59 protein-coding genes (2 of these 59 running past the window's edge) are annotated in these 57671 nt (G+C 40.9%); 24 read left to right on the plus strand and 35 right to left on the minus strand.

The window, feature by feature from the left end:
• From BC659_RS06630 to BC659_RS06665, 8 genes are all read right to left on the minus strand, one after another.
• Positions 1-310 carry the start of a hypothetical protein gene (locus tag BC659_RS06630; RefSeq protein WP_133473880.1) on the minus strand. Its footprint begins 887 nt before the window's first position, so 310 of the gene's 1197 nt are visible here — the first part of the coding sequence; its start codon is at positions 308-310; its stop codon lies off the left edge, out of view.
• Positions 292-1554, minus strand: a complete 1263-nt coding sequence (locus BC659_RS06635) for a YaiO family outer membrane beta-barrel protein (protein ID WP_133473881.1) — start codon at positions 1552-1554, stop codon at positions 292-294. The genes BC659_RS06630 and BC659_RS06635 overlap by 19 nt, the downstream gene beginning before the upstream one ends.
• A gap of 27 nt (positions 1555-1581) precedes the next feature.
• Entirely contained in the window at positions 1582-1950 is a 369-nt protein-coding gene (locus BC659_RS06640; protein ID WP_133473882.1) for a response regulator transcription factor, read from the minus strand.
• A gap of 50 nt (positions 1951-2000) precedes the next feature.
• Complete coding sequence (locus BC659_RS06645; RefSeq protein WP_133473883.1) at positions 2001-4979, minus strand: PAS domain S-box protein; 2979 nt, start codon at positions 4977-4979, stop codon at positions 2001-2003.
• An 82-nt stretch (positions 4980-5061) separates the two neighbouring features.
• Positions 5062-5790, minus strand: coding sequence for a 3-deoxy-manno-octulosonate cytidylyltransferase (kdsB, locus tag BC659_RS06650; protein WP_133473884.1), 729 nt, complete (start codon positions 5788-5790; stop codon positions 5062-5064).
• Between the two features lie 63 nt (positions 5791-5853).
• A complete protein-coding gene (locus BC659_RS06655; protein WP_211340713.1) occupies positions 5854-6675 on the minus strand; it encodes a sterol desaturase family protein in 822 nt (273 codons plus the stop codon).
• Positions 6676-6950: 275 nt separating this feature from the next.
• The gene (gene dnaN, locus BC659_RS06660) at positions 6951-8066 is read right to left on the minus strand and encodes a DNA polymerase III subunit beta (protein ID WP_133473885.1); all 1116 of its coding nucleotides are present in this window, start codon (positions 8064-8066) and stop codon (positions 6951-6953) included.
• Between the two features lie 113 nt (positions 8067-8179).
• Positions 8180-8596: a response regulator gene (locus tag BC659_RS06665; RefSeq protein WP_133473886.1), complete on the minus strand. Its 417-nt coding sequence runs from the start codon at positions 8594-8596 to the stop codon at positions 8180-8182.
• Positions 8597-8659: 63 nt separating this feature from the next.
• On the opposite strand from BC659_RS06665, the gene BC659_RS06670 reads away from it, so the two are divergent.
• From BC659_RS06670 to nagA, 4 genes are all read left to right on the plus strand, one after another.
• Positions 8660-9142: a regulatory protein RecX gene (locus tag BC659_RS06670; protein WP_133473887.1), complete on the plus strand. Its 483-nt coding sequence runs from the start codon at positions 8660-8662 to the stop codon at positions 9140-9142.
• 132 nt (positions 9143-9274) lie between these two features.
• Entirely contained in the window at positions 9275-10210 is a 936-nt protein-coding gene (locus BC659_RS06675) for a lipid A deacylase LpxR family protein (RefSeq protein WP_133473888.1), read from the plus strand.
• A 36-nt stretch (positions 10211-10246) separates the two neighbouring features.
• Positions 10247-11062, plus strand: coding sequence for an amidohydrolase (locus BC659_RS06680; RefSeq protein WP_133473889.1), 816 nt, complete (start codon positions 10247-10249; stop codon positions 11060-11062).
• Between the two features lie 71 nt (positions 11063-11133).
• Positions 11134-12231: an N-acetylglucosamine-6-phosphate deacetylase gene (gene nagA, locus BC659_RS06685; RefSeq protein ID WP_133473890.1), complete on the plus strand. Its 1098-nt coding sequence runs from the start codon at positions 11134-11136 to the stop codon at positions 12229-12231.
• Between the two features lie 58 nt (positions 12232-12289).
• Here the strand turns inward: nagA and BC659_RS17125 are convergent, their stop codons facing one another.
• From BC659_RS17125 to BC659_RS06710, 6 genes are all read right to left on the minus strand, one after another.
• Positions 12290-12502, minus strand: coding sequence for a HepT-like ribonuclease domain-containing protein (locus BC659_RS17125; RefSeq protein WP_425470289.1), 213 nt, complete (start codon positions 12500-12502; stop codon positions 12290-12292).
• A complete protein-coding gene (locus BC659_RS17080) occupies positions 12447-12620 on the minus strand; it encodes a HepT-like ribonuclease domain-containing protein (RefSeq protein ID WP_211340715.1) in 174 nt (57 codons plus the stop codon). The genes BC659_RS17125 and BC659_RS17080 overlap by 56 nt, the downstream gene beginning before the upstream one ends.
• Entirely contained in the window at positions 12613-12855 is a 243-nt protein-coding gene (locus tag BC659_RS06695; RefSeq protein WP_211340716.1) for a nucleotidyltransferase family protein, read from the minus strand. Before BC659_RS06695 ends, BC659_RS17080 begins: the two co-directional genes overlap by 8 nt.
• Before the next feature lie 168 nt (positions 12856-13023).
• Entirely contained in the window at positions 13024-14514 is a 1491-nt protein-coding gene (locus tag BC659_RS06700; protein ID WP_133473891.1) for a S41 family peptidase, read from the minus strand.
• A 6-nt stretch (positions 14515-14520) separates the two neighbouring features.
• A complete protein-coding gene (gene thiL / locus BC659_RS06705; RefSeq protein ID WP_133473892.1) occupies positions 14521-15555 on the minus strand; it encodes a thiamine-phosphate kinase in 1035 nt (344 codons plus the stop codon).
• A gap of 76 nt (positions 15556-15631) precedes the next feature.
• Entirely contained in the window at positions 15632-16417 is a 786-nt protein-coding gene (locus tag BC659_RS06710; protein WP_133473893.1) for an inositol monophosphatase family protein, read from the minus strand.
• A 73-nt stretch (positions 16418-16490) separates the two neighbouring features.
• On the opposite strand from BC659_RS06710, the gene BC659_RS06715 reads away from it, so the two are divergent.
• The 6 genes from BC659_RS06715 (at position 16491) to mtgA (ending at position 22011) form a co-directional block, all read left to right on the plus strand.
• The gene (locus BC659_RS06715) at positions 16491-17711 is read left to right on the plus strand and encodes a glycosyltransferase family 2 protein (RefSeq protein ID WP_246027086.1); all 1221 of its coding nucleotides are present in this window, start codon (positions 16491-16493) and stop codon (positions 17709-17711) included.
• Positions 17712-17772: 61 nt separating this feature from the next.
• On the plus strand, positions 17773-19305 hold the full coding sequence (locus tag BC659_RS06720) for a GH3 family acyl-acid amido synthetase (RefSeq protein ID WP_133473895.1): 1533 nt from the start codon (positions 17773-17775) through the stop codon (positions 19303-19305).
• Positions 19305-19928, plus strand: a complete 624-nt coding sequence (locus BC659_RS06725) for a peptidylprolyl isomerase (protein ID WP_133473896.1) — start codon at positions 19305-19307, stop codon at positions 19926-19928. The genes BC659_RS06720 and BC659_RS06725 overlap by 1 nt, the downstream gene beginning before the upstream one ends.
• 77 nt (positions 19929-20005) lie before the next feature.
• A complete protein-coding gene (locus BC659_RS06730) occupies positions 20006-20653 on the plus strand; it encodes a LysE family translocator (protein WP_133473897.1) in 648 nt (215 codons plus the stop codon).
• A 53-nt stretch (positions 20654-20706) separates the two neighbouring features.
• Positions 20707-21261 (plus strand): hypothetical protein, encoded by a 555-nt coding sequence (locus tag BC659_RS06735; RefSeq protein WP_133473898.1) that lies wholly within the window; start codon positions 20707-20709, stop codon positions 21259-21261.
• 24 nt (positions 21262-21285) lie between these two features.
• Positions 21286-22011 (plus strand): monofunctional biosynthetic peptidoglycan transglycosylase, encoded by a 726-nt coding sequence (mtgA, locus tag BC659_RS06740; RefSeq protein WP_133473899.1) that lies wholly within the window; start codon positions 21286-21288, stop codon positions 22009-22011.
• Position 22012: 1 nt separating this feature from the next.
• On the opposite strand, the gene BC659_RS06745 is transcribed toward mtgA, so the two are convergent.
• The 10 genes from BC659_RS06745 to BC659_RS06795 all read right to left on the minus strand — a co-directional run bounded on the left by BC659_RS06745 (position 22013) and on the right by BC659_RS06795 (position 29726).
• A complete protein-coding gene (locus BC659_RS06745) occupies positions 22013-22606 on the minus strand; it encodes an AAA family ATPase (RefSeq protein WP_133473900.1) in 594 nt (197 codons plus the stop codon).
• A 98-nt stretch (positions 22607-22704) separates the two neighbouring features.
• Positions 22705-23337, minus strand: a complete 633-nt coding sequence (gene pnuC / locus BC659_RS06750; RefSeq protein WP_133473901.1) for a nicotinamide riboside transporter PnuC — start codon at positions 23335-23337, stop codon at positions 22705-22707.
• 62 nt (positions 23338-23399) lie between these two features.
• Positions 23400-24071: a DUF4377 domain-containing protein gene (locus tag BC659_RS06755; protein ID WP_133473902.1), complete on the minus strand. Its 672-nt coding sequence runs from the start codon at positions 24069-24071 to the stop codon at positions 23400-23402.
• Positions 24072-24192: 121 nt separating this feature from the next.
• Positions 24193-24726 (minus strand): DinB family protein, encoded by a 534-nt coding sequence (locus tag BC659_RS06760; protein WP_133473903.1) that lies wholly within the window; start codon positions 24724-24726, stop codon positions 24193-24195.
• 167 nt (positions 24727-24893) lie between these two features.
• Positions 24894-25493, minus strand: coding sequence for a NifU family protein (locus BC659_RS06765; protein ID WP_133473904.1), 600 nt, complete (start codon positions 25491-25493; stop codon positions 24894-24896).
• Positions 25494-25621: 128 nt separating this feature from the next.
• Entirely contained in the window at positions 25622-25849 is a 228-nt protein-coding gene (locus tag BC659_RS06770) for a hypothetical protein (protein WP_133473905.1), read from the minus strand.
• Positions 25850-26022: 173 nt separating this feature from the next.
• Positions 26023-26823, minus strand: coding sequence for a hypothetical protein (locus BC659_RS06775; RefSeq protein ID WP_211340717.1), 801 nt, complete (start codon positions 26821-26823; stop codon positions 26023-26025).
• Between the two features lie 34 nt (positions 26824-26857).
• Positions 26858-27490: a c-type cytochrome gene (locus tag BC659_RS06780; protein ID WP_133473907.1), complete on the minus strand. Its 633-nt coding sequence runs from the start codon at positions 27488-27490 to the stop codon at positions 26858-26860.
• Positions 27491-27841: 351 nt separating this feature from the next.
• Positions 27842-28474: a response regulator gene (locus BC659_RS06790; protein WP_133473908.1), complete on the minus strand. Its 633-nt coding sequence runs from the start codon at positions 28472-28474 to the stop codon at positions 27842-27844.
• Positions 28475-29117: 643 nt separating this feature from the next.
• Positions 29118-29726, minus strand: coding sequence for a hypothetical protein (locus tag BC659_RS06795; protein WP_133473909.1), 609 nt, complete (start codon positions 29724-29726; stop codon positions 29118-29120).
• 105 nt (positions 29727-29831) lie between these two features.
• On the opposite strand from BC659_RS06795, the gene BC659_RS06800 reads away from it, so the two are divergent.
• A complete protein-coding gene (locus BC659_RS06800; protein WP_133473910.1) occupies positions 29832-30638 on the plus strand; it encodes a Cif family virulence factor in 807 nt (268 codons plus the stop codon).
• A gap of 260 nt (positions 30639-30898) precedes the next feature.
• Here the strand turns inward: BC659_RS06800 and BC659_RS06805 are convergent, their stop codons facing one another.
• Together BC659_RS06805 and BC659_RS06810 are read right to left on the minus strand one after the other, a co-directional pair.
• Positions 30899-31741, minus strand: coding sequence for a hypothetical protein (locus BC659_RS06805; RefSeq protein WP_133473911.1), 843 nt, complete (start codon positions 31739-31741; stop codon positions 30899-30901).
• 67 nt (positions 31742-31808) lie between these two features.
• Positions 31809-32414, minus strand: coding sequence for a hypothetical protein (locus tag BC659_RS06810; RefSeq protein WP_133473912.1), 606 nt, complete (start codon positions 32412-32414; stop codon positions 31809-31811).
• Positions 32415-32639: 225 nt separating this feature from the next.
• Here BC659_RS06810 and BC659_RS06815 point away from each other — a divergent pair, with 225 nt between their 5' ends.
• The 5 genes from BC659_RS06815 to BC659_RS06835 are packed head-to-tail and all read left to right on the plus strand — an operon-like array spanning position 32640 to position 36840.
• Positions 32640-33143 (plus strand): hypothetical protein, encoded by a 504-nt coding sequence (locus BC659_RS06815; protein ID WP_133473913.1) that lies wholly within the window; start codon positions 32640-32642, stop codon positions 33141-33143.
• A 54-nt stretch (positions 33144-33197) separates the two neighbouring features.
• A complete protein-coding gene (gene pxpB, locus BC659_RS06820; RefSeq protein ID WP_133473915.1) occupies positions 33198-33893 on the plus strand; it encodes a 5-oxoprolinase subunit PxpB in 696 nt (231 codons plus the stop codon).
• The gene (locus BC659_RS06825; protein WP_133473917.1) at positions 33890-34873 is read left to right on the plus strand and encodes a 5-oxoprolinase subunit C family protein; all 984 of its coding nucleotides are present in this window, start codon (positions 33890-33892) and stop codon (positions 34871-34873) included. Before pxpB ends, BC659_RS06825 begins: the two co-directional genes overlap by 4 nt.
• 51 nt (positions 34874-34924) lie before the next feature.
• A complete protein-coding gene (locus BC659_RS06830) occupies positions 34925-35668 on the plus strand; it encodes a 5-oxoprolinase subunit PxpA (RefSeq protein ID WP_133473918.1) in 744 nt (247 codons plus the stop codon).
• Positions 35665-36840, plus strand: coding sequence for an NRAMP family divalent metal transporter (locus tag BC659_RS06835; protein ID WP_246027087.1), 1176 nt, complete (start codon positions 35665-35667; stop codon positions 36838-36840). Before BC659_RS06830 ends, BC659_RS06835 begins: the two co-directional genes overlap by 4 nt.
• Here the strand turns inward: BC659_RS06835 and mnmH are convergent.
• Positions 36810-37913 (minus strand): tRNA 2-selenouridine(34) synthase MnmH, encoded by a 1104-nt coding sequence (gene mnmH / locus BC659_RS06840; RefSeq protein ID WP_133473919.1) that lies wholly within the window; start codon positions 37911-37913, stop codon positions 36810-36812. The two genes, BC659_RS06835 and mnmH, sit on opposite strands and share 31 nt — an antisense overlap.
• 39 nt (positions 37914-37952) lie before the next feature.
• Between mnmH and BC659_RS06845 the strand changes: the two genes are divergently transcribed.
• Positions 37953-38447, plus strand: a complete 495-nt coding sequence (locus BC659_RS06845; protein WP_133473921.1) for a SixA phosphatase family protein — start codon at positions 37953-37955, stop codon at positions 38445-38447.
• Positions 38448-38522: 75 nt separating this feature from the next.
• Here the strand turns inward: BC659_RS06845 and BC659_RS06850 are convergent, their stop codons facing one another.
• Together BC659_RS06850 and BC659_RS06855 are read right to left on the minus strand one after the other, a co-directional pair.
• Positions 38523-39404, minus strand: a complete 882-nt coding sequence (locus BC659_RS06850; protein ID WP_133473922.1) for a DMT family transporter — start codon at positions 39402-39404, stop codon at positions 38523-38525.
• A gap of 23 nt (positions 39405-39427) precedes the next feature.
• Complete coding sequence (locus tag BC659_RS06855; protein WP_133473923.1) at positions 39428-40543, minus strand: glycosyltransferase; 1116 nt, start codon at positions 40541-40543, stop codon at positions 39428-39430.
• Positions 40544-40784: 241 nt separating this feature from the next.
• Here BC659_RS06855 and BC659_RS06860 point away from each other — a divergent pair, with 241 nt between their 5' ends.
• Positions 40785-40985 (plus strand): hypothetical protein, encoded by a 201-nt coding sequence (locus BC659_RS06860; protein ID WP_211340718.1) that lies wholly within the window; start codon positions 40785-40787, stop codon positions 40983-40985.
• Positions 40986-41048: 63 nt separating this feature from the next.
• Here BC659_RS06860 and BC659_RS06865 read toward each other — a convergent pair whose 3' ends face one another.
• Positions 41049-42314 carry a pyridoxal phosphate-dependent aminotransferase gene (locus BC659_RS06865; protein WP_133473926.1) on the minus strand — a complete coding sequence of 422 codons (1266 nt, stop codon included), beginning with the start codon at positions 42312-42314 and terminating at the stop codon, positions 41049-41051.
• A 212-nt stretch (positions 42315-42526) separates the two neighbouring features.
• A complete protein-coding gene (locus BC659_RS06870) occupies positions 42527-45718 on the minus strand; it encodes a WD40/YVTN/BNR-like repeat-containing protein (protein ID WP_133473928.1) in 3192 nt (1063 codons plus the stop codon).
• A gap of 251 nt (positions 45719-45969) precedes the next feature.
• Between BC659_RS06870 and BC659_RS06875 the strand changes: the two genes are divergently transcribed.
• Positions 45970-47223: a DUF5690 family protein gene (locus tag BC659_RS06875; protein WP_133473929.1), complete on the plus strand. Its 1254-nt coding sequence runs from the start codon at positions 45970-45972 to the stop codon at positions 47221-47223.
• A gap of 43 nt (positions 47224-47266) precedes the next feature.
• On the plus strand, positions 47267-48445 hold the full coding sequence (locus BC659_RS06880; protein WP_133473931.1) for a threonine aldolase family protein: 1179 nt from the start codon (positions 47267-47269) through the stop codon (positions 48443-48445).
• Between the two features lie 63 nt (positions 48446-48508).
• Here BC659_RS06880 and msrB read toward each other — a convergent pair whose 3' ends face one another.
• Positions 48509-49072 carry a peptide-methionine (R)-S-oxide reductase MsrB gene (msrB, locus tag BC659_RS06885; RefSeq protein ID WP_133473932.1) on the minus strand — a complete coding sequence of 188 codons (564 nt, stop codon included), beginning with the start codon at positions 49070-49072 and terminating at the stop codon, positions 48509-48511.
• Positions 49073-49251: 179 nt separating this feature from the next.
• Between msrB and BC659_RS06890 the strand changes: the two genes are divergently transcribed.
• The 3 genes from BC659_RS06890 (at position 49252) to BC659_RS06900 (ending at position 51957) form a co-directional block, all read left to right on the plus strand.
• Entirely contained in the window at positions 49252-49833 is a 582-nt protein-coding gene (locus tag BC659_RS06890; RefSeq protein ID WP_133473934.1) for an adenylate kinase, read from the plus strand.
• 182 nt (positions 49834-50015) lie between these two features.
• Positions 50016-50753 carry a murein L,D-transpeptidase catalytic domain family protein gene (locus tag BC659_RS06895; protein WP_133473936.1) on the plus strand — a complete coding sequence of 246 codons (738 nt, stop codon included), beginning with the start codon at positions 50016-50018 and terminating at the stop codon, positions 50751-50753.
• Between the two features lie 319 nt (positions 50754-51072).
• Positions 51073-51957, plus strand: coding sequence for a helix-turn-helix domain-containing protein (locus BC659_RS06900; RefSeq protein WP_133473937.1), 885 nt, complete (start codon positions 51073-51075; stop codon positions 51955-51957).
• A 149-nt stretch (positions 51958-52106) separates the two neighbouring features.
• Here the strand turns inward: BC659_RS06900 and BC659_RS06905 are convergent, their stop codons facing one another.
• Positions 52107-54569: a TonB-dependent receptor gene (locus BC659_RS06905; protein ID WP_133473938.1), complete on the minus strand. Its 2463-nt coding sequence runs from the start codon at positions 54567-54569 to the stop codon at positions 52107-52109.
• Between the two features lie 122 nt (positions 54570-54691).
• On the minus strand, positions 54692-55765 hold the full coding sequence (locus BC659_RS06910; protein WP_162847370.1) for a cytochrome-c peroxidase: 1074 nt from the start codon (positions 55763-55765) through the stop codon (positions 54692-54694).
• A 144-nt stretch (positions 55766-55909) separates the two neighbouring features.
• Here BC659_RS06910 and BC659_RS06915 point away from each other — a divergent pair, with 144 nt between their 5' ends.
• The gene (locus tag BC659_RS06915) at positions 55910-56608 is read left to right on the plus strand and encodes an alpha/beta fold hydrolase (RefSeq protein ID WP_133473940.1); all 699 of its coding nucleotides are present in this window, start codon (positions 55910-55912) and stop codon (positions 56606-56608) included.
• Here BC659_RS06915 and BC659_RS06920 read toward each other — a convergent pair.
• On the minus strand, positions 56597-57671 hold the final stretch of the coding sequence (locus BC659_RS06920) for an ATP-binding protein (RefSeq protein WP_133473941.1). Its footprint extends 1301 nt past the window's final position; only the last 1075 of its 2376 coding nucleotides appear in the window; its start codon lies beyond the right edge, outside the window — the gene reads right to left on this strand; it ends in the stop codon at positions 56597-56599. The two genes, BC659_RS06915 and BC659_RS06920, sit on opposite strands and share 12 nt — an antisense overlap.

Consider the following 57671-nt stretch of genomic DNA (forward strand, 5'->3'; position numbering starts at 1 on the left):
GTTCCAATCCTTTTAACTTATATTGTTCCTTTTCCATCGGAAAAAATCCGAAGTAATCAATATCAGGATTGTAGAGATCTGTTTTGTTCTTGGTAAATTTTTCCTGGTTTAATACCCAGTGAAGAGATATATGTTCCTGACCCGGATACTTGATAACAGTCTTATCGATGATGGCAATCAACATGGGTCTTTTAGGTGTAAAAAACCAGGCCAATAACATCCAGAATGGGAATAAGAAAATAGCAAGGGCGAGTAAGCCTCTCCATGATATGGATATACGTGCTTTATTTTCTAAAATCTTCTTAGCCATCCAATACTGAATTGATATTGATTACCGATGGTTTTTGGCAGGTATTCCTGATTAAACCAATTGGCATCGATGGTAAACACATTGAAGCGTGCTATTTTTTTCCGGAACATAGCTCCGGCTTTATAAGATATCAATTTTGTATTTCCGTTGATCTGTATGGCATTAAACCTATCATCAGGCGATATACCATATCCTGCATTAAAGCCTAACATATCATCGGCACTGGCATAATAATAACGTGCAGATATGTTGTAAGAAGATGATACCGTACTGGTAAATGTACTGGGTGTAATATAAGTTCTTGCACCAAATAGCCAGCTCTTATAATACTTTCCGATATAACCGGTATATACCCATGTAGGGTCGCCAGTGAATTTGAGGTAACGCACACCCAATTCCGCTTCATAACTTTTTGGCAGATTGGCGTACAATGAAAAGCCTCCTCTCCATTTTGGAAAAACACCTACCTGGTCTGAGTAACCCAATCCAACATATGTATAAAAAGTATTGGATATGCGGGGATACGCTTCTAATTCATATTGATAACCATCTGTTTTAAAACGGTTGGCATAGGTTACTCTTCCTATAATAGATCCAATACCCGTCGTACGCCCATAGTCAACGCTCACCAGATGCCAGGGGTCTGCAAACTGCTTATCAAAAGTGACAAAATCATAGCTTACGCCGATTTTATTTTTGGCAGCATTTTCTCTAATGCGATTCGCCAGTGCCCTGGCTTCTGTATTATTCTTATTGATCCTGATCAGATTCTGTACTGTTTTATCAGCATCCTGAAAACGGCGCATGGCATTCAATACACGGGCTTTTTTTAATAATAAGCCTTCCGATTTTGGGTGATAGGTAAGCCCTTCTTCTGATACTTTCAATGATTTGTCATAATCATCATTCCAGTAAGTCATATCGGCATATGCCATACAGGCATCTTCATAGCCTGGAGTTTGTTTCAGTACTTCTTCAAAACAAATACGGGCACTATCGTAGTTTTTGGACCAGGTATATATTCTGCCCAGGAAAACACGCAGGTCAGCATAATTGGGGCTTTTAGCTATGGCTTTATAGAGGTATCCCTTTGCCTTTGGATAATTGTCTTCATCGAAAGCTGCTTTTTTTGCTGCCTGTAATAAACCATCAGAACTGGAAGTGTCTATCTGCGATATAGCTTTTTCAGCCATGAATAACATCATAGTGAAACAGGCACATGTAAAGAGTGTTGGTAAGCGCATACTTACTTACTAGGTTATGTATAATCATTATCTGGCAGAACGGGCCATCAGTCTTTTAACGCGGATGGACAATTCATTCAGGCTAAATGGTTTCGTTATATAGTCATCAGCACCCAATTCAAAGGCTTCCATAACCACTTTTTCCTGCTCCATTGCTGAAAGTATAATGATGGGTATCGGCTTTTCCAGTTTTTGCTTCAAAAGGGCGGTTATTTCGAGTCCTGAAGCATAAGGCATCATAATATCTGAAATGACAAGATCGGGTGACAGCTCTTCAATTTTTGCGATGGCTTCTCTTCCATCATGTGTTGTGATCACCTCATAGCCTTCCTTCTTCAGTTTCAGCTCAATGGTTTTCAACAACATAGGTTCATCTTCTGCAACGAGGATTTTCATATTCAGTCTGGCTATTGTGGATATTGATTTTTAAAAGTACGGGTTTTCTTTTATCGACCCATGATCTGTTCCTTTTCCTCTGTTAATTGTTTCTGCATCTGGTCGAAAAGGCGGCTTACTTCACCTATTTTGTCCCTTATTCTATCGGTTTCCGTCCTTTCTCTGGCATTGGCTTCAATAGTTCCCAGTAATTCAGAAATGCGGGAAGCCTGCAACATGGCCAAAGCTCCTTTCAATTTATGGGCCAACTTATACATTTCATCATACTGGTCTGTATTTCCAAGGGCTATCAGTTCCCTTATCTGGTTAGGCGTGTTCTCCATAAATAAATTCAGTACATCCAGTAATGAGTCTTTATCATCTAATCCTTCCAGCAGGGATAGATCATACAGCTTTTCACCATTCATGTTGTCGGTGTTTTCGGTAATGGATTCTTTTCGTGTAGAAAGTAGTTTTACTAATCTTTTATAAAGGTGATTAAAATCGAAAGGTTTCAACATAAATTCATTCATACCTACCTGTTCCGATCTTTCCTGATCGCCCTTCAATGCTGTAGCCGTCATGGCAATAATTGGTGTTTGCAGCTTCAATACGGTTCGTATATATTCTGTTGCTTCATATCCATCCATTACGGGCATTTGAATATCCATAATGATCAAATCATAATTTGCATTTTTATTTTCCAGCAGATCAATGGCCATTCGGCCATTATGGGCAATATCAACTGTACCGCCTACTTTTTTCAATACATAGGATACCAGTTTCTGGTTTACCTCATTATCTTCTACTACCAGAAATTTTTTACCTTTCAGCAGCAGTGATTCGTCTTCCGGTTCCTGTGTTATTTCCTGCTCCAGTATATCATAAGGAATACTTACAGAAAATACAGAACCACCACCTGGTATATTTGCTACAGCAATACTTCCCTGCTGAATTTCAACCAAACCTTTACATATAGCCAGACCCAGACCGGCTCCGCCATAATTACGTGCAATATCCGGACCCGCCTGTGTGAATGCATCAAAAATGACCGTTGTCTTATCTTCCGGTATGCCAATACCTGTATCAGTTACTGTAAATAGAAAGTTTGCTTTACTACCTTCCTGATTTACCTGCTCTACTTTTATCCGCACTTCGCCGGATACTGTAAACTTCACTGCATTCCCGACGATATTGACCAGTATCTGATTAAGGCGGTAAGGATCTCCAATTATAGTTTCCGGTAAGGAAGGTTCACACTCAATAATCAATTGCAGCTCTTTTCTTGCCGCTTCATGTTCAAACTGTGCCCGGATATTATTCAGCACTTCTCTGATACTGAAACTTGTTTTATCAATCGTCAGACGGCCTGCTTTAATTTTTGAAAAATCAAGTATATCATTCACTATTACCAACAGGTTGTTTACAGAACGCTTAATCATACCTGTAAATTCTTTCTGCTGACTATTGAGTTCCGTTTGCAATAATAGATTGGTCATACCTTGTATACCGTTCATCGGTGTACGTATCTCATGACTCATATTCGCCAGAAACTGCTCCTGCAAATACTTGGCTTCTTCCGCATTTTTTCTGGCCTCAATTAACTTTTGCTGGTACAATACCCTGTCGGTGATGTCGGTAGCGATACCACCAATGCCAAATATTTTTCGGCGATGATCGATCAGTGGGAACTTAATCACCAGTAAATTCTTTCTTCCTTCAGTACCATATATCCATTCTTCTGCTTCAACAGGCTTTCTGGTACTGATTACCTCATCGTCCAGTCTTTTATAATGATCTGCCGCTTCTTTTTCACTGAAGTCATAATCGGTTTTATCAATCACCATTTCATCTGTTACACCCATCATTTCTTTAAACCTTCTGTTAACCATGATATAACGACCATCCAGATTTTTAATAAAGATGAGTGATGTGGTATTTTCCAGAATGGCCTCCAGTCTCAATTGGTTTTCTTTTGAACGCTGTTCAGCTTCTTTTAACTCGAGCTCAATTCTTTTCTTCTCTGTTATGTCTTTTACCATACACTGATACCCGAGTACCAGATCGTCTTTTATAAGTAGCTGTGCTGTTTGTTCCACCCATTTTTGCTGCCCGCTTTTTGTTCTGGTAATAAACTCAAGTGTAGTTGAGGGTATTCGTTGCTGAAATTGGTTGGTATAATGATTGAATACCTGTTGTAACCATGAGGGATGTAATAAAAATGAAAAATCTTTTCCGATCAGTTCTTCTACCGTGTAACCCGTAAGGTCTCCAACCTGTTTATTGGCAAAAGTTATGGTACCATTTTCATCTGTTGTGTACATTACCACACTGGCGTTTTCAATTATATTTCGGTACTTTTCATCGCTATATCCCACACTTTCTTCTGCTTTTTTACGCAATGCAAGGTCTCTGTTCAACTGTATAATCAGGATAAGTACTACAATGAATGCAATGATGCCTCCAATAAGAGAAGTATAACCAATACTAGATGAGCTTCGTTCATTTGCCGTTGCCCTTCTAATGAGCAGTCTTTCGCCTATAACTGTCATACTATCCAGTATCTTATAAATAGCCTGTGAGTATATGGCACCTTCACCCCGGTATTCCATCCTTTCCATGATCTCTTCATGGCTTTGTCTGCCTTCCAGAACAGCCTTTTGAAATTCGCTTTTATTATGAATCAGTTCCTTAACCGACGCTAACTGGTCGGTAGAGAAAGCTGTGTCATTTTTTATTCTTTCGGCCAGTTGTGTAAGGTAGAGCTGTGACTCTGCCTGAATTTTTACTATATATTGTTTCCAGGAAGTATCTTTTGAGAGAATATAGTTTCGTGTAGATGATTCAGCTCTGGCAACTGATGATTTTAACTGCGAAACTTCTTTCAGTATAGAATAGGTATGGTTTAGCCAGTAACTGGCTTTTGAAAGGTCTTTTTGCTGCTGGTATAATACCCCGCCCAAAAAAATCAATGTAAGAACAGAAAAGAAAAATAACCAGCGAACCCTTCCATACATTTTAGGTGTCTTGCTCTTTGGGAAATTGCTCATACTTCAATCAGTTATGGGTAAAGACCGGGGTATTGTAAAGATAGGTCTTGCCATTCACTGTTTCACTGATTTAAGGGCTTTTTCAGGTCAGCATTTTTTGTGCCCTTTCCAGATCTTCCGGTGTATCAATCTCCACACCCATATAATCTGTAACCACCATTTTTATGGGTACACCATATTCCAGATAGCGCAGACATTCAATTTTTTCTGCAGCTTCGAGTGGTGTCATAGGCCAGTTGGTGAAATTGAGTAATGCCTGTTTGCGGAATGCATATACACCAATATGTTCGTAATAAGTAATAGATGCATCTGTACTCCTCGGATAGGGTAATACACTCCTTGAAAACATCAGTGCATGGTAGTTTCTGTCAACCGCTACTTTTACATAATTGGGGTCCTCAATAAATTTTTTCTCTTTCAATACCTGCATCAGTGATGCTACCTGCACATTTCCCCCTTCTTCTCCTTCAAAAACCCGTAATAATTGTTGCAGCGGTTCTTTTTTTACAAAAGGTTCATCACCCTGTACATTTACCACCACATCAACATCCAGATCGGCTATGGCTTCTGCAATACGATCACTACCGCTTTCATGCGTTTTTTTACTCATGATAGCCCTGCCTCCATGCGTGATAATTTCCTGAAAAATAATATCGCTATCGGTTACCACATATACTTCATCAAACAAACCGGTTGCGAGGGTATTATCGTAGGTATGACGTATCACTGTTTTCGGACCAAGCGTTTGCATCAGCTTAGCCGGAAACCTGGTAGCTGCATATCGAGCAGGAATAAAAGCCGCAATTTTCATGAACCAATTTTAAGTAAAGATCGAAGTTCTTATGCAAAATCTAACGATCAAATGAACGCCATCCTAATAATCAGTTTTTACATTTCTATCAAAAGGTATTTTTAGCTGATAAGTAAGGCTTTCATCTGTGCTATCATCGAGCACATCAAGACCATAACGTAATTGCTCTACAGGTGTGTAATTGAATGTGCCGAATAGGCGATCCCAGATAGAAAAAATATTACCATAATTAGAATCCGTTTGCGGACGAACATAATGGTGATGCACTTTATGCATATCAGGTGAAACGATTACCCAACTGATCGCTCTATCCATCCATAAAGGCAGGCGGATATTTGCATGATTAAACTGTGAAAGTACCGCACTCATACTCTGGTACAACATTACCAGCCACATGGGTGCACCACATAATACAACACCAATGGTTGTAAATACAGCCCTGAATACACTTTCGCCAGGATGGTGCCTATTCGCAGTGGTCGTATCTACATGTGTATCTGCATGGTGTACCATATGAAACTTCCACATCCACTTCACTTTATGTTCAATAAAATGAATAAACCAGGCACCAACAAGATCAAGTAACAAAAGGCCAAGCAGCAGGAACCATATGGAACTGAGATTGATCCATTGCAGTAAGCCAAAACCTTTCGCCACTGCCCAGTCGCTCGATTGTACGATCAATAAAGCAAAAGCAAAATTGATGATGATGGTGGTAAAGGTGAAAAAAATATTAATTGATGCGTGTTTCCATTTATTATAACTGAACCGGAACAAAGGAATGGCACCTTCTATGATCCAGAAAAAAGTAATACCACCTGCAAGAATCAATGCCCGGTGCAAACTTGGAATCGTACTGAAATATTGAATGATTGAATCGATCATAATGGCTGGCAATTGTTACTTCAAGATAATTAAAATGTAGGGAAGTCGGAGAGTCCGAAAGTCGGAGAGTCCGGAAGAGGTTTGTATCATTTTGAACTTGCCGCGAAACGCCGGGGTAAAAAACCGCAGGTTTTCACAGAGTAGGGCACGGAGTTACATCGAGGTCTTACTAGCCATATATCCTCTTCCGGACTTTCGGACTCTCCCGACTACCGGACTTGCATAAAAAACCCCGGAAATTACCCGGGGTCTTATTATTATTAAGATGCAGAAGCTTAATTATTCAACATCAAAGGCATTACCAGCATCAGCAGGTCTTCCCCTTCGGCTTGTTCTGTGGGTTTAATCAGACCCGCTTTGGTAGGGGTTGATAGTTCCATTTTTACGTCTTCGGTATCTGCTGCGCTCAGCATTTCGATCAGAAACTTGGCGTTGAAAGCAATCTGAAGGTCTTCACCATCATACTGACAGTTCATTCTTTCATTACCCTCAAAGCTAAAATCAATATCCTGGGCGGCCATCTGTAATTCGCTGCCAGTAATGCTCAAAGCTACCTGGTTGGTGCTTTTGTTACTGAACACATTTACACGACGCAATGCATTCTGGAAATCGGCTTTGTTTACAATTAGTTTGTATGGATTGTCTGCAGGAATCACCACCTTATAATCGGGAAAACGTGCATCAATCAGTCTACAAATCATCTGTGTTGAACCGTGGTTTACAAAAAGATGGTTGCTGTTATAACTTACGGTAATGGCATCGTCATTGTCAGGCAATGCATTCTTTAACAGGTTCAATGGCTTTTTAGGCACAATGAATGAATCTGTTTTAGAAGCTTTTGCATCTGTTCGCTTGTATTTTACCAGTCGGTGTGCATCAGTAGCTACAAACTGTACCGCATCTTTCGATAATTCAAAAAATACACCTGTCATGGCAGGTCTGAGGTCATCATTACTTACTGCAAAGAGGGTTTTATTGATGGCAGTCAGTAATCCACTGCTGGTCATTTCAAAACCGGTAGTATCATCAGCAGCAGGTTCCTTAGGGAAATTATCCGGGTTTTCCCCCATGACTTTATACTTACCGTTATCGCTGGTGATTTCGATGGCGAAATTTTTGTCGATATTAAACGTAAGTGGTTGATCTGCAATGTTTTTTAAAGAATCCATTAGGATTTTCGCCGGGATACAAACCTTACCGTTTGCCTTACTTTCCACGTCCATCTGAACACGCATCACGGTTTCCAGATCGGTGGCTACTACATTGAGTTTTTTATCCTGTATTTCAAATAAAAAGTCCTCCAGAATCGGTAAAACCGTATTCGCATTAATTACACCACTGATCTGCTGCAGGTGTTTTAAGAGAGAAGAGGAAGAAACAATAAATTTCATTCTGTGGAATTTAGATACGCAACAAACCTAATGCAAAATGTTAACATTCCGCAACCAAAATTCAGGGTAATGATTCCGGGAAAAGCAACAATGTGAATGAGTTGTGGATTGGATCAGGAAACCCGGCCAAGGCTTTCCAGCAATTCCTGGTAACGCATCCGGGTAATGGGCTTTACAATATAATCTGTTACGGAGCTATACTGGTGTGAGCGTCTTATATCTGCATCATCTACAGAAGAGCTCACTACATAGAGCAGCATATTTTTGGGAAAATCGTTACACAATTTTTCATACTCATCTAAAAATTCCCAGCCATTCATAACGGGCATATTGATATCTAGAAAAATCACATCGGGCAGGTTCGCTATATCCTTGCTATTTTCGCCTGAGAAAAAAGCAAGTGCTTCACTACCGTCATAAAAAGACTGGATATTTTTGGCCATACCGGTTGCTTCCAGCATTTTTCTTGCTGTAAACTGATAGATCTTGTCATCATCAATTAAACAAACCGAATGTTGAATAAGGCTCATTGAACAGGAATTCAGGTTTACAAACAAATATAACTAATAAAAGTACAATTTATTGTCCACCATATGTTTCGCAATAACCTAACCCCCGATCAGGCCTGGCAAAAAATAAAACATTACTGTGCCTATCAGGAGCGAAACCATCAGGAGGTTAAGGAAAAGCTTTTTGGCTTTGGTATACGCAAAACCGATGTTGATCTGCTGATCAGCCGTCTGATAGAGGAAGATTACCTGAATGAAGCCCGTTTTGCGGTACAATTTGCCGGCGGACACTTCCGTCTGAAGAAATGGGGCAGGGTAAAAATTATATATGAGCTGAAGCAGAAAAGGATTAGTTCTGCAAATATTAAATCTGCCTTAAAAGAAATTAATGAGGAGGATTACAGAGCTGTTTTACAAAAAATGGCGGCTGTTAAGTGGCGTTCCTTAAAAAATGAACAGCACCTCAACCGGCGCGCCAAAACCACCCAATTCCTCCTCCACAAAGGGTATGAACCACAACTCATTCACGAAGCCATTGAGCAAATCAGAAGAGCCGATAAGGAGTAACCGGGATAACATTCCATGTTGCCCATCAAGCGTACCGACATTATAAAGGACACCACAAAGAACATGAGATAACGGAGGTTGCGCAGAGAATATTCGGGAATAGTTTATCTTAGTTTACCCAAGGCCCCCCTGATGAAGCTACTGCTTGCGATTGTCTGCTTTCTGATATGTTTTTGTTGTATTGCGCAACAGGAGAAATTGTTGCGGAAAGAATTTTCGTTTACCACAGAAAATGATGCCTTTCTTTTTAAAATTAAAGATGCCTATTATACCAACGGCATTTTTTTCAACTACCGTATAGCCGACAGTACCAGCCAACGTAAAAAAATTCACTCATTTACCCTAGGGCAGAAAATATTTACACCTGCTTCCCGAAAAGCAGAAACCACCAATGAAATTGATCGACCTTATTGTGGTTATCTCTTTATGCAATACACACAAATCAACAGTTATAAAAAAGATGCGCTATTACAATGGGGTGGTAATATTAGTCTGGTAGGTAAAGCATCATTGGGTGAAGCCCTTCAGAATACATATCATAAACTACTCGATTATAAGCGTTTTGAAGGATGGAAATATCAGGTGAGAAACGCTATGGGTTTAGATTTGTATGGTTCATATGCCCAAACGCTCTTTCATTACAGAAATACTGTTAAGCTGGTTCCTCTGGCAGAAGCCACATTGGGTACCAACTTTACCAATATAAAAGCTGGCGCTATTTTCTGCTTGGGGGCATTTGAAAAAAATAATCGTTCTGCACTCTTCAATACAAGGGCTTCATCGGGATATGCATTGCCGGAAAAGAAAACAGAACTCTTTGTATATACTTACCCTGCCTGGATACTACAGGTATACAATGCAACTTTACAGGGCGGGCTTTTCAGCAAAGGCACTGGAGCAGTATTGGCAAAACCTGAAACATGGGTTTTTGAACAACGTCTGGGCATTTGCTTTGCTCAGGATCGTTTCAGCAGTCGTATTGAATTTGTACACCAATCGAAAGAAACCGCCATACAACTAACCGCCCAGAATTATGGCTCACTGCAAATAGGTATCCGTATGTTTTAATGAACATCCTGTCTTCTTTCCGATTAACTTGCAGTTATGTCATCACTTAGTTTTTCTATTATTCAGTCTTCACTATACTGGGAAGATAAAACTGCCAATCTCCAAATGTTTGAGGAGAAAATCAATAGTATTAAAGAAAAAACAGAAATCGTTGTACTACCCGAAATGTTCAGTACCGGTTTTAGCATGCGCCCGGAAGCATTGGCAGAAAACATGGATGGTAGTTCGGTTCAATGGATGAAAGGAATGGCTGCCCAAAAGAAAATCATACTCACAGGTAGCCTGATTATACAGGATGGCGATCATTTTTATAATCGTTTGTTATGGGTATTACCCAATGGTGAGCTTGGTTACTATGATAAAAGACATCGTTTTGCTTTTGCAGGAGAGGACCAGTATTATACAGCAGGAAATAAACGTTTGATTGCACAGGTAAAAGGATGGAGAATCAACCTGCAGATTTGTTACGATCTGCGTTTCCCAGTATGGGCACGCCAGCAAACGAATGAACAAGGACCCGAATTTGACGCCATCATTTATGTGGCCAACTGGCCCGAAAGAAGAAGTCATGCATGGAAGACTTTGCTTACAGCCCGTGCCATCGAAAACCAATCGTATGTAATTGGTGTAAACAGGGTGGGTAATGATGGTAACAATATTTACCACAGTGGTAATAGTATGGTAATAGATCCGTTAGGTGAAGTTCTGTACCATAAAGAACACGATGAAGATATTTTCAGCATTACGCTACAAAAAGAATCGGTGGAGAATGTTCGTTCGAGATTTCCTTTTTGGAAAGATGCAGATAGCTTTTATATAACGCAAGACCAGAGGCAGGGAACAGAGAAATAAGGAATATGAAATCTTCAAAGTAAGGGGAGCTATAGCTGCCTTACAAAAAATATTCAGGAGAAAATAATTTTATGCGAGAGCGCAACACTTATTTTGCCAACCGTTTATTTACCGGCAGCCGATGGCTGGAACAGCAGGTGGTGGTTACAGAACGATCTGCCATTGTAGATATTGTACCCGCTACAGTTATTCATGAACCTTATACTGCACAGTTCCCTGTAATGGCACCCGCTTTAATGGATATTCAGATTTATGGTGCGCATGATCGCCTACTCTCAGTATATCCGGAACCCGCTTCACTGGAACTTTTGTACCATTATTGCAGAGAGGGCGGTGCCGCTTATTTTCAACCTACAGTGGCTACCAATAGCTATGATGTTTTTAAAAAAGCGATTGATGCAGTTGCTGCTTACCAGAAAAACGGTGGAAGGGGCTGTATGGGTCTACATATTGAAGGCCCCTGGATCAATCCCGTAAAAAGAGGTGCACATTTAGCAGAATTTATACATGTACCAACGGTTGATCAGGTGCAAGCTTTACTTGACTATGGAAAGGGTATCATCACTATGATTACCCTGGCGCCTGAAACCTGTTCAGCGGATATCATCAACCTCATCCGATCTTATGGTATTGTAATTTCTGCCGGACATAGTAATGCTACTTATCAGCAAGCAATCGATGCATTCAATAAGGGCATTCCAACAGCAACACACTTATTCAATGCCATGAGCGCATTACAGCATCGTGAACCAGGACTGGTAGGTGCTATTTTCGATCATGAGTCGGTAATGTGCAGTATCGTACCCGATGGCTACCATGTAGATTTTGCAGCCATCCGCATTGCTAAAAAACAAATGAATGAAAGACTGTTTGCCATTACCGATGCGGTTACCAATACCACCACCGGACCTTATCCGCATAAGCTTAATGGAGATAAATACGAATCGAATGGAACCCTGAGTGGTTCTGCATTGAATATGATAGGCTGTGTAAAGAATCTCGTTCAAAAAGCACATATTACACTGGATGAAGCCTTACGTATGTGCAGCCTCTATCCGGCACAGGTAATGGGTCTTTCACACAGAACCGGTAGAATTGAAAAGGGCTACAATGTAGCAATGGTGGGCTTAACAGAGACACTGGAAGTTTTGAAAGTGGTGGATGAGTAAATACCGCAGGGAACACATAAAACTCAGCAAACCACATGTAACAGAAGCAACCTTGGTCTTAAAGCTTCTGTAGTTGTACTATCATCTGTGGAAGAAATGTTTCTTTGATATTCCAGACTATAGAATAATCTATACCAAAATAGTCATGAACAATTCTGTTTCTGAAACCGCGAATCTTATGCCAGTCTATTTCATTATGTATCTCTTTAAACTCCTCAGGTAGCCCTATTTGCAGCTTCACCAATAATCTCAAAGTTTCTGATAACTGCATCAACCGTCTTGGAATCGGTTGTAAAATCCTCTAAAGTCAGGCCTTCGGTATAGTCCAGAATTTTCTGTCCACTTTCGAGTATATCTTCTATTAGTAAACCGGTGGATCTTTTAGACATATACAATATCAGATTCTATTGCCTGATAATATTTAAGTTTAATCCCTTTTTTAGATACAAGATCAATTTTTCGTTTGAACTTTTGTTCAAGATAATCAGCCAAATCAATAAACTCTACACCAACAGGTTTGGAAAAATCTACGATAATATCGATATCACTTGTAGCAGAAGAGAAATCGTCTCTTACAACAGACCCAAAAAGACCGATTTCACTGATTGCGTATTTTTCAATCAATTACGGCTTTAGTTTAACCAGCATGCCTTTTATAGACGCTAATTGTGTTATACTACAAAGATACGAAACCCTCCGATAATCTATTATTAAGGTCTAAGATGCTGATAATCAGATAGTGTTTGACGTAAAGATTCTTTCACTTCAAAAGATAAGTATTCGCTCATTCTCTTACCTGTTATCGTTAGAGGCACCAATCATCTTCTTCACTTCCGCCAGTTTAATATCATATCCTTCTTTTATTGCCTGAGAAGATGGCTTGATTGTAATATCAGGTATAATACCATGACCCTTGGGGCGGTCTTTGTCCATTACCAAACGATACATGGGTAAACTCACCATTATACCCGAGTTGGGTAACGTGATTTTGGGAATATGCATGGCTGAGTTACCATAATAGCCTCCACCCGTTTCTTCACCCACTACTTTTACATTCGGCTGGCCCTGCAGTTGTGAAATAAACATGGTGGCGGCAGAAAATGTATAACCACCCTGTATCAGGTACACTTTACCATTGTAATGATGCGTTTCTCTCGGCATATATTCATGACGCTCATACCTTCTGTAATGAATTTTTCCATCTTTTTCTTTGCTGGCACCGAAGTTCATAGCAAACCAATAAATCAAAGTTGGTTTGATATAACGGCCGTAGGTAAATTTTCTGCTGATAGCTGCTACTGTATCGCCTACCCTGAAAGGCTTATCAATTAAATATTGAGTAAGCCTTATGCTATTACTCACATTACCACCGCCATTCTCTCTCAGGTCCATCACAAGGTTTTGTATGGATAGTTTTTTCAGCGTCCTGAATGATTTTCTAAAAAAACTCTTTAACCTGCCGCCGGTAAAGGTAGTGAGCCTTATATAGGCCGTACTTGCGGCTGAATCAATTAGCATACTCCTTTTATTGAGGAGAGTAAGCTTTCTTATTTCCCTTCTTGTTAAACGCGGTTCTTTTATCGCTTCTTTTTTTCTGCCTGTATCTATTACCGGTCGATAGGCTTTTATCGTCGTTTCTTTTTCACTATTGGTTGAATCGATATAGCGAATGATATATACAGAATCCTCATCACCCAGAATGGTTTTATACCAACCGGGAAAGTTCCCACTGATCACCTGGCTTTTATGGTTTATGCCATATCCATCGGTACTGATATATTGATACATGGTGTCCAGTAGCTGTGCCGGAGTTCGTTGATTGATGGCAGTAATGATGGTACCTCGTTTGAAAATGCTGTCGTTCCGATGGATACTACCTAATACTACCAGACTATCGTCCCATGCTTTGACAGACAAGGGAAATTGCGGGTAGCGATACAGACCAGCTATTTTACCATATGCTTTTGAAAAGCGAACGGTAGTATGGCCACATCGTATACGTGCCACCAGTTTCGAAACGAGGTTTTTGTATGTTGGCTCATTCAATGAATCGGTAATACCAGCAATGGTTTCCTGAAAATAGTAATCAATGCTGTCTTTGGGTGTGTACCAATACAAACTGGGATGATTGGCTTCCAGTATTTTTTTCAGTAGTACAATATCTTCTATCAATGGTGCCGCTGCCATTTTGGGTAATGGTGGCGGCATACGTTGTGCAGATACCTGTTGCCAGATACCCGCAACCAATACCAGCACTGCAACCATTGAGCTTACTGTCTTCATAAGCGATTATTGCTGAAAGGCATTCCAGCCTTGTGCAGTGATGGCAAAACTATTACCTCCTTTGGTGAGTAATTTGCAACCTTCTTCCAGTTCTGTCATATAGCCAATTACACTGATCTCTTCATTCAGTGTAATTTTTTCATGATCTTCCTGTTTCAGGGTAAAGATCAATTCATAATCTTCACCTCCATTCAGGGCACACACCGTAGGATCCAAACCAAATTTGAATGCTGCTTTTCTGCTGTCTTCTGCAATCGGAAGTTTCTCTTCATAAATACGGCAGCCCAGGTTACTCTGCTTGCAAAGGTGAAGTACTTCACTGCTGATACCATCACTTACATCCATCATGGCTGTAGGTACGATCTTTTGGCTTTCAAAAAAAGCAATGATATCTTTTCTGGCTTCTGGTTTTAACAGCCTGCCTACGATATAGCTTTCATTTTCGAGATCGGGTTGCACCTGTGGATTTTCTAAATAAATTTTCTTTTCTCTTTCCATCAAAGTCAACCCCAGAAAAGCACCCCCCAGATCGCCACTCACACAAATCAGGTCGCCTTTTGATGCGGTGCTTCTTTTTACAAACTGGTCTGGTGTTACTTCACCAATAGCTGTTACTGAAATAATCAATCCTTTCTGAGAAGTAGAAGTATCTCCGCCAATCAGGTCAACCCCATGTTTTTCACAGGCTATATGTATGCCTTCATACAGTTCATTGATGGCTTCCACACTAAAACGATTGCTCATGCCAATACTCACGGTTATTTGTGTAGGTGTGGCATTCATTGCATAGATATCGCTCAGGTTTACCATCACCGCTTTATAGCCAAGATGCTTTAACGGTGTGTACATAAGATCGAAATGTATGCCTTCCAGTAGCAGATCTGTACTGATCACAGTCTGTTTACCAAAATGGTCTATTACTGCCGCATCATCGCCCACACCCAGTATGGTGGATGCATTATGTGTTTCGAAATTACGCGTCAGATGATCGATTAAACCAAACTCACCCAGGGTTTGTATTTCTGTTCTTGTTTCACTCATAATTAATATTGAATAATGAATACCCAATGTTCAACCGCGAAATCAGATATTCGATATTTCTCTGTTCCTCTGTTTCTTAACGCGACTCCACAGCTGCCCCATTCACAATGGCTACCAGTTCATCGTGAATTTTTCCGTTGGTAGCAATGATGTGTGGCTGATAGGGAGAGTAATACGCTCCTGTAAAGTCTGTTACCTTACCTCCTGCTTCTTCCACCATCAGAAAACCGGCTGCACTATCCCATGCCTGTAATTTATGTTCATAGAAACCATCGAATCGACCCGCAGCTACCCAACAAAGATCAATGGCCGCACTACCCAGTCTTCTTACGGGCACACCCTTTCTGATTAATTTTTCGAATACCTGTAAAGGTCCGTTTTCCATGTCCAGATAGGTATAAGGGAAACCGGTTACCAGACAGCTTTTAATGACTTCTGTTTTATCACTTACCTGTATTTTTTTATCGTTCAGTGTGGCACCAAAACCTTTCTGTGCAAAATAAAATTCATTGATAAAAGGATTGTACACCGCACCGAGTATCATTTGTCCATCCTGCTCAATACCAATACTCACACAACAGATAGGAATACCGTTCGCAAAATTTACGGTACCATCAATCGGATCAATGATCCATTTATAAGAAGAATCCTGTACAATTTCTCCCGTTTCTTCACTCAAAATAAAATGATCGGGATAATCCTGTCTGATCACTTCAAAAATGGCTTTCTCCGCCGCGTGGTCGGCTTCTGTTACCAGGTTATTGATTCCTTCTTTATTACTGATTTTGAAATTACCATTGAAAAATCGCTGTAATTCTGCGGCACCAGCCTCGGTAGCCTTGATAAGGGTTTGTTTTAGCATGCTGCAAAAGTAACGAGATGGAAGAAGAAATCAGGAATCAGGAATAAGAAATAAGAAGTCAGATTGTCATTGTGTGGAGATAGGGTGCGTATTCCTGCTTATTATTGCAGTAGAAAATCTTTATTTGGAGCTGAGTATCATCATAGTAAATTACAGGGTACCCGTTTTTCTGGAGCAATGTATTTTATCCGTAAAGCGCTCGATGCAGCAGATTAGCGGTGAAATTATTGTAGTCGATAATGCTTCGGAAGATAAAAGTGTTGAGCATCTCAGGAAAGCTTTTCCGGATGTGCAGTTTATTTTTTCTCCAACCAATATTGGTTTTGCCAGGGCTAATAACCTGGGACTGGCACATGCCAGCGGGCAGTATGTTCTTTTTCTGAATCCCGATACGCTGGTACCTGAAAACACCCTATCACATTGCGTACAATTCCTGCATAAGAATATAAGTTGCGGGGCCGTGGGTGTGAGAATGATCAATGGATTTGGAAATTATTTACCCGAAAGTAAAAGAGCGAGACCTGGCTTATTGAATGCCTTTTTCAAGCTTACAGGTGTCGCGGCTTTGTTTCCGAAATCAGGATGGCTGAATCATTATGCACTCGGACATCTTTCTATTCAGGAACAACATCCGGTAGCCATTCTTGCTGGCGCATTTATGATGGTGAGAAAAACCATTCTTAATCAGTTGGATGGTTTCGACGCCGCCTTTTTTATGTACGGAGAAGATGTAGACCTTTCTGTACGTGTTCAGCAACTGGGTTATTCCATTTTCTATCTGGGCGATGCCTGTATCATTCACTATAAGGGTCAAAGCTCGCGTAACCGAACACAACAACAGAACCGTATTTTTTATAAAGCCATGCGTTTGTTTGTACAAAAACATTACAGATTGGGCGGTTTATTAATTCCTTTTATTTTTCTGGTGCAGTGGATGGCTGCTTTTCGCAAATGGCTATCACCGCCCCGTTCTGTTATGCCCATGCTCAACAGTGTTTCTTCTGCTTTTGTATTGGGCGATTTGGTTGCCTGTGAACATGCCCGGTTGCTCATAAACAACAGATCTAAACCCGGCATCATCAAAGGTTGTATCGGTATTCAGGAAAAAGCCCTCTCACAAATAGGACACCTGTCTGAGCTGAGTCTGCTTTGTCAGCAATACGATATTAAACAACTGATTATATGTGTGCCTGATCTTTCGTTACAGGAAGCCACACAACTGATGACAAGGCTCAGGGGATTATTTTTCAGATTTGTATTTACGGGTTCCGATTCCTTACCATTTAACAACTGACAAGATAGTTTTAGTAGTTTTTACTGTAGTTTCGTATATTCAATTAACCTGAGACCTAACGATGTCTATCCTTGATATAAAATTGCCAAATCGTATTTTAAAAGCATTAAGGCTGCCGCAGAATAATCCGCGCAGACAACAGATCAGGGTATTAAAGAAGTTATTGCGCAAGGCCAGATTTACTGCTTTTGGTCAGCAATACCGTTTCGATGAAATTTTATTATCGAAACATCCGGGGAAAAAGTTTCAGGAACTGGTACCTACTTATAATTATAATAAGATTCATAAAGATTGGTGGCATAAAACCCTGGAGGGTATTCCCGACATATGCTGGCCGGGTAAAATACGATACTATGCGCTCAGCAGTGGTACGAGTGAGGCCGCCAGTAAATATATTCCCGTAACCAACGATCTGCTCAGCGGTAACAAGATTGTGATGATCAAACAACTGTTGAGCCTGCGTAATTATGAAAATATACCTTATAGTTCCATCGGCAAAGGATGGCTCACCCTAGGGGGTAGCACCGATTTACAAAAAGAAGGCCCTGGCTATTATGCCGGTGACCTGAGTGGGATTACGCAGAAAAAAGCGCCTTTCTGGTTTCAGCCCTTTTATAAACCCGGAAAAAAAATAGCCAAACAGAAAGATTGGAACAAAAAACTGGAAGAGATTGTTGACAAGGCCCCTGAATGGGATATCGGTTTTCTGGTAGGCGTACCTGCCTGGATCCAGATGTGTATGGAAATGGTAATTGAGCGATATAAGCTCAATAATATCCACGAAATGTGGCCCAATCTGGCCTTCTTCGTTCATGGCGGCGTAAGCTTTGAACCCTATAAAAAAGGGTTTGAAAGATTACTGGGTAAGCCCATTACCTATATTGAAACCTATCTGGCAAGTGAAGGTTTTATTGCTTACCAGGACCGTCAATTTGCAAAAGGCATGCGGCTGGTTACCAGTGAGCATATTTTCATGGAGTTTGTTCCTTTTGATGATAAGAATTTTGATGCCAATGGCGATATGATTGATAATCCGGAAGCACTCATGATTCATGAAGTGGAAGAAGGAAAAGATTATGCCTTACTCATCAGTACCTCAGCGGGCACCTGGCGCTATTTAATTGGCGATACACTTCGTTTTGTTGATAAGGAAAGATGTGAGATTGTCATTACAGGCCGTACCAAACATTTTTTAAGTCTTGTAGGAGAACATCTGAGTGTTGATAATATGAACAAAGCCATTCAGCTGGCAAGTGAGCAGATGAATATCTGTATTCCTGAATTTACGGTAGCAGGTGTTCCTTATGGCAGTTTTTTTGCACACCATTGGTTCGTTGCCTGCAACGATCAGGTAGATAAGCAACGGTTGACTCGCCTGATTGACGAGAAATTAAAAGAACTGAATGATGACTATGCTGTTGAGCGTAAAAGTGCACTCAAAGAAGTGATGCTTGATGTGTTAACGGAAGAACAGTTTATGGAATTTATGCGCTCAAAAGGTAAAGTAGGTGGCCAACATAAATTTCCACGTGTACTGAAAGGAAAGATGCTCGAAGACTGGCAGGCATTCCTAAAAAAAGAACTGGTTCCCTGATGAAATATCTTTTTATTTTCGCCTTGTTGTTTTCACTTTATGCAGGAGCACAGGCTCCGGCTATGGGTATACTAAAAAGAAGGGCGCCGGAAAGTTTTCAGGTATTATTCAAAACTACCAAAGGCGATTTTGTGCTGGAAGCTTATAGAAGATGGTCTCCTATGGGCGTTGACCGTTTATATCAGTTGGTAATTACGGGCTATTACAATGCAAGTTTTTTCTTCCGTGTTGAACCGGATTATCTGGTTCAGTTTGGTATTTCAGATAATATAGAGAAAAATATTTTCTGGCTTAGTAAAAAGCTACGTGATGAGCCAGTACTGCAGCTGCACAAAAAGGGCATTGTTGCTTTTGCGCGTAAACAAGCCAACAGCAGGGCTACCCAACTCTTTATTAATATGAAGGATAATCCTGAATTTGATACTACTGTGAAAGAAGGTGTGAAAGGATATACACCCATTGGTAAAGTCATTAAAGGCATGGATGTATTGGTAAGATTAAATGGCCAATACAGTAAAAAAGTCGCTGCCATGCAGGATTCTATTTATAGATACGGTAATAGCTATCTCTTTGAAAATTTTCCAGGGCTGGATATGATTATTTCGGCAAAAATTCTGCGCTAGATTCATCCGTTAATCAAAACAAGACTGTTTTTTAAAATTATCCGCTTATTTTGAGTACCTAACCCAATGACCGCTGAATGATAGCTCCACTGATGAAAGGATTGATACTGGGTCTTATTCTCAGTATTTCTGTTGGCCCTGTTATTTTTGCCATAATAAAGCAAAGCATCAATAACGGGCATAAAGCGGGTTATGTTTTTGTAGCAGGCGTTTCTGCCAGTGATATTACATTGGTAATGGTCTGTAATTTTTTTACCGGCCTTTTTAATACAGCACTTTCTTATAAAAATACGATTGCCATTGCAGGGAGTATTTTTTTAATTGCCGTTGGCGTTTATACCTTATTCTTTAAAAAAGTACAGGTTGATGAGGAGAATAAACTCCTTACCAAAACCTTCCGGAAAAGAGATTATGCAGGCATTTTTCTTTCAGGATATTTTATGAATATGCTGAATCCCGGTGTATTTCTTTTCTGGTTTGCCTGGACCACTTTAATCATGGCCGATTCACAAACAGCTACACATCCGGGCGAATACCGCTTTATTGTTTTTACTACCTGCCTGCTCTTTGTATTGCTGGCTGATATTGCAAAAGTGGTTCTGGCAGGTAAGCTACGTTCACGGCTCAATGCAAAGAACCTCCGTTTTATCAATAAGCTCTCGGGGTTAATACTGATTGGTTTTGGTGTAGCACTCTGCTGGGGTGTACTAGCCTTGTTCAAATAGGTTTAACAAAGGCTTAAAGAAAATCCATCGTTTCCTGTTTATCTTGCTGCTGCATGAGACCATTTTTACTGCTGCTTATTCTTCTTTTTTGTTTCCATTCTGCTACAAAAGCGCAGTCGGGTGTACTCGTATTCAAGAAAAAAAACCAGAATATCCAAAGTTGGGTAAAAGACGATTTTATCCATTTTCAATATGTAACTACTCAATGGATTGATGGAAAAATTAAACGTATCTCCAAAGACTCCGTTTTTTTAAATTGTTATATCCTGAGGCAGGTGGCAGGTGCTTTTGGCCTTCCCATGATGGATACTTCCTGGATTGGCCCGATGGGGGTACATATTTCAGAAATCATCGGCATGCCCGGCAATCGCTTTAAGAGTGGCATGTTTACCAATGGTTCTTTATTGAAGCTTGGCAGCGCCGGCTATATTTTCCTCAACCTTTTTAACAGCCTCCAGAAAGGAGAAGCTGTTTTTGCCTCTTATAATCTTCGGCGGATTGGTATTGCAGCAGGTGTATTTTTAGTGGGTCATCTGCAGTCACTGAAATACAAATCGTATTACCGTATGGGAAGAAAATATTCCATGCAGATCATTGCAGCTCAATAAGGTTAAGTAGTATCTTGTTCTTTCATGACACAAAAAATATCCCCGATAAAAAGAATATGGCGCTTTATATGTCGTACCTCTCTCTGGTTGTTTCTTACTTCGCTGGTGTATATCATTATCTGTCGCTGGGTAATGCCTCCTATTACCATTACACAGCTATCGAATAGTTTTTCTTATGGACTAAAGCGTGATTATATTTCCTGGAAAAAGCTACCCTATAATTTGAAACTGGCGGCAATTGCCAGTGAGGACCAGACTTTCCCTGACCATGGTGGTTTTGATTGGGATGCGATTGAAAGAAGCATGAAACCTAAAAAGAAGGGAAAGAAAACAAAAATTCCATTGGGTGGTGGTGCCAGTACCATTACACAGCAAACCGCTAAAAACGTTTTTCTCTGGCAGGCTGGCGGAATTACAAAATATATCAGAAAAGTACCGGAATTGTATTTTACGAAGATGATTGAATGGATCTGGGGCAAACAACGCATCCTTGAGGTATACCTTAATGTTATTGAAATGGGACCCGGTGTATTTGGCGCAGAAGCAGCAGCAAGAAAATATTTCGGCAAACCGGCTGCACAGTTATCACGTGCAGAAGCAGCAATGATTATTGCCAGTTTGCCCAATCCTAAAAAGTTTTTGCCTAAACCTATGAGCCGCCGTGTTGCCTGGCGCTATCCACAGATATTAAAACAGATGCAGAATATTGAAGATGATCCTGATTTACAGGCTTTGCTAAAGTCTGAATAATTCAGGGTTGTATGCGTAAACTGTCTACTGCTGTTATGGCCTGCTGTAATCTTTCTTCATAGTTTCCGGAAATTTCTACCCAGGGTGTGTTCTGATTGATCATGATATCCTGGTAAATCTGATAAAGTTCCTGTCGGGGTTTTTCATCGGGATACTCCCTGAGTTCATCCGGTGTCCATGGAAGGTCTGGTTTGCAGAGCAGGTAAAGATCATATTTACGTTGTATAATTTCATCTAGAATGGAATGGTGACATTTCTGAAATACATATTCACACCATACTTTCATTACATACATATCCGTATCAACAAATAAAAGTGGTTCGTGCTTTTGTGATCTTAGCGATTTTGTATTAATCCATCTATCATTCACCTTTGACCATTCACTATTCACCATACCTTCATACTCATTTTCCAGTGCCAGCTGTCCTTTGGCAATCGTTAACAGATCATCAAATGTATAGTCAGTTCCATTGGTTAATAAATATTCCCGCGCAAATTCAGGGCACCATAATGTATGATAATGCTGTGCCAGTAATTCACACAAAGTACTTTTGCCCGTTGACTCTGGTCCTAGTATTACGATTTTATGCACCATTTTTTCTTTACTCCGTGTAACTCACTGCAGTACGTTGTGTAACTCCGTGGTAAAAAACCACAATGTTACACAGAGGTGAACGGAGGTCTTACATAATTTTATTTTAGCTGTACGCCTGCGCGCTTTTTCCATTCAATTAAACCTGCAATAGCAAGAACAAAAAGAATCAGGAACTGCACGCTTGTAAAAACATACCCTTTCACAAAATATAACGGTATAGATGCCATATTTGTTGCGATCCACCAGATCCAGCTTTCGGTCTTTTTTTTGGCCATCAGCCACATACCTGTATATGCTGAAGCACTGGCAAATGCATCGGCCCATGGAATAGCTTCGGGTGCAAAACCCTTTTGCAACCAGTGTAGCAAGATAAAAATGAGCAGATAAAAGAAACCGAAAAAAGCCAGTTGTTGTATCCACTCCTTTTTTGAACTGTTGGTTATATGGAGTATCCTTGTTTGTGTATAAGCATCTTTTCTCGTCCAAAGTATCCATCCGTAAATACTCATGACCGAATAATAAAAATTCACACTGGCTTCTCCGAATAATTGACCCTTTAGACTCAGGTATATATAGATAATAGTGTTAACGAGTCCAACAGGATAGACCAGAATATGTTCTTTTCTACTGAACCATACACTGGCAATACCTGCTATCACTGCTATAAATTCCAGCGTGCCTGTTTGCCGGATACCGCTGATAAACTGATCTATGATTTCCTGAAAACTCATGATGATACAGCAAAATACGGCTTCAAAACGGAAACTGTTACCACTATGGCTATAAGAGGGTATTAATTTTCGGGGATGGTGAATTGCAGCAACAATTCCTGGTCTTTATACAATTGTAATATACCGCTGTTAAACTGATAGCGGTTTACAGCAGAAAGGTGTTTCAGGTAAAGCGATTCGAGCTGCATATCTGTACAGGCCATTTGTGTTGAGCCTACGCCGGATATGATTAATTTACCATTATCAAGTACTACTCTTCCGAAATAACGGTTGCAACCTGCTTTCCCTGATATTCTTCCGGTTCTTTTATCGAATGAAATATCTGGAATGGCTCCTCCGCTCACCTGTTCCATCTTACCGTTTCGGCTGATTCTTGCCAGTGGCAGCGATACCTGATCGGGAATAGGTATCACTTTCTGCACATAGGTTTTCGATCTTTCCTTACTTAGTACTTTCAGTAAATAATAAGTATAGGCTGATGCATCAGCGGGTGGATTTTCTCTTTTCACCCGCATGATTTCAAGTTTGTAATTGTATCCTTCTTCGTACGTAAAACCATCAATACCTGAGTAAAATAAGGCATAGGGTTCTCCTGGCTTTTCTTTTACCTGTAAACAAGGTCTGCTGCTAACACCGTAACAATCGGCCTTGGTATCGGCCACATAAAAAATCATCCGCTGTGCGGATACTGATGACAGAAAAAAGAGAAATAATATGGTGAGATTACTCTTCATTACACTTCAATATAAGCAAACAGCATACCATAAGCTATCATTTCAGCTTCTTTTAACAGATTCCCTTTGCTTAAACGCAATAAAAAATCATTTTATTGAATTAACAGAGCAAATAAATAATTTATCCAAGTGAGATCAATCCATGCTGGATAGTTTTTCCATGATGTGAAGCATGGTAGGCTGTAAAATAGATCATTTCCCGAAGGGTAATCATGCCGAGTAGCGGGTGAGGCAGTATATATTTATCTAATGCGAACTCCTTATAGCTAGCGGTTCTGCGTATCAGTTGGTTGGTCACTTTTTCAAGTTCCTGCAGTAATCTTCCTTTTTCTGTTACCGCTATTACCGTAGGGGGGACAAAAGCTGCAGAAGCTCTTCCACCTGCCTGCAGTTTAATGTGGTAACGGTCTACCAATGCATCATAACTGCGGGAAGGCCTGTTGGCCACACCAAAGCGCCAGCTCAGTATAAAAGAAGGTATAGCAAAAGCCTTACTTACCGGGGTTACACTTTTTATGAGGTGATCTACCTGTTGCAGCGCATTCCATTTTTCATGGGGAGCGTGTAATAAGGAGCGGTCATCGAGTTGAGAAACCTGTTGTATCAGCTGTGCATAGTTCTGTTGCAGCAACTGAATCATTGCCTCTTTCTCCATGTGATCAATTTTGCAGGGTTTGGGGAGTAGGCAAATATAAACGATGTTAGGCTATGTTAACAAAAACAGGTATTCCTTATCAAAAGATTCAGCATTTTCACCCGATTGCAATAAAAAAGCGTTGTATACGGATGCATACAACGCCTTAAAAAACCAAACACAATATTTTATTCGGCCTCGGCCACCACTTCTTTTACTTCAGGTATCATTCTTTTCATCATACCCTCAATGCCCGCTTTTAAGGTAATCATGGAAGAGGGGCAGCCACTACAGCTTCCCTGCAGCATAAGATTTACCACACCTTCGTTGTAGCTTTTAAACTGAATGGCACCACCATCCATTTCTACCGCAGGTTTCACATAATTCTCCAGTAATTCTTTTACCCTCTTTACAATATCATCATCATCTGCACTTACGGTATTGGAAGCTTCCTGTTTTACCTTGGCTACTTCTTCTTCATTCACTACCACACCGCCATTTTCAAGGTATTCTTTCAAAAATTCTTTAATGGTAGGAATCACGTCCTGCCAGTCTTCTGTATCTGATGTTTTGGTAAGTGTTACAAAGTTGCTGGCGATAAATACACTCTTAATGAATGGGAAGCTAAACAGTTCCTTTGCCAGTGGTGAAGGACCAGCCAGTGCCTCTTCTGCGAAATCGATGCTTTTACCCGGATACAGGAGTTTATTGGCCACAAACTTCATGGTCTCAGGGTTGGGAGTCATTTCCGTATAAATACTGATAACGGGATTACCTGTTTTAATCATAACACGATGCTTTTAACAAACGATAAGCAAATACTTATCCTGATACAAAAATAATCAAAAGCGCGGGCATGAAGGAATTTACCGGTACCGTAACCGGGCTTTTTTCGGATATCGAAAGCCTGTGAAGACTACCAAAGTTCAAATCTGACTGAGCCTTCCAGCAGAGAAGCATCGCTTCTTATACCCTCTTTAGCCTGTGTAAATACCGGACGTTCTGAGGGTTGCGGAATGGAAAAATTAACTGCTCTGCCTGTATTTGAAGGCCTGGAACAGAGGGTTGATTGGTGGGGGGCAGCCAATACAACACTTGCCAGACAAAGCAAGTAGAGTACCATATTTTGTAATGCTGCTTTCATGTTTATTGTTAATTACCCGACAAAAGTATTCCTGTTTTTGCCGGTTTGCAACCACACAAATATGTGAAATGCACGTTTTTGCAGGTTTGAGAATCACATAAAAAGAATCCCGACGCTGATGGTCGGGATTGGTTTACACAGGCGTATTTTATAAAATATTGAGAATCAAATATTTAATATTGGAAAATGGTTTCCGAAACCGCATCAGGCATCCCTGTTTCTTTGGTTATGGTTTTACGCTTTATGGGATTTCCCTGATCATCATAGGTATAAGTATGGGTTACTGATGCATACTGCTGACCCGCTTTATCGTAATGCTTTTCTGTAAGCGGATTATTGGGAATAGCTGTTAAAGTGGGCAGATAAGGGTTGTTTTCAAACAATAAACTGGTATTCTTTTTATTATCATAAGTGCTCATCTCATATACATCCGTTTTCTCCAATGCACCAGTATTGTAGTCTTTATACCAGGAGCTCATGGTTTTGATATTGCCATTGGTATAATAATCCACCTCAAATCGCATGGTAGGCGTAGTACTGATCGGACCTCCATAACTGCTGAATACATCTGTGCGCCACAAACGGCCATCCTTGTAAGTATATTCATAATAAGCAATAACCGCATTATTGGGTGTTACCACTTCTACCTTGGTAATATCTGCACCGGTATATGTGTACTTATAAGTTGTTCCGTAAGTGGTCGACATCTGTGTGAGTTTATCGCCATTATAGGCAAGTTGATACACCGTAATATCATCACCACCGGTATTTTTTTCCAGTGTGGTAATTTTATTCGGCTGGCCTGCTGTATTATACTGAACAGCCAGATAACTACCATCATCGTAAGTAATCTTACTCAGCTTCTTCTGGTTATTAGGTGTTCCCGGATCTATGGGTGCCCCCGGATCAAATTCCTTGGTACAACCTGTTACGAGTAATCCGATCGTCAGTAAGGTTGCGATCGTTCTTTTCATCTTCTGTAAACTTCTTTTCATTTGGGTTATGGTACTATTTAACAATTTTTATTTCAGTTGGTGGAATGGGTGCAGGTACCGGATTCTTAATAGGAGGTAAAGACATCAGATAATGATATACAGAACTCAGGTCTTCATCTGTCATCTTCGCAATCATATACCAGGGCATCGGTGGCATCACCGGACGCCCTCCTTCCTGACCAAGATGTTTCCCCGTACGGATGGTTTTTACAAAAACATCTTCTGTCCAGTTACCAATACCAGTGGTTTCATCAGGTGTAAGGTTAACACCGAATGTAATACCCCATGGACCTACAAAAACTGTTGCGTCAGGCGACATTTTCATCCAGTTCTGGTCTTTGGCAATCGCTTCACTCAATGTAGGAATTCCTCTTTCTGAAGGATAACCCGACATCAGTTTGGTACTATCCGGTACAGGTCCCAACTGTGTCATGATCTTTGGAGAATGACAATCGTTGCATCCCGAAACAGTTACTAAATATTTACCGCGAGCAATCAATTCATCTTTTTCTTTCTGACGAACTTCTGTGATATCTTCTTTTTTGGTTTCTGTTTCTTTACTTTTTGCATCACTACAGGCAGCAATGGTTGCCACAACAGACAATACTACGATTGTAAGTGTGAGGGTTTTGTTTTTAAGTGTCATGTTGTTGTTTTTATGGTATTCCGTAAAATCAGGTTTCTTTTTGATTCCGGAACAAACATAAACCTGCAAAACCCTGCAAACTATCACACAAAAATGTGGTTGGGATGAAGGGAAGATGTGAATGGTGAGTGGTGAATGGTGAATGGTGAATGGTTTCTGGTTCGCATAATGGCTATTTCTTCTTCAGACCGAGAGAAAGATGGCTGTTATATAGATAGAAAACCTCCGTGCTACTCAGTGCCCACTCCTTTGCCGCTGTGGTTTTTTACCACAGAGGTACACAGAGTAATGCACGGAGTAGCACAGAGGTCTTATTACTAAAAATATCTTCTTCTGGTCTTTCCGACTTATTTACACAATCTTATTCCGGAAAGCTTTTGCCACAGCTTCGCTTTTGCTGTTTACGTGGAGTTTTTCGTAGATTTTTTTGATATGGGAGCGAACGGTATCGATGGCGATAAACATTTCAGCAGCAATCATTTTATAACTATATCCATTCACCAGTAATTGTAATACCTGTTTTTCACGTTCCGATAAATCATAATCTTCCCCTTTTTCGTTGTTGAGGGAAGAAAACATTTTCAATACCTGGGTAGCAATAGAAGAAGTCATTGGTGCACCTCCCGTTTGTGCTTCCTGTATATATTCCAGTAATCTTGCGGGTGGTGTTTTCTTTAGTACATATCCGTTGGCGCCATTGCTGATGGCATCAAATACATTTTTATTATCGTCGAACACAGTAAGCATCAAAATTTTTACATCTGTATCTATCTCACGTATTTTTTTCAGTCCTTCAATACCATTGGTACCAGGCATGTCAATATCCATGAGTATTACATCAGGCTTAAAGGCCCGTACTTCATCTTCTACATTATTACAGTTTTTAAAGGCAGACAATACTTCAAATCCATCTGAGCCGTTGATGAGCATAGTTAATCCTTCACGTAACTGGGGGTTGTCTTCGTAAATCAATAATTTGGTCATAAGGTCCTTTTACAAGGTCAAAGCTAACAGTTGTGCGCCGCGTAACCTATCGCATAATAATGTTAGAGTGAGTAGTCAGTGGTCAGTAGTGAGTATTTGGAAGCTTTTACTCAGTACTGACTACTCACTACTCACTGCTCTCTTTTAAAGTTACCATTCCTCTCTCCATTTGCAAAATTTTGCTCTGCAAAACCACATACTTATGTGATGCTTTTTTTAACATAACGAAACGGTTTCACTGACAAACGGCAGGATATGAGGATAAGATGCAGGTGCTGTTAAAAACAGTTTCCGACATAAACATGCAGGACCCATCTTTCACATTCATATGCGATTGAACAGGATTGTTTTCCGTAGCATTTTTGCATCATCAAACAAACAATATATAAGCATTATGAAAGGAAAATTCATTACCACAGCACTGATTATTGCAGTGATAGCAGGTGGTAAAAAAGCGACAACTCTCTAACTCAGGAACCGATAGCAATATACCGGTCCGGCCCGTAAGCCGGACCCCTGAAAAGGGTCGCCTTTGTTGGTTTACGACCAACAAAAATAAATCTGGCAAGTTTGGGTTTTTTATAAGCAGTATGTTAGAAGCAGAGCAACAGGTTACACAACAAGTGTGTAACCTGTTCTCATTTTAGTAGGATGTTAAAGTCTTCTTCATAATTAAGTCGACCGGAATCGTCGGAGTATTGTTATCCGATTGCTTATTAAATGCTTTTGCAAAAAAAGAAAGCTGACTACCGCTTTTCAGATTAGCAATATCGCCTTTATCAGATGTAAATTGAAATACAAAAAAACAGGATTGATCCAAATGTTCAATTTTACATTCCACAGGTGCGAGCAACAGCTGTTTTTCAGCAGTAAAGCCATATAAAACTGATTCTTTTGATTGACCGCTATCCATTTCTACCTTTTTTCCCTGCTTTACAATGCTATAGTGACAAATAATATCTGCTTTTACAGGCTTGTCACCCTTATCTAATTCTTCCTTATAAGGTTGGATATGGATGATAAAACGATCTCCATTATGATTTACCCATTGCCAGCTACCATAGTACCGTTCAGGATCATCTCTTTGTAAACGTAAATCTCTTATAGAAGCCAGATTGGTTATTGGATATTCTTTTAACGTAACGGCTGTTTGAATAGTAGTATCTACAGATGGCTGCATTTCTGCTGCTTCCAAAGCATTCACATACATCATAAAAACCAACACAGAAAACACAGGAATTCTTTTTTGCATGGCTAAACATGGTTTATTTAAAAATACGACTATTTATCTGCCGCTTATAGAATTTGCCTTTTATAAAAAAGCTTTGCATTTAGCTTAGCTGAAATTCTATCAGCAATGAAATCTTTATTAATAGTTATTGCCATCTTCACTACAGGTTTTTCTGTTTATGCACAAAAAAACAGTAAGGCACTGATACATGCTGAACGTTCTTTTGCTTCTTATACGGTAGCCAACGGAATTAAAAAAGGCTTCTTACAGTTTTTAGACAGTAGCGGGTTGGTTTTCCCCGGAGCAGATGCAGTAAACGGAATCAGCTTTCATAGTAAGTCGCCTGGGAATGCCGCTGTGCTTAATTGGGGTCCGGAATATGCGGTTATCAGTGCTTCCGGTGATTTTGGTTTTACCACCGGCCCTTATCATTTAAAAAGATCTGCTAACGATACGGTAAGTGGCCGCGGACAATACAGCAGCATTTGGCATATCAATGATAAAGGAGAATGGAAAGTGTTGGCAGATATGGGTACGCGTTATACACAGGAAAGGAATATTCCTTTATCTGTTGCAGAACTCGACCTGGGTAAAGTGACTACAGAAAAATTTGATCTGAATGAAGTAATTAGCATTGATCAACAATTAAATAATCAACTAAAAGAAAAGGGTTCGGCTGCTTATGCTCCATATCTCACGGTACAAAGCTGGTTCAATATGAATCAATTTGCGCCGGTTATGGGTGCCAGAGATATTGGCAACCTATTGAAAGCGATTTCTCACCCATCAGATTTCTTATTTGTGAACGCAGGCATAGCTTCCTCAAAGGATATGGCATTTACCTATGGCAAATCGAGCAAGGGGCCCTATCTCCGCGTATGGAGCAAACAAACTGCCGGATGGGTATTACTATTACAGGTGAGTAGTGAATAGTGAGCAGTGAGTGAATGGTCAATGGTGAATAGTGAATAGTGAGTAGTGAGTAGTGAGTAGTGAGTAAAATAATTTGTTTGCATAGATCCTCATTCACCATTGACCATTCACCATTCACACCCACTGCTAACTTTAAAAAAAGCCCGGCAAGACTACCGGGCTCTTCCCTGGCGGGAAACCTATGGAAAACAGAGAGAAAGATGAATGCGTTAAAAAAATACTTCCTGATTCGATATAGGATACTTCTTATTTCTCTGTTCCTACAGCCTGACTCCTGCAGACAGGGTCACATAAAACATATTCTTTCCACGCTCCGATAAATCGGGTCTGCCTGCTACGGTTATCAGGTTCTGCGGCATTACATAGGCTGGTGTTACAGCCATATTGAATTTGCCTTTTACAAATACAATGGGTATGGCTGCTTCATAGGATAATATATTGAATTGCGTTACGTTCTCTGTGGTTTGTTGCGTAACAGGTATACCCAGCACATTTTTTCTTTCCAGGTATGTGTTACTGAATTTTTGTGTTCCCAGATTCGCGGTGAACGAAGGTGCCAGTGCAATCGCCGCATTGTTCATTCCCTTATTAAAGATGAACAGGTGATCTACACCCAGACTTGCATTCACATCTGTCTGATTACTGAATAATAAGCTGATACCTCCATTGAAGTTGAGTATTTTATTCAGGTAACTCAGATTGGCTCCTGTTTGTGAACGCAGGGCCGACTGTACCAATGTACTTTCATCTTTATACAGGAAACGGGATACAAAAATATTTCCTGAGAAATGATCTGTTTGCGGAAACCGATAACCGGCTTCTAGCGTTGTACCTGTATAAGCCGCTGACTGCATACTATTTTGTACAAAGATGAAATTGCCCTGTGCATACAATCCACTCTTCAACTGAAAACCCAGTGTAGGAAATAATCCACTGCTTCGCAAACTATCTGTACGGCCAAAAAAATGCAGTGCCGACTGGTAGTTAAATGAAGCATTGAACTCATTCTTAGCGGGTTGTTTTTCACCAGCTTCCTGAGCGAATGAAAAAATAGGCAATACAATGGCCAACCAAAGCATTGACCTGCTTTTGGACAGTTTCATAACAATAGTTTTAGTATGGTTAAGTCAGCGGCTTATCAAAAAATATACAAGGGGTGGGAAACTTGTCTTAGCTACCTGATTTCGCTTTTGCCTTAGCTTTCACTTCTGCACTTGCAGAGGCAGATGGTTTTACTTCCTTAGCTTTCGCCTTTGCTTCAGTGGCTTTTTCAAGACCCGCTTCTTTTACTGCTTCAGCTTTCTCTTTGGTATCAGCTACTTTGTCTTTTGCCATCTCTTTCTTTTCTGCTACCATATCAGCACCTTCACGCAAAGGAAGTTTGGCATTGGCATTCAGCTCAGCTTCTGAACGGGTAGCTGCGCGTACCAGGCCTCTTTCTTCACCTCCTGCATTACTGTTGAGCTCTGCCTGTGAAGAAGCTTTTACATTGGCGTTGGCATTTACACTGGTATTGGCGTTTACACGTTGAACAGATTCATTAGCCATCAATGCAGTTCTTTTGGTAGCAGAAACAGTGGCGTTCGTAGCTTTACCAACAGTTACCGTTGTTCTGGCTGCTGCATTGGTAGCGGCCGTTGTGGCTCTGGCTGCATTAACTGTAGCTCGTGTGGTAGCAGTAGTAGTACTGCGTACACCTAATCCCAATTGTGCATCAGCAGACTGAAAGAAAAAAAGACCTGCGAATGCTGCTGTGGTTTTAATGATTGTTTTCATGATAGATGGATTTTAGTGATCATTTGGTTTTCATTTTCATCTTTTCAAGTACCGTGCCAAAAATAAAAAAGAAGCTAAAATCCTTTCTCGGCAAGGGTTGTAGAGAAAAGAAAAATATTATATGTACCAAACAGACTTATAACAAGTTTCGATAAATAATACAGACTGGTATTTTTACATTTTTTAAACAAAAACCGAATCATTAATTTGTTCCAAAATAATTCTATGCGAAAATTGATGCTGTTATGTTTACTCGGTTTGGGGTTGAATGCCAACGCTCAGTATCAACAGGATGTTGTTTCTGGCGATGCTATTATTAAAGCGCTGTATGATGTGATCTCGGGACCGAGTTCAAAAACCCGCGACTGGGATCGTTTTCGTTTTCTTTTCGGGAAAGAAGCCAGAATGATGACAGCTGTTCCTCATAAAGACAGTGGCACCATTATCCGAACCATTACGCCTGAACAATACATTGAAAGAAACGGGAAACGACTGCAGGAAATTGGTTTTATAGAAAAGGAATTACACCGAATTACTGAAGCACATGGTGCGGTAACACATATGTTTTCAACGTATCAGTCAGACTTTACTGTCAATGGTAATGCACAGCAATCACGTGGCATCAACAGTATTCAGTTATTTTATGATGGCAGCCGTTATTATATTGTTTCTGTTTTCTGGGATGGTGATTCAAAAAAAACAATCGATAAAAAATACCTTGGTAATTAATTATTGTTGATCGCCGACCGGTAAAGACTCTGTGTAAATTTGTTAACTTGTAGTATGAATCTGTCTGCTTATGAATTGTATGCCTGTGGCGATCATGCTTATACACTTGATTTTGGTCAGCAGATAGATGCCGAAATCAATCATTTCATCATCAGCCTTTTTCATCAGCTACAAAAAGAAGCACATCCTTATGTTCTTGATATTATTCCTGCTTATAGCAGCATTACAATCGTTTATGATGCACTAAGTTTTTCAGTCAATGCAGATACTGCCATTATTATCAGACAATGTTTAACAGATGCCATGTTAAAAGCCGGGAAAACAAATGCAGATTCATCAACCCGGACCGTACGTATACCCGTTTGTTATCATCCTTCGCTGGCACCTGATCTGGAAACAGTTTGTCATTATCACCAGATAGATATCGATACACTCATTGCACTGCATACCCGGAAAACATATCGTGTTTTCATGAATGGTTTTCTTCCTGGCTTTGCTTATATGGGTTCAGTAGATGAACGCATTGCAACTGCACGGCATATGACGCCCCGTAAAATGGTGCCTGAGGGCAGTGTGGGTATAGCAGGTGAACAAACAGGTATTTATCCCTTTGCTTCACCCGGAGGCTGGCAGCTGATCGGCAGAACAGCTGTAAAATTATTTGATCCGTCTTCAACTACACCCTGTATGTTACAGCCAGGAGATGAAGTGCAATTTTATTCCATTCCTATTGAACATTTTAAAGCATGAGTATCCGTATCATCAAAAGCGGTCTACTCGATACCGTGCAGGATCAGGGAAGATATGGTTATCAGCATCTCGGTATTAACCCGAACGGGGCAATGGATACGGTTGCCATGCGTATGGCAAATGCATTGGTGGGTAATGATGCAGGGGAAGCTGTATTGGAAATGCACTGGCCTGCTCCGGTTATTCAGTTTGAGGAAGATACCTGTTTTGCCATTAGCGGGGCTTTGGTAGCGGCTCAGATCAATAAAGCATTCGATATACCTGTTAACAAAACCATTTTTGCAAAAGCCGGCAGCCGGCTTTCTTTTGAAAAAAAGCAAAAAGGTGCCCGTTTATACCTTGCCATTCAGGGAGGTTTCCAACTCACCCCATGGCTACATAGTAACAGCACGCAAATGCAGGTTCTTTACGGTGGAGCATTGTTAAAGACAGGAGATATACTTTCTGTTAAAAAAAAACACGTCTCTCCGTTTAATGAAACAAAGACTGCAAACTGGCATATACAATCACCTATTGATTTTTCTGACAAGCACATTCATTTTACAATTGGGAAAGAATGGTCATTACTGGATGACACCATACAGCAACTATTTCTGGAAAGTGATTATCAGATAGACAATAACAGTAACCGTATGGGTTATCGTTTAAATGGCACTACTATTCTTCTTCCTGAAAAGGTAGAATTGGTTTCTACCGCCGTTACCCGCGGAACCATTCAGTTATTACCCAACGGACAGCCCCTGGTTTTGATGGCCGATCATCAAACTACAGGTGGCTACCCCCGAATCGGTCATGTAATCAGTGCAGATATTCCTAAACTGGCGCAACTGGAGCCCGGTGGCAACATCCGTTTCAAAGAAATATCCATCCCGGAAGCCCATAGCAGGTTACATGCTTTGAATTTACATTTGAAACAAATGGAAATAGCTTGTAAATTGAGGATGCAAGATGTCAGATCGCAGATATCAGATTTAAAGTAAATGTTTTTTACAAATCTGATATCTGCGATCTGACATCTGCCATCTTCTTCTATGTACATCGATCTGAACTGCGATATGGGTGAGGGCATGAGTAATGATGCTGCTTTGATGCCGCTTATCAGCAGCGCCAATATTGCCTGTGGCTTTCATGCAGGCGATGAAGATACCATGCGTCGTACGATTGAGCTGGCTTTGCAACACAATGTGTCCATAGGTGCTCATCCTGGTTTCCCGGACCGTGAAAACTTTGGCAGAACAGAAACGGATTTCCCTGAGGAAGATATTATTTCCATCGTTTCTGAACAGGTATATCAATTACTGGATCTTGTTTTTGCCATGGGAGGAAAATTAAAACATGTAAAACCACATGGTGCCTTGTACAATATGTCGGCAAGAAATTATTCACTCGCAGCTGCCATTGCCAATGCAGTTTATGAAATAGATGATCAACTGGTTTTATTCGGACTCAGTGGCAGTGCCAGCATACAGGCAGCAAAAGATATTGGCTTAAAGGTAGCCAATGAGGTATTTGCGGACAGAACCTATCAGGATGATGGATCACTCACACCCCGCAAACAATCCAATGCGCTAATTACAAATAATACTGAATCGGAAAAACAGGTTCTACAAATGATCCTTAAAAAAGAAGTGACCAGTATCAACAGAAAACCTGTACCCATTCAGGCCGATACCATCTGCATTCATGGTGATGGTGAACAGGCTGTATCTTTTGCACAACAAATTAAACGCCTGTTGCATGAAAATCAGATAGATTTACGATCTTTTCATCCTTGAAAATATTGCAGAAAAATACCGCAATTACCGGTGCCGCATTTCTGATGGCGACATCTGCCATTGGTCCTGGTTTTCTTACACAGACAACTGTTTTTACCCAGAAACTCTTGGCCAGTTTTGGCTTTGTGATTCTGGTTTCTATTTTGCTCGATATTATTGCACAGGTAAATATCTGGCGTATATTATCTGCAACAGGTAAACGTGCACAGGATATTGCGAATGACATGTTACCGGGTTTAGGGTATATACTTTCTATACTCATTCTTGCCGGAGGCATTGCTTTTAATATTGGTAATATCGGCGGCTGTGGTCTGGGTATTGAAGTATTAAGTGGCTTACCCAATGTATACGGTGCTGCCATCAGTTGTGGTATTGCCCTCTTTATTTTCTGGATGAAAGAGGCCGGCAGTATCATGGATCATTTTACAAAATTGCTGGGTGTAGTCATGGTATTACTGACTATTTATGTAGCTATCAGCTCACACCCTCCCGTACTCCAGGCGGTTCATCGCAGTTTTATTCCTGAAACCCTCGATGCCAAAGCCATAGTAACACTGGTAGGTGGTACAGTAGGTGGATATATTTGTTTTGCTGGCGGACATCGTTTGCTGGATGCCGGCTTTAGCGGTACCCAAGCCCTTCCCGCTGTTACCAGAAGTGCTGTTACGGGTATCTGTGTTACCGCAATCATGCGTATTGTTTTATTTCTGGCGGTACTGGGTGTAGTGAGTGCAGGTAATATACTGGATGGCACTAATCCACCGGCTTCTGTTTTTAAAATTGCGGCCGGCGAAATCGGCTATCGTTTTTTTGGTGTAGTCATGTGGTGTGCAGCTATCACATCCGTTGTGGGGGCTGCTTATACTTCGGTTTCTTTCCTAAGAACCTTCCATCCCTGGATCGAAAAAAATTATCGATGGCTCATTACCGCTTTTATTCTTTTGTCGGGATGCCTGTATATCCTGATCGGTAATCCTGTAAAAATTCTGGTTACAGTGGGCGCCTTAAACGGATTGATTTTACCTGTTGCCCTTGCCGTTATGTTACTGGTCATCGGAAAGAAAAAAATAAAGGGTTATCAACATCCTTTATGGTTAACAGTTAGTGGCTGGCTGGTAGTATCAGCCATGGGTTATATGAGTTATCTTACAATCAAGGGCTGGCTGGCCTGATGACGGTAGGCTTTCTTAATTTCTTCTGCATTAGACGCAGGATTTACTTCTTTCAGTTCAATCTTATGTATCAATATCTCAACATTCTCACGTTGGTTATGCATGCTCTTATTATAAAAACGATCGTAATACTTTAGCAGAATGGCAAATGCACCCCTGATATCATTTTCCAATAAGCAGTTCACAGCTGTTTTGGTTTCCAATCCCCCCAACCGTTTCTGAATACGGATGGTAGCATTTATCAGTTTTTCTTTTTCAAACCTGCCATACTGTTCAGTGATATAATCAAGTCTTGATTCAAAAGAAATATCCATGAAATAGACCCGCCTTGTTCGCAGAAAGGAAAAAAACTTCATCGGAATATTGACTTCGCCAATACGCTGACTTTCATCTTCTGTCCAGATATGTGTGGCCCCATGCAAAGCAGTTAATTCATACAAACGCTTTGCCAGCAGGTTTTCAAACATTTCCTGTTTGGGCTGTGGCGGCTGGCCAAGATTCCCGAAGGCAGAACCTTTATGACAGGCAATACCTTCCAGATCAAGCACCGCCTCTTTCATATTATGTAGTTTGTGCAGGGTTTCTGTTTTGCCACTACCGGTATAGCCACCAATGATAGATATTGGATATTCTTTTTCAAATTGTTTCAACGCCCAGTTTCTGTAAGCCTTATAACCTCCTACGATTGTATACACTTTAAACCCATACAGATCAAGTAGCCAGGCAACACCTGCACTTCTCATACCCCCACGCCAGCAATAGACGTATACCTTTTTCTCTGTTTCCTGTTTTTTTTCTTTTGCAAGGTATTGTTCAACAAGTTCCTCCACTTCCTCCACCATCTTCACCATCTTCGGCCCAAAATATTCCAGTCCGATTTTTATGGCTCGCTGTTTACTCTCCTGTTTATAGGCAGTTCCTACTACTTTTCTTTCTTCGTTTGTAAACAATGGTAAGTTATGGGCCGATGGTATATGCGCGTGTTCATATTCAGCCGGGCTTCTTACATCAAAGACGGGCTGACCTTGCGATTGTGTAATAAAATCTTCTATGAGGAGCCGGGTTATGGGCATAGATGCAAAGTAAACAGACTTTATTGTAACTTTTCAGCCATGAAGGAACTTTTGATCATACGACATGCAAAAAGCAGCTGGGCGAATGCTTTTAGTGGCGATTTTGATAGAACCCTCAACGATCGTGGCCACCGGGATGCACCCCGTATGGCTGAAAAAATAAAAGGAAGGGGTGTGGCTATTCAGGCTTTTCTGTCCAGCACCGCCAACCGGGCTTTGACCACTGCTGTTTATTTTGCAGAAGCCTATGGTAAAACAAAAAAAGACATCCTTCTGTTTCCCGAGCTTTACCATGCGCCGGAAAATATTTTTTATGATGTGATTGAAAAAATTCCAGCCAACATATATACTGCGGCCATTTTCTCACATAATCCAGGTATTACAGATTTTGTAAATGGTTTAACTGAAACCCGGATCGATGACATGCCTACCTGCGGCATTTTTGCCATACAGATAGATAGCGATCATTGGAACAATTTCAGTAGCCTAAAGAAAAGTTTCTGGTTTTTTGAATACCCCAAGCTGGATGTATGATATCAGATCGCAGATGTCAGATGTAGAAAGGTATACACATTAAAAATCTGACATCTGCGATCTGATATCCTACATTTATTTCCTTCTATTCACCACAAACACTCCTGCAAAAATACAGAGTGCTGCGAGGGCTTTGGTAAGGGTGAAATGTTCGCCCATAAATAACATGGCAATAATGGCAGCAAATACCGGTTGCGTGTAAATATAGGAACCCGTTGCGGATGAGCTGAGTACTGAAAGTCCGTAAACATTCAACAGATACGCAATAAAAGTGAGGAACAGGGCTACAAAAGAAAGTGCTACCCATTGCGCCGGTCCGAATGCTCCCCAGTTGGTATCAATAAACTGTTCTATGCCAAAAGGCAGAATCATGAAAGTACCGAAAGTGAATACCCATCGTAAAACATGAATGGGTTTATATCGTTCCATCAATGGTCGTACCATCACTAAATAGAATGCATAAGAAACCGCATTGATAATGATCATCAGATCGCCCAGTAATACATCTTTTCCGTTTTGCTGTATGTCTTTTGATAAAATCAGCATGGCAGCACCGCCAATACCCAGGGCAAGACCCAGCAGTTTCTGCAGGGTTAATTTTTCGCGTAACAGCCATGCAGCAATAATGGTAATGAAAATTGGTGTACCCAACGATAACAGTGAACTGTGTATGGCAGTAGTAAGCGATAAGCCCTTAATGAAAAATAATTGATTGATAGCAACCCCCGTTATGGCACATAATAAAAAACGTGGGATATCTTTTTTTTCAATCCCCGCTTTGGCAGGCTTCATTAAAAAAACCAGCCAGAACAATACCAGACTCGACAATACACGTACTACATTCAGTGCAAAGGGAGCAATGTATTGGGGGGTTATGGTTTTAACCACTGCATAACCCGATCCGAAAATGAGGTTGGCACCTAATACAGCGAGATGGGCTTTTGTGTTTTTAGTCATACAAAGCACAAAAATAGATTTTTCTACCCACCCCGTTTTTTCGAATTGCGATGATTTGAAATGGCTGCTATCAGCGTTTTAATTTTCGCGACATTAAATACGGTCAGCTCCGGAAAGCGATAGCTATGCAGGCGGCTTTGCTCAATAGCACTTGACAGGTTAAACAATTCCTGCTTCATCCGTATCGCATAATTTTTATCCTGTAGCCTATCTGCCAGGTATTCCTGTTCTGTTTGTCCTGGTGTTGGTACCAACACTGTTTTAACTTTTAACTGCATGAGTTCCATGAGGCTGGTATAACCACTTCTTACAATCACCAGTTCTGACTGCAGTAGCATTTCTTCCAATGCCCCCGTTTCGAGGTGGTTATAGTGGCGTAAAAAAGAGGGTAGTTCCTTTCCGGCCGCTTCGGCAGGTAATCCGCGTACCAGTGTAAGTGGCTGTGCAGATTGTATTGCCTGTTCTATCAGTTTCTCTTCCAAAAGGGTTCGCTGTGGTTCCGGACCAGAGAGTAAGACGGTAATGCCTTTTTTTTCACCGCTTTGTTTTCCCGTAAAACGGGTAAGCAAGCCAAGGTATTCAACGGGTATCCGCGGTTTTGAAGAGGGATGCGATAAAGCGCCGGCGAGTCCGCCGTCAGCTTCCATATCGGGTACCCAACACTGGGTAAAACGGTTGATATAGCGATAATTGATACGCTGAATCAGCTGTTCCAGCCATCTATAGGGTGCTTTGATGGTAAGCTGGTGGGTAATAAATACACAGGGTATTTTGTTGGTCCATAAGCCATACCGGTTATCAGAAATCACCAGATCGATATTGTGCTGTTCAATTGCCTGCTCCAGCCAGCGGTGTTCCCATTGAACAATATGTAGTAAAGCAGGTAATTGCTGTATAATTTTAAACGGCAGCCAACCTCCGGAGCGACTATAACGTATCTGGTATCCGGGGAGCTTTAGGAAAGGGTGTTGAGGAAACTCTTTACTGAGTAGTTTTTCCTGTGGTCCATCAGTAGCAATAATTACCCGGTAACCAGTAGAGGTAAGGGCATGAATGAGTGGTATACAACGGGTTGCATGACCGAGGCCCCAGTCGAGGGGTGCTACTAAAACGGTTTGTATGTTAAAATCGGTCGACAAAAGGAAGCGGGTTCTTATTTTCTGAACGAAAGATGTACTTTAGAACATCAATATGAAACGGAAAATAAACCAAATAATCGTTTTACTGTTAGTTATTGCATTAGTGGGCAGCTCATGCGGTATTTTCCAGAAAGGAAGAAACGGTAAAGGCGGATGTAACTGCCCCAATAATGTTCGTTAAAGCACTGTTGGTATGAAAGATATGAACCGGGATCTCTGGCTGCTTTGCAAACAAGACTATATGACCCAGTCTGAACTGGATCGTCAGGTAAACCTGTTAAATACCCTATTATACCATACGGAGAGCTGGCCTAATTTCTGCCAGGCTCATGAAATTCTGGATATCAACCGACGTAAAATTATCCGCAAACCCCATTTAATGCAAGGCATTTTGAAAGAACGTGAGATGAAGGCGTTTGTGTTTGTGAATAATCTGAATTGATGATATAAGCTTCAAGCCGCAAGCTACAAGATAGATTTTTCTTGCGGCTTGAAGCTTGTAACTCTATTTAAGTCTTTCTAATGCCGCTTCGAGTTTTCCTAACATTTCAGCTATTTCTTCTTTTTTGCAGGTGCCCACGCTTAGGCGGTACCATGGATTATTGGCACCTGCACCAAAGGCAGAAAAGGGAACCACGGCAAGTTTTGCTTCTGCCAATATATAAGAAGTTACATCTGATTGTGTGGCAAGTAAGGTTCCTTCAGCAGTTGTTTTACCGCTGAGATCAAGTTTAATCGTTAGATAGATAGCCGCCTGCGGAGCAATTGCATCTACGCTATAACCCTTTTGTTGTAAGGATTTCAGGCCATCATGTATATTTCTTAACCTGAGTTCAATTTCTGCTTTGAACTGTTGCAGGTATCGCTGAATATTTTCTTTCTGTAATAAATATTTTGCCACCGCTTTCTGTTCAGCCATGGGCGCCCAGGCACCTACATGGCTCAGTATCGCTTTCATTTTGGCAATTACAGTTGCCGGACCCAATGCCCAACCCACACGAACACCTGTTGCTGCAAATACCTTGGAAATACCATCAATAAAAATGGTGTATTCCTTCATAGCTGGTCGTAAACTGAGGGGATTATAATGCACTGTATCACCAAATGTAAGTGTCCAGTACATCTGGTCGAACATGAGGTAACATTTTTTTTCTCCGGTTCCTCTGCTGGCATTCTCTTCCAGTATAAGATCGCAGATTGCTTCCATGCTTTCTTTTTTCAGCGTAGTACCGGTAGGGTTTTGCGGAGTGCAGATGCAGATCAGTGTAGCACCCTTGATATGTTTACGCACATCTTCCACCGTTGGCATAAAATCGTTTTCGGGTGAACACTGAATTACGCAATGTTCAGCATCCGTAAGATGTGTATAGTGATTATTGTTCCAGGAAGGTACACCATAGATAACTTTATCACCTTTGTCTACAATGGCTTTGAAGAGCGTATAAATCAGTGGACGTCCGCCAGAAGCTATTTGTATTTCTGTGGTATCGAAATCAAGTCCTTCCCATTCTTTAATAAAAGTTGCTACTGATTTGCGGAGATCGAGTACCCCTTCAGCAGCTGGATAACTGGTATTACGGTTTCGATACGATTCAATAATCAGTTCTTCCAGTTCTGCAGGAATGGGAAATACAGCCGGATCAAAATCGCCGATGGTGAGATTATAAATCTTCTCGCCATTGCGTATTCTTTCGCTGATAGCATTGCCTAATTTTACGATTTCACTACCGGAAAGGGTTTCCGCCAAATGACTCAGTTTCGGTGCACTCATAATTGAAATATTTAATCCGGCCGCAAAATTAGGTTTTTCCGATGGGTTAGCCGTAGGAGAATTGTAAAAGAAAAGCCACAGATTCACAGTTTATATTGTTGTAATCTGTGAATCTGTGGCTAAAGGATCACCATATGTTCTTATGGTTACCTGAATATTACTAAAAAAGGGCTGCAAAAAATTGCAGCCCTTTAATCAGTCAGCTATAAAAATTATTCGAGGGTTTTATAATCCTTAAACAATTTCAACTCAATTGTTTCAGCTACAGAACGAAGTGTTTTCCATTTGGCATCAAACAGGTCATTCGCTTTTTTAATCACTTCACTGATCTTATCTTCTGCCTCTTTCATCAGCCTGTCTTCCTGTTCACCAGGAATGGCGGTTTTGCCCATCACTGTCTGACGAGCTTCGCCCAATATTCCATTCACAGTCACCTGCGGAATATTTCCATATCCCTGTTTGGTTTGTGGTTTACCATTCAACATGGTACGGATATCTGTTAAACCATCTCTGATGGGTTTAATGCTCTTGCGGATCGTATCTGCTTTCTTCGCATCCAGATTTGGTAAGGCTGTTTCAAGTTTATTGAGAATGGTTTCAGCATCTACCATTCTGTCGTTCAGATCACCCAGACGCATGGCACTTTTATTCAGTCTGTCATTGGCTTTGCGGATGGCGTCACGTACTTCTTTAGGCGTAGGTGCATATGGATCATCGTTCACAACAATCATCACACTATCGCTCAGGTTTCTACCCAAAGTCAGTACCACCTTATAGGTTCCGGGATCAACCGGTAATCCAGGGGGCTCGGCATTAAATGCACCGCCACCACCAGCTGCACCTCTTCCTCCACCACCACCGCCACGGCCACCACCACCGCCGCCAGTGCGAACGCCTTTTCCTTCCATACCCCAATAGTATTTATTCAGACCTGTGTCTGCTTTCGTACGAATGGTACGTACCAGTTCATTAGCCGCATCAAAAAAGCGGAGGGTTACCGTATCGCTGATTCTGTTTCTTCCGGTATCACTGGCTGTTTTGTTTACAAAGAAACTAATGGGTGCACCTGCTCTTTTGTTCTCTCCTTCATAAGAACCCCAGATGCTGTATTCAATACCCGATGCCAGTTTACGTTTTGCCTGATAAGCAGGCGGAGGTGCAAAAGCAGTGAGCTTATTGCTGAATAATTGTCCTTTATTGGCTGCCAGTTTACGCAATGGATTGATATCATCCAGTATATAAATGGCACGACCAAATGTAGCAATTACCAGATCAGATTCTCTTTCCTGTATCACCATATCATACGTTGATACAGACGGATATCCATTCTTGAATTGTTGGAAACTGTTGCCATAATCAAAGCTGATAAACAGACCCTGTTCCGTGCCTACAAAAATCAGGTTGGGTTCTGTCGGATCCTGTAATACACATAAGGTATATCCGGTTACTTTTTTCTCATCAACTAAACTGGTCCAGGTTTTACCAAAATCAGTTGTACGGAATAAATAAGGTTTATTGTTTCCTCTTCTGTAATCGTTCACCACCACATAAGCCTCTCCGGCATTATGACGTGATGCACGTATCTGTGGTACCCATGCGCCGGTTGGCATACCGGGTATTTTACCACGGAAATTGGTCCAGGTTTTACCACCATCGGTTGTTAACTGTACATTACCATCATCCGTTCCTACCCATATCACCCCTTTCTGTTTGGCAGAGGGTTCAATGGCCAGTATGGTACAGTGGTTTTCTGCACCGGTAATATCTACTGATAAACCACCATTATTGCTCTGGTCAATTTTAGCACTGTCATTGGTAGTGAGGTCGCCGGAAATCTGTGTCCATGAAGCACCCTTATCTGTACTCATATTCAATAACTGACTTCCGTAATAAATGGTTTTTTTATCGAAAGGATCCTGAGCAATGGCTGCATTCCAGTTAAAACGCTGGCGAATACCGGTAGCCGTTGTAGGAGGACGAATGCTCCAACGCTCTCCTGTGGCAATATTGTAACGACCTACACTTCCACCCTGACTCATACAATAAACCCAGTTTGGATCTTCTGCGTCGGGCATCACATCAAAACCATCACCGCCGGCAACACCCTGCCAGAAAGCATTGCGGATGCCACTCTGTCTCCATACATATGCCGGACCATGCCAGCTGCCATTATCCTGCAAACCACCCATTACATTGTATGGAATGTTATTGTCTACATTAATATGATAAAACTGCCCGAGCGGTAATTTCTCATCAAACTGCCAGTTTTTACCACGATCTCTTGTAATGGCAATACCACCATCATTACCATCAATAATAAAATTGCCATCTTTCGGATGAATCCAGAATGCATGGTGATCGGGGTGGATACCTGCATAGGGAATCACTGTTTTAAATGTTTTACCGGCATCCTCACTCACGGTAATGATCTGGTTAATATTGTATAACCTGTTTTCATTGGTAGGATCTACGGCGATATCCTGAAAATAAAATGCACGGTTGGTTACAACAGCTGCATCACTATTTACCAGCTCCCAATTAAAACCACCATCATCACTTTTGTATAAACCATTCTTGGTTGCTTCTACCAATGCATACACACGTTTGGGATCATTGCGTCCGATGGTAATACCGATACGGCCATAGTCGCCATCAGGCAATCCATGAGCTTTACCCAGCTTGGTCCAGTTTTTACCACCATCATAGGTTACATAAAAACCGCTGCCCTTGCCACCGCCCTGTAAGCTCCAGGGTGTACGCAGGTGCTGGTACATGTTTACAAATATTTTATTGGGGTTGGATGGATCCATCACCATATCACCCACACCCGATGTTTCGTTGGTATATAGAATTTTGTTCCAGGTAATACCACCATCGGTTGTTTTATATACACCACGTTCTGGATGTGCAGCAAAAGGATTACCGATGGCTCCTACATACACGATATCGGGGTTGGTTGGATCAATGAGAATACGATGGATATTGCTGGTTTTCTCCAGACCCATCATTTTCCAGGTCTTTCCACCATCAATACTTTTATACAACCCAGCACCCAGACTGATAGAGTTACGGGGATTACCTTCACCTGTACCAGCCCATACCACGCTGGGATTGCTTTGTGTAATTGCCACTGCACCTATATTTAAAATAGGCTGTTCATCAAAAACAGGATCCCAGCTGGCACCTCCATTCTCAGTTTTCCATACACCACCACTGGCGGTACCCAGATAAATGATGTTGGGATTGGCCCATACCGCATCAATAGCCGTAACACGACCACTCATACCTGCCGGACCAATACTGCGGGGCTTTAAATTTTTGAAATGTTTGGAAAGATCTGCCTGTTGGGCAAAAGAAGATATTGCAGTGCCAAAAAGCATTGCAACAAACAGTAGTTTTCTCATTCAATTGGTTTTTGGAATCCGGAATTTCCGAAATGCAGCGCAGTTTGCCAAATATCAGGGATGGTTGGTTGAGGAGGGAGACCGAAAGACCGAAAGTCCGGAAGATGATACATTAGTAGTAAAACCACAGTGGTAAAGGAGTACGGCACAGTATTACACGGAGGTTGCTTTACTGAATCGATCACCTTGCGGACTTCCGGTCTCCCGGACTTTAAGACTTTCATCTTATATTTAAATTTCAACTGCTACGTTTGAAAAACACTTTTGTAAAAGGATCCCCGATTCAAGTAGGCCTATATGCAGCGTTGGCTGCTTTTCTTACGTATACCATGATTTTTGGATTTCGCAAGTCTTTTACCGTATGTACATTCGATGGCATGACCGTTGGCAGCCTCAGTTATAAAACGGTACTTGTACTCAGCCAGATGCTGGGTTACCTCGCTGCTAAATTTTATGGCATTAAATTCATCGCCGAACTAAAACGTTTTGGTAGAAATAAAATCATACTCATCTTAGTGGGTATAGGCTGGTTGGCCTGGTTATGCTTTGCACTGATACCGGCACCTTACAATATTCCTTTTTTATTCATCAATGGTTTTCCATTAGGCATGTTATGGGGTGTGGTATTTTCTTATGTGGAAGGAAGAAGAAGTACAGATTTTATCGGTGCCGCACTGGCAGTTAGTTTTATTTTCTCCTCAGGTTTTGTAAAGTCTGTAGGTGGATGGCTGCTTCAACTCGGTATTTCAGAATTCTGGGTGCCTTTCTGTACCGGATTGGTATTTGCATTGCCCCTATTATTTTTCATCTACCTGATGGAACGCATCCCCCCTCCTGATACAGCAGATGAAGAATCAAGAATGAGCAGGATACCGATGAGTAGTGAGCAAAGAAAATTATTCATCAGGCAATTTTTGCCCGGTTTGATTGCCTGTATATTTATTTATGCTTTTGCCACACTGTTCCGTGATATCCGCGATAATTTCAGTGCCGATATGTGGAAAGAAATGGGCTACCTGAACCAGCCTGCTATTTTCGCTAAAACAGAAACACCGATTACACTTATTATTCTGGTACTGATCGGCAGCATGGTCATGATTAAAAATAGTTTTAAAGCGCTGATGATAGCACATGTACTCATTGCTGCCGGATTTATACTGGCGGGTGTCAGCACCTGGTTATTTACCCATGAAATCGTTTCGCCGATGTGGTGGATGATTCTTGTAGGACTTGGCCTGTACATGGTATACATTCCCTTTAACTCTGTTTTTTTTGAAAGAATGATTGCGGCTTTCCGGTTCACCGGTAATGTAGGGTTTCTGATTTACCTCGCAGATTCATTCGGTTACCTGGGTAGTGTAAGTGTGCTCCTGAGTAAAGAAATTTTTAAAGTACAATTAAACTGGGTAGCTTTTTTTTCCAATAGTGTGATGATTTTATCAGTAGCAGGTGTACTTATTACGGTATATGCAGGATATTACTTCTGGAAAAAGAAACCTGTATAAAGCGTTCTGTTAATCATATTCGTTTACCACTTATACGTTGTTTATGTCCTCTATCAACCGAAGAAATTTTCTACGTAGTTCAGGCGGCATCGCTATCCCTGCAGTATTGCCTTTATCTGGTTTACTGGGCAATGACCGTCAGCAACAGAGCGATTTGCCCACCCATCCGCAGGTTAAGTTTTTTGGTGATGGTGAAATGTATGAGCCTTCAGACTATATAAGGATTTTGGCAGAAGCTGATAAAACAGTTGCTATTGCTAAAGACCGTTACGGTGTGGGCGGCGTAGTAGAAGCGCTGGAAAAAAAATTTACAGTACTCACCGGTAAAGAGAAAGCCATTTTCATGCCCAGTGGTACATTGGCCAATCAATTGGCGATTGCTGTACTAAGTGGTAATAAAAGCAAAGTATTTGTTCAGGAAACCAGCCATGTATTTCGTGATGAGGCTGATGCCGGACAATCTGTTTTTCAAAAAAGACTGATACCGCTTGCCAAAGAAGAACCTTTTTTTACCGCTGCACAACTTCAGAAAACAATAGATGATATGGGTAATGCAGAAGCCTTTCTTACAGGCTTTGGTGCGGTGTCTATTGAAAATCCTGTACGGAGAGCGGATGGCAGGATGGTGCCCATCCATGAAATTAAACAGATCAGAAAATATTGTCTGGAGAAAAAAATACCCATGCACCTCGATGGTGCCAGACTCTATATAGCATCGGCATGGTCGGGTATTTCCATACAGGAATATAGTCAGTATTTCGATACAGTGTACATCTCATTGTACAAATACCTCGGTGCCAGTGCTGGTGCCATGCTTTGTGGTGATGCCGCTGTAATTGACCAGATGAGTCATCTCATTAAAATTCACGGTGGCTCCATGTATGGCAACTGGACCAATGCAGCCATGGCTTTACACAGAATGGAGGGAGCAGAAAAAAGATTTGCGGATGCTAAGAAGCTGGGAGAAGAACTATTCAACGCATTGAATAAAACAGGAAGGTTTAGTATTCAGCCCTTGGATAATGGCACCAATATTTACCGCTTGACTGTTGCAAAAAATATAGATGGAAAAAATTTACAGATCCAACTCAACCAACAATTCAATATAAGAATACCCAGACCGGATAACAATAATGAGGCACTGATTTCGGTGAATGAAACGATTTTGTACCAGCCACTTGATTATTTGATCAACTCATTTTCAAAAGCCGGACTGGGATAAAACGGATTATTTGATGAGCTATGATATACTTAGCAGATCATAGCTCATCAAATAAAATCATAACTAATCCAAGTTCTTTTTTTCATATTTCTTCTTTGCCTCTTCTGCCTTCTCAAAATCCAAAACCACACCATTAATACAATAACGTAATCCGGTTGGTGGTGGGCCATCTTCAAATACATGTCCTAAATGGCTTTTGCAACGGCCGCACTGTACTTCTGTTCTTACCATTCCGTGAGTATTATCGGGCAGGTAAATAATAGAGCTTTTGGTAATGGGCTCATAAAAGCTGGGCCATCCACAACCACTATCGAATTTGGTATCGCTTTTAAACAGTGCATTGCCACAAACTGCGCAATAGTAGGTGCCTATTTCCTTAAAGTTTTCAAACTTACTGGTCCAGGGCCGCTCAGTACCTTTCTGGCGGGCGATATAATACACTTCAGGTGAAAGAATTTTTTTCCATTCATCTTCCTTCAGAACCACTTTCGATTTATCGGTCCGGGAATATACCGGGTTATTATTTTTTTCTGTGCTGTCCATTTTTGTTTGTTTCGATGGGGTATTTTGAGAATAACAACCCTGAATAATGAATGTTGACAGGGCTATTGTGAATAAGAACTTCATATGCTAAAACTTTTGATACATTAAAATTACGTTTATAGGCGCCGAAAAGTTTGCATCATTACTGACGAACACCTGTTTTTTTCCTTACAAATGGGTTTTATTCAATGTTTTAATGCTTTGTTAAATGTTTTTTAAGGCTTTGGGCTTATATTTGTAACTCACGCAAGGTTAGTTAGTACATGTTTAATATTATTCTGTTTGGACCTCCCGGCAGTGGAAAAGGTACGCAAAGTGAAAAACTGATCGCTACCTACGGATTAAAACACCTCTCGACCGGCGATTTATTACGCAGTGAAATAGCAGCCCAAACCCCTCTTGGACTGGAAGCTAAGTCTTTTATGGATAAGGGCCAGCTGGTTCCTGATGAAGTCGTAATCGGAATGATCAGTTCTGCCCTCGACCAAAACCCTCAGGCCAAAGGTTTCCTCTTTGATGGGTTTCCCCGTACCGAAGCACAAAGTATTGCGCTGGACAAACTCCTTAAGCTCAAACAAACAGAAATCGGAGTGGTACTGGCACTTGACGTAAGCGAGGAAGAACTCGTGAAACGCCTGCTCAACCGTGGTAAAACCAGTGGCCGAAGCGATGATACCAATGAAACCGTAATTCGTGCACGCATTACTGAATACCAGCAAAAAACGACCGTTGTAGCCAATTACTACGCCGGCTTCGATAAAGTGGTACACATTAAAGGTGAAGGTACTGTTGATGAAATATTTGCTTCGCTACGCAGCGAGATAGACCAAAGACTGTCTTTATAAAGATACATAAAGTTTTTTACAACCAACAACCAACTGCGATCCCGTCATACCAGCTATGATGGGATTTTTTATGTATAAATTCGACAAAACACTGTTAAAGCTTTGTGTATTGGGTTTTCAGCTTGTTCATACTCCCTAATTTTGCAGTCCCCCCGTTGTTGTGGTGCGGATAAATGGTGTGTATGAACAAACAACAGAAAAAATCTCTTTTCAGCGCAGTTATCTCAGCTTTACTCATTTCCCTGGTTTTTAGCCTCACTGGCTATACGGTAAAAACATCTCCAGCCAGCAAATCAATCACCAGGCCGACCTATCATGATGCCATAACGGAAGACGCTTTGAATTTATATGAAACATTGGACCTTGATAAACTTGGTCTGTCAAGACAGGCGCTGCTTTATGCACTGAAAGGATATAAAAAACTACAGGAAAAAGGTCAGCTTACCAATGATGCCATCTTATCTGTTATCGATTTCAGTTTGCCTTCTACGCAAAAGCGCTTTTTTGTAATTGATCTTACCAACGATCGCTTACTCTATCATACCTATGTATCGCATGGAAAAAATTCGGGTAAGCTGGTAGCACAACGTTTTTCGAACCGAAGCAGCAGTTACCAGAGCAGCCTTGGATTTTATACTACAGGACCCACTTATATCGGCAAACATGGTTTTTCGCTCCGCTTAGTAGGCCAAGAAAAAGGCATTAACGATAAAGCCCTGCAAAGAGGTATTGTAATACACAGTGCCGATTATGCAAGTGAAACATTTGCACGTCAGCAGGGTTATCTGGGAAGGAGCCAGGGCTGCCCGGCTATTCCCGAAGAAGTGCATAAAGACTTGATTCAAACCATTCAGAATGGTTCCTGTCTTTTTATTTATTCGCCTGCAGCGGTTTATAGCAGACAATCGAAACTGATTTAATGTTTACCGGACTTCAATCCGGTGCAGGGATTGAATTGCTGGCAACTACTTTGCCAGCCTACGCTTACGTGCGTACAAACCCAATTATTTCATTTCAATCATGATCTTTTACAGGATTTCTTTCGTGCTGTCCAGACTTTCAAAGTGTACAATATACATTTCTGAAAATTTTCTTTATGACTGTCATCATCTAAAACGATGCAGCATATTTCAGTCCGGTGAAACCACACACATTTTCCTTATCATTTGTTTTAACCGAATATCATATTTTAACAAGTTATTGCCCTGTCTGCTTGTCTACCTTTAGTCAATAGCAGCCATGCAACACGTAGAATTTTTTCACACCGACCACTTCAACCAAAACTATCAGCGTCAAAGAGCTGATGAGTCTATTTCTTATTTTATCGACTTTTTCTGGGAAACCGATTTTGATGAGCTATGGAACCTCTACCCGAAAGGGTTTTCAGATGCGCTCTTTCCCAATACTGGTTATACTTACCTGCTCAACCTGGGTACGCCCTTTGTTATGCAGGTCGGTGATAAAAAGTTTGATATGAAAACAGATGGTTTTCTTCCACGTCATCGTGCTATAGAATGCTATCACCAGCCTGGTAATAAACTGTTTGGTATTAAGTTCAAGATATCGCCTGTTATTTTTGAGAAGAAAATTAATTTTTCCGAGTACAGAGAATATATTTTTCCACTCAGTTACCTGATGGATGCAAATATTCTTGCTGCCGTAAAAAAAGCAGGCAATTTTGGTGAACGGGTAGATTTACTTACACAGTATTTCGATAAAATTATCCGGCAGTATTCAGGTTCTCTCAAACCAATTCAGATTGTATCTGAGATACTTGCACACTGCGAAAACAAACGCGACTTTATTACACCTGTTGAGGATTATGCCAAACAATACGGTGTTTCCTCACGTACTTTACAACGTTATTTTGAAACAGCTACCAGCATCAGTACCAAAACGGCTATACAAATCATGCGTATACGGAAAGCAACGGAACACCTGGTAAGCGATCCCGATACTTTCAAAAGTTCCGACTATGGTTATTACGACCATAGCCATTTCTATAAACATCTGAAAAGTTTTCTGCAAAAAAACACACTGAAAAAATTACAGCCCCACCTGAAACTGCTGGAAAAGCTTCATAGCAAACATAAGAGTGAATGGTCAATGGTGAATGGTGAATGAGTTTTTTCCGTTAGATATAACATGTGAGAAAAATATACCCTTAGATATTTTAGTTAGAGATTGATATCTGCCTCTACTTATTTCCTGATGTATAAATACAATGGTCAATAGTGAATAGCGAACCTATTCACCATTCACCATTCAAACTATTAATTCCCTGCCCGGCTTCTTTCTTCTTCTGAAGCGGTAGTCCTCCTTCTCGCTGCCTGTACCGTATTTTTACCAAAGCGGTAAGTGAATGTCAGGTTGGCCACCCTTGTTTCACGATAAGCACGCCATTTTTCCAGATAGTTATTATAGGTAATCGTTCCTCTCGGAAGATTGGTCCAGAAAATATCAGAAATATTAAAACGGATGGTTCCTTTTTTGTTCATCACTGTTTTCTGCACACCTAATGCAAGACCCCATTGTGCTTTTGCTACCATGAAGCCATATTGTCCGCTTGAATTATAATTCACATTCAATTCGCTTATCCATCCATTGCCAATGGTGAATGTATTATTCGTTCTTATATCAAAAGAAGGTCTTCCGTTATTTAGTTGTGTAGTACCCAACCGGCCATTAAAATGGTTATAATATAGGTTGCCATTATTAATCATGTTCCACCACTTACTTATGCGTACAGGCGCCGACACCGTTAATCCATAATAATCCTGCCATGAAAGATTTACCGGAATCTGTACCGTAACATTATCATCAGAAGGAATATTGGGGAATACATCCTTGAAACGGGCAATGGCTACGTTCTGGTTTTGTTTGGTGCGGCTATAGCCCAAAGTAAAGCTGATATTCTTCATGGTATAACTCAACTCATACGACCAGGTTAACTGCGGCAATAAACCCGGACGGCCCGTAGCATAGGTGGTAACATCAATCAGAAATAAAAAGGGATTCAACTGCGAGTAACCCGGACGATCGATTCTTCTGCTCACCGATACACCCAGCGTATGGTTCTCTTTCATTTTATAATTCAAAAAAGCACTTGGAAATAACTGGAAATAAGAAGAATCAAAGCGGATATTGCCTTTTAACTGATGTGTATTAATCTTCGTATGTTCACCACGGAGGCCCAACTGCAGACTGAATTTTTTAAATTCCTTACTAAAATTCAGGTATCCTGCATTATTATATTCATTGTATTTAAAACGATTGGTTTTGTTTACATCATCCTGTGGTGTACCACTACTTACATCAAAGAATTTCGCATCGTTATCGGCAGAAACATAACTGGTTTTTACACCTGCCTCAAAACGGCCACTGGCTTTTAATGGGTTGGCATAATCTATTTTCGCTGTTCTTAAAATAAGTTTACCATCCTGGTCACCATCGAGAATATAATCAGGTTGCAGACTTCCGCCATTCAGGTTAAAGTATTTAGTAGCTACCCGTGAAAACGAGGATGAGTTGTATTCACCATAATCTACATCAGCTGTCAACTCTTTTCCTGCGGTATTAAAGGAATGTTTGAAATTAATATTGGCTACGATGTTATTTGCATGGTCATTGTTATTCGCCAAGGTTTGAAAAGTAGATATTTTTTGTCGCTGAGCATTTAACACCTCGGATCCGTTTACATTAGTTCTCCCTATTTTATTAAAGTTGGCACTCACCACTGCACCGATAATGGTTTTTTTAGATGGAAAAATATCAATACCAAATCTTGTATTGTGAAAATGAACAGGCGTTTTGGTGTAATTGTCTTTCAGATCACCTCCTGTATATATACCATTGTTATCGAAAAAATTCCTGTCCAGAATCAGGTGATTAAGATTCATCCGGTAGCCATATGAATAGTTACCAAACAGATTGATCTTTTTGTTACGATGATTAAAAGTGAGTCCCGCATTCGATTTTGGGTAGATACCCTGTCCATAACCCATTGTTACCGTACCATTGGTACCCATGCGCTGGTCTTTTTTCATTCTGATATCAATGATACCTGAATTACCTGCGGCATCATATTTTGCAGAAGGGTTGGTAATAATATCAATCCGCTCAATGGTATTGGAGGGAAGTCCGCGTAAATAATTGGCCAGATCGGCACCGGTCATTGGCGTGGGCTTTCCATCAATCATAATAATCACACCCTGCCTTCCTCTCAGGCCAATAGCATCATTCTGGTCTACAGTTACTCCCGGTGCACGTTCCAATACATCCAGTGCCGAGCTACCTGCACTAACAATACTGTTCTCTACGTTCACGACAATACGATCGGTGAGTTTTTGTATAAATGGTTTACGGCTGGTTACAGTTACCTCACTTGTAGAAGCAGCACTTACAGCAAGTGTAATGGTTCCAGACTGCATTTCACTTTGCTGTGCATTCAATTCAAGAAGCTGGGAATATTTTGTTGTATAACCAACAGCAGATATACGCAGCTGGTAAGTTCCCCAAGAAAGATTTTCAAACAGTGCCAGTCCTGTTTTATCTGTTATGGCCGCTTTTACCAGTATGGAGTCTTTTGAGCGCAATAATTCAACCGTTGCATTTTCAATGGCCTGCTGTTGCTCGCTCTGAACAATAGCTGTTATTTTCCCTGATCGCTGAGGCTGGCTATTTGCATAACCCGAAAACAGTATGGCGAATAAAAGAAAAAGGTAACAGTTTTTCATGGTCGGTATTTCTTAACCAAATATCTGCTGCACAACTACGGTAAACGACCATATTCTGTTGAACTGTAAAAGAAGCTTAGTCAACGGAGACTTTCGTAAATAAATATGTCTGTTTTTTACATTTACTTAAACGGATTACTATATTTTTCCTGCAGTATACTGGTACCATCTGTCAAAGTCTGCATAAATGCCAGTAACCGCTGCACATCCCGTGGAGCCACTGTATGCTGTGGTATGGCCCCATTGGTGCCAGCAAGCATATTTTGTAATGAGCGCACAGATCCATTATGGAAATAAGGTGCCGTATTGGCCACATTTCTTAATGAACTGGATTTGAAAGCCCTGGTTCCATTAATACCCTGATCTGTAGCATCAGGAAGTCCGAAAGCGGCAGCCGGAGAAGATGTAATAAACATAGGAGGTGTATGGCAAGCTGCACAGGTAATATTTCCGGCATTCAGAAAAAGGTTTTCACCTGCAGCCTCATCGGGTGTAAACTGTGCCTGCCCTTGTTTTACCAGGTCATATTTTGCCTGTGTGGTAACAATTGACCTGAGAAACTGTGCCAATGCTTTCGCGATACGCTCACTGGTAACCTGTGTACTTCCAAATGCATTCTGAAATAAAGCTGGATAATAAGATTGTGCCGCTACTTTCTGTTGCAGTTCATCGAGAGTAAGACCCATCTCTGTCATATCCTGAACAGGCATCAATACCTGTTGTTCCAGCGTTGCCGCTCTTTCATCCCAGAACATTTTACCTGATTTATAAAAACGCAGGTTTACTAAGGGCATCGAATGGCGGTTGGTTAATCCCCCTGCAAACCCTTTACTTTTAACTGCCGAATCTGAAAAAGAGAGAGCGGGTTGGTGGCAACTGGAGCAACTGATGGTATTGGTTTTTGATAATTGAACATCATAAAACAATACCCTTCCCAGCGTTGCTCCATGATCGGTAACAGGATTATCGGCAGGGGTATTATCCTGCGCGGCCAATACCTGTGCAATATGCGAGGGAAGCCCCTGATTGGCATATGAATAAGGTGTAGAAGGCAGGGTGGGTGTTCTGGCCGTATTGGTTGTTACCGGTATTGTATTATTAGTGGTGGAAGTATTGGTAGTAACCGCATCTTTTCCGGAGCAGTATTGAAATACAATAGAAACAATAGTCAGCACCGCAATCATATTCTTTTTCATGTGCAGAAGGTTTAGTATTTGCATGATACTTTTTAGATGCAGCCTGTTATAAAAACCTTCGCCGTTAACAAAACTTTCGCAACTCATCCCGGCCCTCTCTTTACGAAGCATAGAGGGTCGGGGTGAGTTAATTATATTTGTTGCATGCAAGATATCCTTCTGCTTCATGGGGCCATTGGTTCCGAAGACCAGTTTTCTGCTTTGCGCAGCCTTTTTTCTTCACAGGACTACCGCATACATAGTTTCAATTTTTCAGGACATGGCGGTAAGCCTATCAACAAACCTCTTTCAATGGAGTTGTTTGCTTCGGAAACATTTGCGTATATCAGGGAACATTCATTAAACAATGTCTCTGTTTTCGGATATAGTATGGGTGGTTATGTAGCCATATATCTTTCCACTTTATATCCGGACCTTATCGGTAAAATAGCCACATTGGGAACCAAATATCATTGGTCGCCTGAAATTGCAGCCAAAGAAATTAAAATGTTACGTCCCGATGTTATTGAAGAAAAAATACCGGCATTTGCAGCTGCATTGGCGAAGAGACATGGAGCTGAACAATGGAAACTATTACTGAAAGCTACAGCCGATATGCTTGTGAAACTGGGCAATAATCCATTATTACATGATGAGGTATTTTCGAAAATCAATACAGAAATCCTGTTGCTGATAGGTGAAAAAGACAATATGGTTTCCTTAGCGGAAACCCAGTCCATACAGGCACAACTGCACAATAGTTCCATGATTGTATTAGCCGATACACTTCATCCTTTGGAACAGGTAAATGCTTCATACTTAGCCGAAACACTATTGTCCTTTTTTTCCGGATCAGCCATGTAATATTTTGATCAGCAGCCTTAAAAAATCGTCTGGCTCAAAAGGTTTGGTAACAATTCCATTGATGGAAAGGTCTTTTGCTTTTTCCTCAACTTCGGATGGAAGACTGGCTGTTAAAGCTACAATGGGTATGTTTATGCCCCTTGACCTGATAACAGATATGGCTTCATAACCATCCATCACAGGCATATGCATATCCATTAATACCAGTTTATGTTTTTGGGTATCCAGTTTTTTAACCGCTTCTTCACCATTTACAGCAACATCAATATGGGCACCCCATTTTTCAAGAAAGGTTTTTGCTACCAGCACATTCAGTTCATTGTCTTCTGCCATCAGCATTGATACGCCGCTGAGAGGTCTTCCTTTTTCAATTTCAACAACCTCTTCCTCCTGGTTAAAATTGAATGCCTGTGAAACAGGGAAGGTCTGTGTAAAGAAAAAGACAGAACCTGTTCCACTTTCACTCTTAAGTTGCAGTTGTGAACCCTGCAGCTCCAGTATTTTTTTACAAATGGAAAGACCAAGACCGGTACCACCAAAACTTCTGGATGTAGAAGTATCCGCTTGTGTAAAGCGATCGAAGATCAATTTTTGTTTTTCAGCAGCAATACCGATACCGGTATCTTCTACCCGGATGGTTAGTGTTACATGCTGTTTACTCAGTTTTTCCTGTTTAATCACCAGTTTTACATGTCCCTTTCTGGTAAACTTGATGGCATTCTGTAAAAGGTTACCTACTACCTGACTGATTCTTGTTGGATCAGAAATAATACGGGAGTTAAATGCAGGATCTTTTTCAAGAATCAGCTCAATTCCTTTTTCATCTGCAATGGTTTTAAGTCCGGCCAATAAATCCTGAAATACTTTAACCAGATCCATGTCTATGTATTCGAAATTGATCTTACCCGCTTCGATTTTATTATAATCGAGGATATCATTTACAATATTCAGCAGGTTATTGGCTGAAAAAAGTAATACATTCAGTTGTTCTTTCTGGTCTTCTCTGGGTTTGTTTTCCAGTAAAATATGCGATAGGCCAATCACAGAATTCAAAGGAGTTCTG

The sequence above is a fragment of the Sediminibacterium goheungense genome, from assembly GCF_004361915.1.
Classification (GTDB): domain Bacteria; phylum Bacteroidota; class Bacteroidia; order Chitinophagales; family Chitinophagaceae; genus Sediminibacterium; species Sediminibacterium goheungense.

Coding starts and splice junctions, on each gene's coding strand:
- BC659_RS06635 (WP_133473881.1), bottom strand. CDS start 1,554: ATGCGCTTACCAACACTCTTTACATGTGCCTGTTTCACTATGATGTTA.
- BC659_RS06640 (WP_133473882.1), bottom strand. CDS start 1,950: ATGAAAATCCTCGTTGCAGAAGATGAACCTATGTTGTTGAAAACCATT.
- BC659_RS06645 (WP_133473883.1), bottom strand. CDS start 4,979: ATGAGCAATTTCCCAAAGAGCAAGACACCTAAAATGTATGGAAGGGTT.
- kdsB (WP_133473884.1), bottom strand. CDS start 5,790: ATGAAAATTGCGGCTTTTATTCCTGCTCGATATGCAGCTACCAGGTTT.
- BC659_RS06655 (WP_211340713.1), bottom strand. CDS start 6,675: ATGATCGATTCAATCATTCAATATTTCAGTACGATTCCAAGTTTGCAC.
- dnaN (WP_133473885.1), bottom strand. CDS start 8,066: ATGAAATTTATTGTTTCTTCCTCTTCTCTCTTAAAACACCTGCAGCAG.
- BC659_RS06665 (WP_133473886.1), bottom strand. CDS start 8,596: ATGAGCCTTATTCAACATTCGGTTTGTTTAATTGATGATGACAAGATC.
- BC659_RS06670 (WP_133473887.1), top strand. CDS start 8,660: ATGTTTCGCAATAACCTAACCCCCGATCAGGCCTGGCAAAAAATAAAA.
- BC659_RS06675 (WP_133473888.1), top strand. CDS start 9,275: ATGAAGCTACTGCTTGCGATTGTCTGCTTTCTGATATGTTTTTGTTGT.
- BC659_RS06680 (WP_133473889.1), top strand. CDS start 10,247: ATGTCATCACTTAGTTTTTCTATTATTCAGTCTTCACTATACTGGGAA.
- nagA (WP_133473890.1), top strand. CDS start 11,134: ATGCGAGAGCGCAACACTTATTTTGCCAACCGTTTATTTACCGGCAGC.
- BC659_RS17125 (WP_425470289.1), bottom strand. CDS start 12,502: ATGCAGTTATCAGAAACTTTGAGATTATTGGTGAAGCTGCAAATAGGG.
- BC659_RS17080 (WP_211340715.1), bottom strand. CDS start 12,620: ATGTCTAAAAGATCCACCGGTTTACTAATAGAAGATATACTCGAAAGT.
- BC659_RS06700 (WP_133473891.1), bottom strand. CDS start 14,514: ATGAAGACAGTAAGCTCAATGGTTGCAGTGCTGGTATTGGTTGCGGGT.
- thiL (WP_133473892.1), bottom strand. CDS start 15,555: ATGAGTGAAACAAGAACAGAAATACAAACCCTGGGTGAGTTTGGTTTA.
- BC659_RS06710 (WP_133473893.1), bottom strand. CDS start 16,417: ATGCTAAAACAAACCCTTATCAAGGCTACCGAGGCTGGTGCCGCAGAA.
- BC659_RS06720 (WP_133473895.1), top strand. CDS start 17,773: ATGTCTATCCTTGATATAAAATTGCCAAATCGTATTTTAAAAGCATTA.
- BC659_RS06725 (WP_133473896.1), top strand. CDS start 19,305: ATGAAATATCTTTTTATTTTCGCCTTGTTGTTTTCACTTTATGCAGGA.
- BC659_RS06730 (WP_133473897.1), top strand. CDS start 20,006: ATGATAGCTCCACTGATGAAAGGATTGATACTGGGTCTTATTCTCAGT.
- BC659_RS06735 (WP_133473898.1), top strand. CDS start 20,707: ATGAGACCATTTTTACTGCTGCTTATTCTTCTTTTTTGTTTCCATTCT.
- mtgA (WP_133473899.1), top strand. CDS start 21,286: ATGACACAAAAAATATCCCCGATAAAAAGAATATGGCGCTTTATATGT.
- BC659_RS06745 (WP_133473900.1), bottom strand. CDS start 22,606: ATGGTGCATAAAATCGTAATACTAGGACCAGAGTCAACGGGCAAAAGT.
- pnuC (WP_133473901.1), bottom strand. CDS start 23,337: ATGAGTTTTCAGGAAATCATAGATCAGTTTATCAGCGGTATCCGGCAA.
- BC659_RS06755 (WP_133473902.1), bottom strand. CDS start 24,071: ATGAAGAGTAATCTCACCATATTATTTCTCTTTTTTCTGTCATCAGTA.
- BC659_RS06760 (WP_133473903.1), bottom strand. CDS start 24,726: ATGGAGAAAGAGGCAATGATTCAGTTGCTGCAACAGAACTATGCACAG.
- BC659_RS06765 (WP_133473904.1), bottom strand. CDS start 25,493: ATGATTAAAACAGGTAATCCCGTTATCAGTATTTATACGGAAATGACT.
- BC659_RS06770 (WP_133473905.1), bottom strand. CDS start 25,849: ATGAAAGCAGCATTACAAAATATGGTACTCTACTTGCTTTGTCTGGCA.
- BC659_RS06775 (WP_211340717.1), bottom strand. CDS start 26,823: ATGAAAAGAACGATCGCAACCTTACTGACGATCGGATTACTCGTAACA.
- BC659_RS06780 (WP_133473907.1), bottom strand. CDS start 27,490: ATGACACTTAAAAACAAAACCCTCACACTTACAATCGTAGTATTGTCT.
- BC659_RS06790 (WP_133473908.1), bottom strand. CDS start 28,474: ATGACCAAATTATTGATTTACGAAGACAACCCCCAGTTACGTGAAGGA.
- BC659_RS06795 (WP_133473909.1), bottom strand. CDS start 29,726: ATGCAAAAAAGAATTCCTGTGTTTTCTGTGTTGGTTTTTATGATGTAT.
- BC659_RS06800 (WP_133473910.1), top strand. CDS start 29,832: ATGAAATCTTTATTAATAGTTATTGCCATCTTCACTACAGGTTTTTCT.
- BC659_RS06805 (WP_133473911.1), bottom strand. CDS start 31,741: ATGAAACTGTCCAAAAGCAGGTCAATGCTTTGGTTGGCCATTGTATTG.
- BC659_RS06810 (WP_133473912.1), bottom strand. CDS start 32,414: ATGAAAACAATCATTAAAACCACAGCAGCATTCGCAGGTCTTTTTTTC.
- BC659_RS06815 (WP_133473913.1), top strand. CDS start 32,640: ATGCGAAAATTGATGCTGTTATGTTTACTCGGTTTGGGGTTGAATGCC.
- pxpB (WP_133473915.1), top strand. CDS start 33,198: ATGAATCTGTCTGCTTATGAATTGTATGCCTGTGGCGATCATGCTTAT.
- BC659_RS06825 (WP_133473917.1), top strand. CDS start 33,890: ATGAGTATCCGTATCATCAAAAGCGGTCTACTCGATACCGTGCAGGAT.
- BC659_RS06830 (WP_133473918.1), top strand. CDS start 34,925: ATGTACATCGATCTGAACTGCGATATGGGTGAGGGCATGAGTAATGAT.
- mnmH (WP_133473919.1), bottom strand. CDS start 37,913: ATGCCCATAACCCGGCTCCTCATAGAAGATTTTATTACACAATCGCAA.
- BC659_RS06845 (WP_133473921.1), top strand. CDS start 37,953: ATGAAGGAACTTTTGATCATACGACATGCAAAAAGCAGCTGGGCGAAT.
- BC659_RS06850 (WP_133473922.1), bottom strand. CDS start 39,404: ATGACTAAAAACACAAAAGCCCATCTCGCTGTATTAGGTGCCAACCTC.
- BC659_RS06860 (WP_211340718.1), top strand. CDS start 40,785: ATGACCCAGTCTGAACTGGATCGTCAGGTAAACCTGTTAAATACCCTA.
- BC659_RS06865 (WP_133473926.1), bottom strand. CDS start 42,314: ATGAGTGCACCGAAACTGAGTCATTTGGCGGAAACCCTTTCCGGTAGT.
- BC659_RS06870 (WP_133473928.1), bottom strand. CDS start 45,718: ATGAGAAAACTACTGTTTGTTGCAATGCTTTTTGGCACTGCAATATCT.
- BC659_RS06880 (WP_133473931.1), top strand. CDS start 47,267: ATGTCCTCTATCAACCGAAGAAATTTTCTACGTAGTTCAGGCGGCATC.
- msrB (WP_133473932.1), bottom strand. CDS start 49,072: ATGAAGTTCTTATTCACAATAGCCCTGTCAACATTCATTATTCAGGGT.
- BC659_RS06890 (WP_133473934.1), top strand. CDS start 49,252: ATGTTTAATATTATTCTGTTTGGACCTCCCGGCAGTGGAAAAGGTACG.
- BC659_RS06895 (WP_133473936.1), top strand. CDS start 50,016: ATGAACAAACAACAGAAAAAATCTCTTTTCAGCGCAGTTATCTCAGCT.
- BC659_RS06900 (WP_133473937.1), top strand. CDS start 51,073: ATGCAACACGTAGAATTTTTTCACACCGACCACTTCAACCAAAACTAT.
- BC659_RS06905 (WP_133473938.1), bottom strand. CDS start 54,569: ATGAAAAACTGTTACCTTTTTCTTTTATTCGCCATACTGTTTTCGGGT.
- BC659_RS06910 (WP_162847370.1), bottom strand. CDS start 55,765: ATGAAAAAGAATATGATTGCGGTGCTGACTATTGTTTCTATTGTATTT.
- BC659_RS06915 (WP_133473940.1), top strand. CDS start 55,910: ATGCAAGATATCCTTCTGCTTCATGGGGCCATTGGTTCCGAAGACCAG.